Annotated in this window: 70 protein-coding genes (2 of these 70 cut by a window edge); 36 read left to right on the top strand and 34 right to left on the bottom strand. The window is 58.4% G+C overall.

Annotated elements, in window-relative coordinates; genetic code table 11:
* The 4 genes in view from BJ928_RS13525 to BJ928_RS13540 are tightly spaced (at most 24 nt apart) and all read right to left on the bottom strand, a layout consistent with a single transcriptional unit that may run on beyond the window.
* Positions 1 to 273: the 5' portion of a hypothetical protein gene (locus BJ928_RS13525; RefSeq protein ID WP_052227534.1), read on the bottom strand. 201 nt of this gene lie to the left of the window's left edge; 273 of the gene's 474 nt are visible here — the first part of the coding sequence; it begins with the start codon at positions 271 to 273; the stop codon falls past the left edge of the window.
* A 12-nt stretch (positions 274 to 285) separates the two neighbouring features.
* Positions 286 to 1,254 carry a DUF2184 domain-containing protein gene (locus BJ928_RS13530; protein ID WP_047629757.1) on the bottom strand — a complete coding sequence of 323 codons (969 nt, stop codon included), beginning with the start codon at positions 1,252 to 1,254 and terminating at the stop codon, positions 286 to 288.
* A gap of 24 nt (positions 1,255 to 1,278) precedes the next feature.
* Positions 1,279 to 1,767, bottom strand: coding sequence for a DUF2190 family protein (locus BJ928_RS13535; protein ID WP_047629759.1), 489 nt, complete (start codon positions 1,765 to 1,767; stop codon positions 1,279 to 1,281).
* Between the two features lie 12 nt (positions 1,768 to 1,779).
* Entirely contained in the window at positions 1,780 to 2,904 is a 1,125-nt protein-coding gene (locus BJ928_RS13540; protein WP_047629761.1) for a DUF2213 domain-containing protein, read from the bottom strand.
* 118 nt (positions 2,905 to 3,022) lie between these two features.
* Here BJ928_RS13540 and BJ928_RS13545 point away from each other — a divergent pair, with 118 nt between their 5' ends.
* Positions 3,023 to 3,223 carry a hypothetical protein gene (locus tag BJ928_RS13545; protein ID WP_147413906.1) on the top strand — a complete coding sequence of 67 codons (201 nt, stop codon included), beginning with the start codon at positions 3,023 to 3,025 and terminating at the stop codon, positions 3,221 to 3,223.
* 3 nt (positions 3,224 to 3,226) lie between these two features.
* Here the strand turns inward: BJ928_RS13545 and BJ928_RS13550 are convergent, their stop codons facing one another.
* From BJ928_RS13550 to BJ928_RS13565, 4 genes are read right to left on the bottom strand one after another with little or no spacing between them, the layout of a single operon-like run.
* Positions 3,227 to 5,101: a phage portal protein gene (locus tag BJ928_RS13550; RefSeq protein WP_047629765.1), complete on the bottom strand. Its 1,875-nt coding sequence runs from the start codon at positions 5,099 to 5,101 to the stop codon at positions 3,227 to 3,229.
* A gap of 8 nt (positions 5,102 to 5,109) precedes the next feature.
* Entirely contained in the window at positions 5,110 to 6,594 is a 1,485-nt protein-coding gene (gene terL, locus BJ928_RS13555) for a phage terminase large subunit (protein ID WP_245432297.1), read from the bottom strand.
* Positions 6,539 to 7,048, bottom strand: a complete 510-nt coding sequence (locus tag BJ928_RS13560; RefSeq protein ID WP_047629768.1) for a DUF2280 domain-containing protein — start codon at positions 7,046 to 7,048, stop codon at positions 6,539 to 6,541. Before BJ928_RS13560 ends, terL begins: the two co-directional genes overlap by 56 nt.
* A gap of 21 nt (positions 7,049 to 7,069) precedes the next feature.
* A complete protein-coding gene (locus BJ928_RS13565; protein ID WP_245432298.1) occupies positions 7,070 to 7,657 on the bottom strand; it encodes a putative metallopeptidase in 588 nt (195 codons plus the stop codon).
* Between the two features lie 111 nt (positions 7,658 to 7,768).
* Between BJ928_RS13565 and BJ928_RS13570 the strand changes: the two genes are divergently transcribed.
* Positions 7,769 to 8,098 (top strand): hypothetical protein, encoded by a 330-nt coding sequence (locus tag BJ928_RS13570; RefSeq protein ID WP_047629771.1) that lies wholly within the window; start codon positions 7,769 to 7,771, stop codon positions 8,096 to 8,098.
* A 273-nt stretch (positions 8,099 to 8,371) separates the two neighbouring features.
* Here the strand turns inward: BJ928_RS13570 and BJ928_RS13575 are convergent, their stop codons facing one another.
* From BJ928_RS13575 to BJ928_RS13640, 12 genes are all read right to left on the bottom strand, one after another.
* Positions 8,372 to 8,992 carry a transcription termination/antitermination NusG family protein gene (locus BJ928_RS13575; RefSeq protein WP_082011788.1) on the bottom strand — a complete coding sequence of 207 codons (621 nt, stop codon included), beginning with the start codon at positions 8,990 to 8,992 and terminating at the stop codon, positions 8,372 to 8,374.
* Positions 8,993 to 9,026: 34 nt separating this feature from the next.
* Positions 9,027 to 9,230: a LuxR C-terminal-related transcriptional regulator gene (locus tag BJ928_RS13580; RefSeq protein ID WP_047629773.1), complete on the bottom strand. Its 204-nt coding sequence runs from the start codon at positions 9,228 to 9,230 to the stop codon at positions 9,027 to 9,029.
* Positions 9,227 to 9,751 (bottom strand): hypothetical protein, encoded by a 525-nt coding sequence (locus tag BJ928_RS13585; RefSeq protein ID WP_047629774.1) that lies wholly within the window; start codon positions 9,749 to 9,751, stop codon positions 9,227 to 9,229. The genes BJ928_RS13580 and BJ928_RS13585 overlap by 4 nt, the downstream gene beginning before the upstream one ends.
* 588 nt (positions 9,752 to 10,339) lie before the next feature.
* Positions 10,340 to 10,711 (bottom strand): DUF1064 domain-containing protein, encoded by a 372-nt coding sequence (locus BJ928_RS13590; protein WP_047629776.1) that lies wholly within the window; start codon positions 10,709 to 10,711, stop codon positions 10,340 to 10,342.
* Positions 10,708 to 10,926, bottom strand: a complete 219-nt coding sequence (locus BJ928_RS13595) for a hypothetical protein (protein WP_047629779.1) — start codon at positions 10,924 to 10,926, stop codon at positions 10,708 to 10,710. Before BJ928_RS13595 ends, BJ928_RS13590 begins: the two co-directional genes overlap by 4 nt.
* Complete coding sequence (locus BJ928_RS13600; protein ID WP_052227535.1) at positions 10,923 to 12,194, bottom strand: DNA methyltransferase; 1,272 nt, start codon at positions 12,192 to 12,194, stop codon at positions 10,923 to 10,925. Before BJ928_RS13600 ends, BJ928_RS13595 begins: the two co-directional genes overlap by 4 nt.
* Positions 12,195 to 12,372: 178 nt before the next feature.
* On the bottom strand, positions 12,373 to 13,245 hold the full coding sequence (locus BJ928_RS13610; RefSeq protein WP_047629782.1) for a hypothetical protein: 873 nt from the start codon (positions 13,243 to 13,245) through the stop codon (positions 12,373 to 12,375).
* 2 nt (positions 13,246 to 13,247) lie between these two features.
* Positions 13,248 to 13,523 carry a hypothetical protein gene (locus BJ928_RS13615; protein WP_047629783.1) on the bottom strand — a complete coding sequence of 92 codons (276 nt, stop codon included), beginning with the start codon at positions 13,521 to 13,523 and terminating at the stop codon, positions 13,248 to 13,250.
* 26 nt (positions 13,524 to 13,549) lie between these two features.
* The gene (locus BJ928_RS13620; RefSeq protein ID WP_245432299.1) at positions 13,550 to 13,993 is read right to left on the bottom strand and encodes a hypothetical protein; all 444 of its coding nucleotides are present in this window, start codon (positions 13,991 to 13,993) and stop codon (positions 13,550 to 13,552) included.
* Between the two features lie 521 nt (positions 13,994 to 14,514).
* Positions 14,515 to 14,850: a hypothetical protein gene (locus tag BJ928_RS13630; RefSeq protein WP_047629788.1), complete on the bottom strand. Its 336-nt coding sequence runs from the start codon at positions 14,848 to 14,850 to the stop codon at positions 14,515 to 14,517.
* A 109-nt stretch (positions 14,851 to 14,959) separates the two neighbouring features.
* Complete coding sequence (locus BJ928_RS13635; protein ID WP_047629789.1) at positions 14,960 to 16,324, bottom strand: GIY-YIG nuclease family protein; 1,365 nt, start codon at positions 16,322 to 16,324, stop codon at positions 14,960 to 14,962.
* Positions 16,325 to 16,756, bottom strand: coding sequence for a hypothetical protein (locus tag BJ928_RS13640; RefSeq protein ID WP_047629792.1), 432 nt, complete (start codon positions 16,754 to 16,756; stop codon positions 16,325 to 16,327).
* A 327-nt stretch (positions 16,757 to 17,083) separates the two neighbouring features.
* On the opposite strand from BJ928_RS13640, the gene BJ928_RS13650 reads away from it, so the two are divergent.
* Entirely contained in the window at positions 17,084 to 17,779 is a 696-nt protein-coding gene (locus BJ928_RS13650; protein ID WP_047629794.1) for a S24 family peptidase, read from the top strand.
* Between the two features lie 428 nt (positions 17,780 to 18,207).
* Positions 18,208 to 18,648, top strand: a complete 441-nt coding sequence (locus tag BJ928_RS13655; RefSeq protein ID WP_047629797.1) for a hypothetical protein — start codon at positions 18,208 to 18,210, stop codon at positions 18,646 to 18,648.
* A gap of 46 nt (positions 18,649 to 18,694) precedes the next feature.
* Here the strand turns inward: BJ928_RS13655 and BJ928_RS13660 are convergent, their stop codons facing one another.
* Complete coding sequence (locus tag BJ928_RS13660) at positions 18,695 to 19,003, bottom strand: hypothetical protein (RefSeq protein ID WP_245432300.1); 309 nt, start codon at positions 19,001 to 19,003, stop codon at positions 18,695 to 18,697.
* Between the two features lie 449 nt (positions 19,004 to 19,452).
* Here BJ928_RS13660 and BJ928_RS13670 point away from each other — a divergent pair, with 449 nt between their 5' ends.
* The 19 genes from BJ928_RS13670 to BJ928_RS13760 all read left to right on the top strand — a co-directional run bounded on the left by BJ928_RS13670 (position 19,453) and on the right by BJ928_RS13760 (position 29,188).
* Positions 19,453 to 20,055 (top strand): Nmad5 family putative nucleotide modification protein, encoded by a 603-nt coding sequence (locus tag BJ928_RS13670; RefSeq protein WP_052227537.1) that lies wholly within the window; start codon positions 19,453 to 19,455, stop codon positions 20,053 to 20,055.
* Positions 20,056 to 20,131: 76 nt separating this feature from the next.
* A complete protein-coding gene (locus BJ928_RS13675) occupies positions 20,132 to 20,449 on the top strand; it encodes a helix-turn-helix transcriptional regulator (RefSeq protein ID WP_063769442.1) in 318 nt (105 codons plus the stop codon).
* Positions 20,450 to 20,474: 25 nt separating this feature from the next.
* Positions 20,475 to 20,864 (top strand): hypothetical protein, encoded by a 390-nt coding sequence (locus BJ928_RS13680; protein WP_047629802.1) that lies wholly within the window; start codon positions 20,475 to 20,477, stop codon positions 20,862 to 20,864.
* A complete protein-coding gene (locus tag BJ928_RS38545) occupies positions 20,861 to 21,115 on the top strand; it encodes a hypothetical protein (RefSeq protein ID WP_047629804.1) in 255 nt (84 codons plus the stop codon). The genes BJ928_RS13680 and BJ928_RS38545 overlap by 4 nt, the downstream gene beginning before the upstream one ends.
* Positions 21,112 to 21,363, top strand: a complete 252-nt coding sequence (locus tag BJ928_RS13685) for a hypothetical protein (protein WP_047629807.1) — start codon at positions 21,112 to 21,114, stop codon at positions 21,361 to 21,363. Before BJ928_RS38545 ends, BJ928_RS13685 begins: the two co-directional genes overlap by 4 nt.
* Complete coding sequence (locus tag BJ928_RS13690) at positions 21,347 to 21,868, top strand: siphovirus Gp157 family protein (protein ID WP_047629809.1); 522 nt, start codon at positions 21,347 to 21,349, stop codon at positions 21,866 to 21,868. The genes BJ928_RS13685 and BJ928_RS13690 overlap by 17 nt, the downstream gene beginning before the upstream one ends.
* 2 nt (positions 21,869 to 21,870) lie before the next feature.
* Positions 21,871 to 22,824: a phage recombination protein Bet gene (gene bet, locus BJ928_RS13695; protein WP_047629811.1), complete on the top strand. Its 954-nt coding sequence runs from the start codon at positions 21,871 to 21,873 to the stop codon at positions 22,822 to 22,824.
* A gap of 2 nt (positions 22,825 to 22,826) precedes the next feature.
* A complete protein-coding gene (locus tag BJ928_RS13700) occupies positions 22,827 to 23,318 on the top strand; it encodes a hypothetical protein (RefSeq protein WP_047629813.1) in 492 nt (163 codons plus the stop codon).
* Positions 23,315 to 23,713 carry a zinc-finger-containing protein gene (locus tag BJ928_RS13705; RefSeq protein ID WP_047629815.1) on the top strand — a complete coding sequence of 133 codons (399 nt, stop codon included), beginning with the start codon at positions 23,315 to 23,317 and terminating at the stop codon, positions 23,711 to 23,713. The genes BJ928_RS13700 and BJ928_RS13705 overlap by 4 nt, the downstream gene beginning before the upstream one ends.
* Before the next feature lie 157 nt (positions 23,714 to 23,870).
* Positions 23,871 to 24,665, top strand: a complete 795-nt coding sequence (locus BJ928_RS13710; protein WP_147413908.1) for a hypothetical protein — start codon at positions 23,871 to 23,873, stop codon at positions 24,663 to 24,665.
* Between the two features lie 8 nt (positions 24,666 to 24,673).
* The gene (locus BJ928_RS13715) at positions 24,674 to 25,075 is read left to right on the top strand and encodes a hypothetical protein (RefSeq protein ID WP_052227538.1); all 402 of its coding nucleotides are present in this window, start codon (positions 24,674 to 24,676) and stop codon (positions 25,073 to 25,075) included.
* A complete protein-coding gene (locus BJ928_RS13720; protein ID WP_047629820.1) occupies positions 25,072 to 25,479 on the top strand; it encodes a hypothetical protein in 408 nt (135 codons plus the stop codon). Before BJ928_RS13715 ends, BJ928_RS13720 begins: the two co-directional genes overlap by 4 nt.
* Positions 25,476 to 26,117 (top strand): hypothetical protein, encoded by a 642-nt coding sequence (locus tag BJ928_RS13725; RefSeq protein WP_047629823.1) that lies wholly within the window; start codon positions 25,476 to 25,478, stop codon positions 26,115 to 26,117. The genes BJ928_RS13720 and BJ928_RS13725 overlap by 4 nt, the downstream gene beginning before the upstream one ends.
* Positions 26,118 to 26,120: 3 nt before the next feature.
* A complete protein-coding gene (locus BJ928_RS13730; protein ID WP_047629824.1) occupies positions 26,121 to 26,327 on the top strand; it encodes a hypothetical protein in 207 nt (68 codons plus the stop codon).
* Positions 26,328 to 26,766: 439 nt separating this feature from the next.
* Entirely contained in the window at positions 26,767 to 27,159 is a 393-nt protein-coding gene (locus BJ928_RS13740; protein WP_047629826.1) for a hypothetical protein, read from the top strand.
* Positions 27,156 to 27,356, top strand: a complete 201-nt coding sequence (locus BJ928_RS13745; RefSeq protein WP_047629829.1) for a hypothetical protein — start codon at positions 27,156 to 27,158, stop codon at positions 27,354 to 27,356. Before BJ928_RS13740 ends, BJ928_RS13745 begins: the two co-directional genes overlap by 4 nt.
* Positions 27,353 to 27,829, top strand: coding sequence for a hypothetical protein (locus BJ928_RS13750; RefSeq protein WP_047629830.1), 477 nt, complete (start codon positions 27,353 to 27,355; stop codon positions 27,827 to 27,829). Before BJ928_RS13745 ends, BJ928_RS13750 begins: the two co-directional genes overlap by 4 nt.
* Complete coding sequence (locus BJ928_RS13755; protein ID WP_047629832.1) at positions 27,826 to 28,044, top strand: hypothetical protein; 219 nt, start codon at positions 27,826 to 27,828, stop codon at positions 28,042 to 28,044. The genes BJ928_RS13750 and BJ928_RS13755 overlap by 4 nt, the downstream gene beginning before the upstream one ends.
* Positions 28,034 to 29,188, top strand: coding sequence for a hypothetical protein (locus BJ928_RS13760; protein WP_052227539.1), 1,155 nt, complete (start codon positions 28,034 to 28,036; stop codon positions 29,186 to 29,188). The genes BJ928_RS13755 and BJ928_RS13760 overlap by 11 nt, the downstream gene beginning before the upstream one ends.
* An 81-nt stretch (positions 29,189 to 29,269) precedes the next feature.
* On the opposite strand, the gene BJ928_RS13765 is transcribed toward BJ928_RS13760, so the two are convergent.
* The 3 genes from BJ928_RS13765 to BJ928_RS13775 form a co-directional block, all read right to left on the bottom strand.
* Positions 29,270 to 30,475: an acyl-CoA dehydrogenase family protein gene (locus tag BJ928_RS13765; RefSeq protein WP_047629834.1), complete on the bottom strand. Its 1,206-nt coding sequence runs from the start codon at positions 30,473 to 30,475 to the stop codon at positions 29,270 to 29,272.
* 71 nt (positions 30,476 to 30,546) lie between these two features.
* On the bottom strand, positions 30,547 to 31,590 hold the full coding sequence (locus BJ928_RS13770) for a substrate-binding domain-containing protein (protein WP_047629838.1): 1,044 nt from the start codon (positions 31,588 to 31,590) through the stop codon (positions 30,547 to 30,549).
* A gap of 181 nt (positions 31,591 to 31,771) precedes the next feature.
* Positions 31,772 to 32,443 (bottom strand): TetR/AcrR family transcriptional regulator, encoded by a 672-nt coding sequence (locus BJ928_RS13775; protein ID WP_082011790.1) that lies wholly within the window; start codon positions 32,441 to 32,443, stop codon positions 31,772 to 31,774.
* Positions 32,444 to 32,612: 169 nt separating this feature from the next.
* Between BJ928_RS13775 and BJ928_RS13780 the strand changes: the two genes are divergently transcribed.
* Complete coding sequence (locus tag BJ928_RS13780; protein ID WP_245432339.1) at positions 32,613 to 33,917, top strand: cytochrome P450; 1,305 nt, start codon at positions 32,613 to 32,615, stop codon at positions 33,915 to 33,917.
* A 49-nt stretch (positions 33,918 to 33,966) separates the two neighbouring features.
* Here the strand turns inward: BJ928_RS13780 and BJ928_RS13785 are convergent, their stop codons facing one another.
* Positions 33,967 to 35,004 carry a dipeptidase gene (locus BJ928_RS13785; protein ID WP_047629843.1) on the bottom strand — a complete coding sequence of 346 codons (1,038 nt, stop codon included), beginning with the start codon at positions 35,002 to 35,004 and terminating at the stop codon, positions 33,967 to 33,969.
* A 671-nt stretch (positions 35,005 to 35,675) separates the two neighbouring features.
* Here BJ928_RS13785 and BJ928_RS13790 point away from each other — a divergent pair.
* From BJ928_RS13790 to BJ928_RS13800, 3 genes are all read left to right on the top strand, one after another.
* A complete protein-coding gene (locus tag BJ928_RS13790) occupies positions 35,676 to 36,776 on the top strand; it encodes a helix-turn-helix domain-containing protein (protein WP_047630458.1) in 1,101 nt (366 codons plus the stop codon).
* Between the two features lie 272 nt (positions 36,777 to 37,048).
* Complete coding sequence (locus BJ928_RS13795; protein WP_047629846.1) at positions 37,049 to 37,270, top strand: hypothetical protein; 222 nt, start codon at positions 37,049 to 37,051, stop codon at positions 37,268 to 37,270.
* Between the two features lie 186 nt (positions 37,271 to 37,456).
* Positions 37,457 to 37,897, top strand: coding sequence for a VOC family protein (locus BJ928_RS13800; protein WP_245432301.1), 441 nt, complete (start codon positions 37,457 to 37,459; stop codon positions 37,895 to 37,897).
* Between the two features lie 138 nt (positions 37,898 to 38,035).
* On the opposite strand, the gene BJ928_RS13805 is transcribed toward BJ928_RS13800, so the two are convergent.
* Positions 38,036 to 38,401, bottom strand: a complete 366-nt coding sequence (locus BJ928_RS13805) for a hypothetical protein (protein WP_047629851.1) — start codon at positions 38,399 to 38,401, stop codon at positions 38,036 to 38,038.
* A gap of 132 nt (positions 38,402 to 38,533) precedes the next feature.
* The gene (locus BJ928_RS13810; protein WP_348628212.1) at positions 38,534 to 39,181 is read right to left on the bottom strand and encodes a glutathione S-transferase; all 648 of its coding nucleotides are present in this window, start codon (positions 39,179 to 39,181) and stop codon (positions 38,534 to 38,536) included.
* 89 nt (positions 39,182 to 39,270) lie between these two features.
* Here BJ928_RS13810 and ftrA point away from each other — a divergent pair, with 89 nt between their 5' ends.
* The gene (gene ftrA, locus BJ928_RS13815; protein WP_052227576.1) at positions 39,271 to 40,284 is read left to right on the top strand and encodes a transcriptional regulator FtrA; all 1,014 of its coding nucleotides are present in this window, start codon (positions 39,271 to 39,273) and stop codon (positions 40,282 to 40,284) included.
* Positions 40,285 to 40,320: 36 nt separating this feature from the next.
* On the opposite strand, the gene BJ928_RS39335 is transcribed toward ftrA, so the two are convergent.
* The 3 genes from BJ928_RS39335 to BJ928_RS13830 form a co-directional block, all read right to left on the bottom strand.
* Positions 40,321 to 40,740 (bottom strand): hypothetical protein, encoded by a 420-nt coding sequence (locus tag BJ928_RS39335; RefSeq protein WP_047629855.1) that lies wholly within the window; start codon positions 40,738 to 40,740, stop codon positions 40,321 to 40,323.
* Positions 40,741 to 40,863: 123 nt separating this feature from the next.
* The gene (locus tag BJ928_RS13825; protein ID WP_245432303.1) at positions 40,864 to 41,334 is read right to left on the bottom strand and encodes a hypothetical protein; all 471 of its coding nucleotides are present in this window, start codon (positions 41,332 to 41,334) and stop codon (positions 40,864 to 40,866) included.
* 115 nt (positions 41,335 to 41,449) lie between these two features.
* Positions 41,450 to 42,472 (bottom strand): LacI family DNA-binding transcriptional regulator, encoded by a 1,023-nt coding sequence (locus BJ928_RS13830; RefSeq protein ID WP_047630460.1) that lies wholly within the window; start codon positions 42,470 to 42,472, stop codon positions 41,450 to 41,452.
* Between the two features lie 166 nt (positions 42,473 to 42,638).
* Here BJ928_RS13830 and ltnD point away from each other — a divergent pair, with 166 nt between their 5' ends.
* The 6 genes from ltnD to BJ928_RS13860 all read left to right on the top strand — a co-directional run bounded on the left by ltnD (position 42,639) and on the right by BJ928_RS13860 (position 48,096).
* Positions 42,639 to 43,547 carry an L-threonate dehydrogenase gene (gene ltnD, locus BJ928_RS13835; protein ID WP_047629858.1) on the top strand — a complete coding sequence of 303 codons (909 nt, stop codon included), beginning with the start codon at positions 42,639 to 42,641 and terminating at the stop codon, positions 43,545 to 43,547.
* A gap of 3 nt (positions 43,548 to 43,550) precedes the next feature.
* On the top strand, positions 43,551 to 44,825 hold the full coding sequence (gene otnK / locus BJ928_RS13840) for a 3-oxo-tetronate kinase (RefSeq protein ID WP_047629860.1): 1,275 nt from the start codon (positions 43,551 to 43,553) through the stop codon (positions 44,823 to 44,825).
* A complete protein-coding gene (gene otnC, locus BJ928_RS13845) occupies positions 44,822 to 45,472 on the top strand; it encodes a 3-oxo-tetronate 4-phosphate decarboxylase (RefSeq protein WP_047629862.1) in 651 nt (216 codons plus the stop codon). Before otnK ends, otnC begins: the two co-directional genes overlap by 4 nt.
* Positions 45,473 to 45,474: 2 nt before the next feature.
* Complete coding sequence (locus BJ928_RS13850) at positions 45,475 to 46,239, top strand: TIM barrel protein (protein WP_047629865.1); 765 nt, start codon at positions 45,475 to 45,477, stop codon at positions 46,237 to 46,239.
* 97 nt (positions 46,240 to 46,336) lie between these two features.
* Complete coding sequence (gene denD / locus BJ928_RS13855; protein WP_047629867.1) at positions 46,337 to 47,323, top strand: D-erythronate dehydrogenase; 987 nt, start codon at positions 46,337 to 46,339, stop codon at positions 47,321 to 47,323.
* Positions 47,320 to 48,096 carry an SDR family oxidoreductase gene (locus BJ928_RS13860; RefSeq protein ID WP_047629870.1) on the top strand — a complete coding sequence of 259 codons (777 nt, stop codon included), beginning with the start codon at positions 47,320 to 47,322 and terminating at the stop codon, positions 48,094 to 48,096. Before denD ends, BJ928_RS13860 begins: the two co-directional genes overlap by 4 nt.
* Positions 48,097 to 48,152: 56 nt before the next feature.
* Here BJ928_RS13860 and BJ928_RS13865 read toward each other — a convergent pair whose 3' ends face one another.
* Complete coding sequence (locus tag BJ928_RS13865) at positions 48,153 to 49,115, bottom strand: trypsin-like peptidase domain-containing protein (RefSeq protein ID WP_047629873.1); 963 nt, start codon at positions 49,113 to 49,115, stop codon at positions 48,153 to 48,155.
* A gap of 169 nt (positions 49,116 to 49,284) precedes the next feature.
* Entirely contained in the window at positions 49,285 to 49,767 is a 483-nt protein-coding gene (locus BJ928_RS13870; RefSeq protein WP_047630461.1) for a MarR family transcriptional regulator, read from the bottom strand.
* Between the two features lie 39 nt (positions 49,768 to 49,806).
* Between BJ928_RS13870 and BJ928_RS13875 the strand changes: the two genes are divergently transcribed.
* Positions 49,807 to 51,084, top strand: a complete 1,278-nt coding sequence (locus tag BJ928_RS13875) for an NAD(P)/FAD-dependent oxidoreductase (RefSeq protein WP_052227540.1) — start codon at positions 49,807 to 49,809, stop codon at positions 51,082 to 51,084.
* A gap of 254 nt (positions 51,085 to 51,338) precedes the next feature.
* Here the strand turns inward: BJ928_RS13875 and BJ928_RS13880 are convergent, their stop codons facing one another.
* Positions 51,339 to 52,283, bottom strand: coding sequence for a hypothetical protein (locus BJ928_RS13880; RefSeq protein WP_147413909.1), 945 nt, complete (start codon positions 52,281 to 52,283; stop codon positions 51,339 to 51,341).
* Between the two features lie 204 nt (positions 52,284 to 52,487).
* Positions 52,488 to 52,844, bottom strand: coding sequence for a hypothetical protein (locus BJ928_RS13885; RefSeq protein ID WP_047629876.1), 357 nt, complete (start codon positions 52,842 to 52,844; stop codon positions 52,488 to 52,490).
* Positions 52,845 to 52,997: 153 nt separating this feature from the next.
* Between BJ928_RS13885 and BJ928_RS13890 the strand changes: the two genes are divergently transcribed.
* Positions 52,998 to 53,192, top strand: partial view of a hypothetical protein gene (locus BJ928_RS13890; protein WP_047629880.1) — the start only. It continues 438 nt past the right edge of the window; 195 of the gene's 633 nt are visible here — the first part of the coding sequence; it begins with the start codon at positions 52,998 to 53,000; its stop codon lies off the right edge, out of view.

Consider the following 53,192-nt stretch of genomic DNA (forward strand, 5'->3'; position numbering starts at 1 on the left):
GTTCTCCTGCCCAAGCTTCTCGAAGGATTCCCGCAAGCCGTTGAACTCGGCCGCCGGAATATAGACGCCTTCCTTGCCATCGGCCGAAACCGAAAGAGTTGGAGCGGGATCTTCGACCGGATCGCCTTCGAGTTCGATGAACGGAAGACGCTCGGCGCGCAGCGCGTGGCTCAACGTCAAGACCAGATCGCGGCTATCGCCCGGGTGGATATAGGCGACGCCGTGCAGGGTGTGGATGCCCTGCACGGCTTTGCTATTGTTCGTGACCTTCATGGGACGGTCTCCTTACGGTGCGGTGATTTCGTCGCCGTAGGCCATCGCGCCGGGGAGACGAACTTCGGTGCCGCCGGTACGGGCGATGATGCCGGTTTCAAAGCCCATGATGGACTTCTGACGCGGCTGCAGCACCCGGCGCGGCATCGGAAGGTGGAAGCGCAGGACTTCCGGATCCTTGCGGTAGACCACCATACGACCGCCACCGTCCTGGGAGGCGTTCGCCAACTCGCGCAGCGGCTGAATGTCGAGCGGCTGGCCCGTTTCAGCCGTGTAGACGTTATTGCGACGAAGGAACTCGAGGACGGTGATAAAGCCGTCGCCGTTGCCGATGCGGCGGGTAGCAGCATCGCGGAAGGCATCCGGCGGCAGGCGAAGGGTATCGACCCATTCGATTTCGAGCGTGTTCTTGCGGACGCTGGAAATCAGATCGTTGACGTCCCGAAGCATCTGATCGGGCGTCTTGTTCTTCCAGAAGGTAGAAGAGCCGGTACCGTCGGCAGCAACATCCACGCGGGAGACCTGCGGGCTGTTGGTGAACCCGGTCCAGTTCTTTTCCGACGAGCCCACCATAGCGATGGAGTTGAGCAGACGCTCGACCTTGTCGGCAGCCGAGAGGGCCTTCGTACCGTTCAGGTCGATGTTGTACAGGGCGGCCTGTTGGACCTCCTCGATGTTCCACTCCCAACCGGAGCCGATCATCGCGAAGTCATGGCTCGCCATATCCTTCGTTGCCTGGTTGAAGGGCATGTCGGTGCCGGAGCCGGAGAGGAACTTGGCCTCGCCTGCGGTATCGACGGTGAAGAACGTCGTCCCGATCGCCCATTCATTGCCTTCCGTCACTACGGGCACATGCAGGCCATAGTTGAAGGTCGGATAACGCCGCTGGTAGATGCGGGTTTCGATGTTGCGCCCTTGCGCGATCACGAAGGGCATTGCGGCCTGTGCATCTGCAAAGGCCTGACGAACGATAGTGTTCATGGTCTGGTGTCCTTTCGTGTTCGCTTACGCGGCCGGAGTGACGGGGCGCAGACGCAGGGAGATTTCGACGATGTCGCCGTTGGCTCCCGTTGTCTCGAAGAACGTCCCTGGCAGAGGGCCGATGATGTTGGTACCGGCTGCGCCGACGTATCGGCCCGTGACGGTGTTGTAGTAGACGTCGCCACCATCAGCGACAGCGCCGCCGGCCGTGACGTACATCGTGCCCATCGTCATGAAGGCGCCGGTGAAGTTCTGCGGATAGCCGTCGACCAGCGTCGAGCCGGGAGCGACAGGAGGAACGGCGGGGTTCAGCACGGCGATACCGAGGAACTTGCCAGCAGACATGGCAACGACGCCATGATCGCCGGCGCCACGCTGAACGGGAACGCCGAACTTGATACCGGCCACATCTTCGACGGTGCGGCTGATCTTGTTGCACTTCTCCTCAGAGGAGATCTGACCGTGCAGGCCCTTGGCAGGCGCTACGGTGTAGGAAGTCTGATAGGTCGACATTGCAGCGTCTCCTTAGTTGGCCGTGGCGGAGGTCTTGCCGGACTTCAGATCGGCGACCATCTGCGAATAGGCATCGTTGACCGTCTTGCTGGCGTCGGCATTGGGTGCCAGGCCGTCGCCGAGAGCCTGAGCGAGAGGATCAGCGCCAGCCGACTTCCGAGCATCTTCGACCAGGAGATCGAAGCGAGCGTCAATATAGGCTGCGGGCTTGCCGGCGATGGCAGCATCGCCAACCTTGGCGACGACGACAGCCTTACGGATATCGGCATCAGACAGGCCCTCGGTCTTGACGTCCTTGGCGATTGCCTTGGCGACAGTGACCAGATCGGCGCGTGCCTGGACGCGCTTATCGAGATCGGCGTCGGACAGGATCTTGCCCTTCAGCTCATCGATGAGAGCATCCTTCTTGGCGAGATCAGCATCCTTGGCACCGATGGCCTTGGTGTGTTCGCCAGCGCCGGCCATGAGGTCGGCGATTTGCTTGGTGAGACCGTCGATCGCGCGCTGCACGATTTGGGCATCCTTGTCGGTCAACTCGACCGAGAGGCCATCAACCATGAGGGTTCTGGTCGTCATGGACCGTTTTCCTTTCCCATCGTCTCCTATCCTGAGGTGAGAACCGCCCCTTGCCGCGGAGACGACGGCAAGATGGTTCATGCGAAGAGATGTTTGGATTGCGTCGTATTGCTCGCCTGCAGGCGTGACGCCGTCCTGAAACTTGAGTTGGGTGTCGTAGCCCATGGAAAGCTCGCGCTTGCCGCCTTCGACCTTTGCGATGACGGCGGCATCCATGAGAACCAGAGGGACGCGGACGAATTCGCCATCCCGGGCCACATCGCCGCCGGTCTGCCCGACCGAATACTGTTTCCAGTTGTCTGCGGTGACCTGTTCGGACGGGTGATCATCGGTCACAGGGCGGTGCGCATAGGAATGCATGGCATCCTGGGCGAAAACCTCGTCCTCGGGCCGAAAGACACGCACGACAGCCTTGTCACGAAGGCCATGTTCATTGTCCGGATCAACCTCGCGCCCCGTATAGAGTTGGATGCCGGTGCGAGCGACCTTCGCATTGGCAACGAGATAACCATCCTGGGTGCGGCGGATGCCGTCCAAGGTCACTGTGTCGAAGAGTTGCATGGCTTCCTCAATTGCGAGATTTCTACGGATTACCGTGCCGATCTCTGGCGCTTGGCATCCGAGAACTCCATCTATGGTAGGCGCCAAGGGATGGCGCGATCACACGATGGAGCCTCGAATGCCTTTCCAAATCACCCATGAACCGCTTACGCACATCAACGGCGCTAAACCGATCACTTATGAAAAGCCGACAGCAAAAGATGCTTGGCGCAGCGTCAACGCGGCGATGAACAGCGACGAGAAAGTGACCAGCATTATTCATCCCGATGGATACCGAATCGGCTGGCAAGAACTCAAACGCCTGGCCGAAGAAGAGTAGCCTTCACTCCTCTGTGATGCCTTCGGCCCAATCGCTCTTCACTTCTGCGAAGAGCTCCGGCCCAAACTCGATTGCGCCGCGGTACGGCTCGACATTGTCGATATCGACATCGCCGGGCTGATACGTGAACGTGATGTGCGGCGAGTACTGCGGATAGGTCGGCTGGGCACCGATGCGCTTCAGTTCCTCGTGGCGCCATGACAGCGCGGCAGAGGCGAACTCGATCACGATGGCGCCCTGCCCGAACTGCGAGACGACGCGCGGGCCGCCTGGCGGGATCATCAGCGTCCCGTCATCGTTCCAAGTATCCTGACCGGCCTGCATCCAATCGACGGCTGTCGGCGAATACATCACGGTCACATGCAGGTCGTCGGGTGGTAACGTGGTGGCGAAGCCCTGCCCCTTGGCCCATGCGATGATGTCGGCCGCGTTCGTAACCTTTCGGCTGACATAGAGCGACTTCGGCTCGGCATCTTGCGCCTGCTGGGGCTGTTTGCTGTTCCGCTGTTGGTTCTGACCCTGTTGCGCAGCAGCCGCGGCGGCAATCTCCTCCTCAGACGGCTGATTTTCTTCGAGCGTGCCGAATTGCTCGATCGCCGCCTCCAAGCCCGGAAGAGAGCCATCCTCGACGAAGGCGTTGACCAAAGCCTCGGACAAGGCATTGCGCGGGATGATCTCCTGGCCTGTGCCAGTGCCCACAAGTGTTCGGGCCGCCGTCGCCTTCGTATTGAAGATATCGGCCCGCTCCTTCTCGCTCATCTGCTCCAGGGGAGCCCACGTGTAATGCACGGCGTCATCCCGCTTGCCGGTGGCCGACCGGATGATGCATTCGTCGAGGCGTGACATGGCAGGAGCATAATCAAGCTCCTGCATGGACTGGATGCGATCATGGTAATTCTTCATGTCGCTGTCGCCGGTAGCGTTCATGCCGGCTGGCGATTGACCCAGAAGGCGCGTGACCGGGATATCGGCGGCTCCCGCGACGATCTGCATGAAGCCCATCAGGATATCGGTCAGACCGCCCAGCGATGCGCTCTTGCTGTCGTATTCCTCTTCGGAGTCGAGGATAAGCGTCCCGTTGACGCCCTTAATTGTGTTCGCCAGGCGATACCGGCGGAGAACCGCATCTTCATAGGCCTGATTGCCAATGTTCGCCGAGAACTGCGGAACCTTGATGATGTCGATCTTGGCCTCGAAGATCAGCGAAGCGATGTTGCCGGCGGTGCTGTCCGAATTCTTGATGGCATCGAGCGTGGCAGTCAGCACGCTTTCGCCCCATCCCCAGCCATTGCCCATGTCGAAGCTGAAATCGATGTCAGGCGCCATCGCTCCATTGAGGATGACGAGCCGCGAGGGATGGACATTGACCTGCGTTCCGTCAGCCATGTTGACCATGTAGTACTTCGGCTTGCCGTACCATTCGGACGAGACGTCTCGATCGATTTCGCCCGCGCCGAGATGGCGACGCGTCATGACCGTGAGGTACTGCAGGCCGTCTTTTCCGAGCTTCTCGGGCTCCAACGGGAGCGACGGGTTCGGATCGCCGGTACCGATCAGCAGTGCAGCGCCACCGAACAGACGCGCCTTCTTGGATGCCTCAAGGAGCTTGCCCTTGACATTCAGTCGGGTCTCTTCCGCCTCGATGGCTTCGATCTGCTTTTCGTCGGCCTGCCAGTTCCGCCACTTGCGGCAGCTGTCGAGCGCAGGGATATCGATGATCTTCCTCGGCAGCCAGGAGCCTCGATAGGCCGCGATGATCTGCTCATCGCTAAGAATCGGCTGCGAATAGAACGTGGTCGCGGCCTTATCCCGATCGGTGCCCATGCGAGACGCAAGGCTCATCAGCCCGTCACGAACAAACGTGATCACGTTTCCCATGGAAATCCTCAGAAGTTGCTAAACGTGAAGGTTGCGCCGCCACAAATGTCAACGACAGCATCAATGAACGGGTCGATTTGGTCGTCAAATGAACCGTCTGGAAATGCAGCATATTCGGTGATGAATTCTTGCCGCCATGTCGCCGCCTTCGGCAAGACAACCAGGCCCGTCGCAACGGACGGGACAGCATCGAGTGCTCGCGTGTACTTGTCCCTGTCGCGCTGCAAAGCAATGATCGGGATCGCTTTGCGTTTCACCGCCTGAATAAGTCCGGTGCCCGACACCTTGTCTTCAACGACCATTTTCCGCAGATGGCCGTATCGATCCGGGTCCATCTTCTTTGCCTTTTCCCAAAGCGAAAGGGCGGTCTTTTCAAGTTCGGGAGCCTCGAAACGTCCGCGGATCAATTCGATCAGGTAGGCTTTGCCGTCCAGACCTGCGCCCCAATGCTCAAAGACCGTATAGTCGTTCCGCTCCTTCGTCTTTTGGGCGGTATCGACGTAAATGGCTCGCCAAGCCAGGTTTGGCAGTTCATCGTAGCTCTGAAGCCATTCGGTTTTGAACAGATTGCCGCCTTCAACGACGGGGTTCTGCATATACTGGCCGGCGAATACCTGCGGCGACAGCTCAAGAACCTTGATCTGCTTCTCGTTATGCTTCTGCGTCCACAAAGGGCCATTGGGCAAACCGTGAGGCACCATAATGGCCTTGGCATGGATCGCTGGGCATTCGCCTTCGATCCGGATCGGAAGCTTCAATACATGCCATTCCTCACCCGATGTTTCCAGCAGGTGAGAAACGAAGTCGTCAACATGCAGGCGCTGCATGATCACGATGACAGGAACGTTTTCGTCACCAAGTCGACTCTTGAACGTGTTCTGCCAACGAGCGTTGATGAACTTCCGCGTCGTATCGCTAAGCGCGTCGTCAGGCTTTAGCGGGTCGTCGATGATCAGCGCGCCGGTGAACTTCCACGGCTCACCCACTTCCAACAACCTACCGGCACGAAAGCCAGTGATCGGCTCGCCCGATGCAGCGGCACGAACGTGGCCGCCATCTGTTGTGCGCCATAACCCTTTGGCTGCCGAATCGGCTTTGAGCGTCACGGGCCAAAGCTGCTGATATCCGGCAAGGTTGATAACGTCGCGCGCCTTGGCGGAATTGTCGAGCGCCAAGGTTTGGGCGTAGCTCGCATGGATGAACCGGGATGCCGGATTGATCGCAAACCCATGCGCCATGAAATTGATGACGCCAAGCTCCGTTTTGGAATAGCCAGGCGGGACATTGACAATCAGGCGCCGGATCTCGCCACGATAGACCTTATCCAGCGTCTCACACATCAAGCGATGATGCGGCCCGATCGAGAAAGACTGCCCTTGAGCTTCCTCAAAGAACTTGGTGACGAACGATAGGTGCGAGCGGCAGAGCCTGCGCCGCTCAAGCTCCCTTTCGATTTCGTTCAGCGGCGGCAGCGAGAGTTCGATACGCTTCAAGCTCTTCATCCGTCATGCTCGCCAGATCGAATGAGGCTGGTTTCGGCGTCATGCTTCCATCGCTGGACGTGTGATCGACCTTCTGGCGATTTGTGTAACTGTCACCCACCTCTTTGGCCGCCTGCTCGATCAGGCTCGACGCCAACACCATATTGCCCTGGTTCTCTGCCTTATCTGCCATGCGCTGCAGAGCGCGGAGACGAACGGCGCGATGGCTGATGCCGATCGAGGCAGTGTCTTCAAGGAAGGTCTTGCGGGTTTCCTCAAAAAGCGACTTCCACCTGAGCGATAGATTCCGTCCCGCCTTCTTCGTCGGGTCGTATGCTTCAACCGACTGAGGCGTCAGGGAGACGTTGAATTCCCTCCTGAGTGAAGCAGCGACAACCGACGGGGAATCGAAGCAAGCGAGAGCCTGCACGGCATAGGTTTGCTGCTCGCGATTGAGTTTGGCCATATCTCAGGGAACCATCAGGTTTTAGGCGACACGCAACTGGCATGTCCCGCATACATGGCCGATGCTGGCCTGGGATACTTCGGGTGGCCGATTGGCGGCGTCCACCATCGCGCGAACGCCTGCTGCATCCGCACCATAGCGCCGAACTACGCCCACGAACTCTTCCACGTCATGTCCTCGCAGGGTGAAGGCCGGAAGGCCGGACATCTTGCGGAACTTCGGTGCGCCGAATGCATCCCGCTCTTGGCCAGCGTGGTATAGCTCATGCTCTACCAACGCACAGAACTCGGCGTCCGAACAGGTGGATGCGTAATCCGCGTCGAAGGTCAGGAGGAAATCAGGGACGCCGCCGAACCATTGGGTGAGCTGAAGCTCAATCCTGGCACGAGACCATTTGCCGGCCGGCGGCAATCCCATTTCGCATTGACCGATGATACGGCGCCCATTCCTGCCATTGGGAACGTTCGTCCAAAGCATTCCGATGGTGGCAACGCGGAGGTGAGCATGATCCTCGTTGAGGAGGTCGGCATCATCATTGATGAAGGAAGAGCGCGCCCATTCCAAAAGGTCGGGCGCAGGCTCAAACCTGATGCCGGTATCCTCGATCATATCCACAGGCGGCGATGGTCGCATGATTTGGTCTTGCCTTATCACCGGTTGCGGGCCAGATTCCCATTCTGGGAATTTCATGATCGGATTTGACCAACATCGGGGGAGAAAATGGAGACTTACACCTATAGCTTCAGGCGTCTGATGCTTCCATATTGCATCGAGGATCTTGGCGAAGGCTGGTTCCTCTTCCTCAATCGGCGCTACAAACCAATTGGCCAGATGAGTGACGACTGGGTCGACTACACAAAGCATCCGTCGAGAGTGCGAATGCCGAATCTCACGCCGAAAAAGGCCGAAGCACTTCGCCTAAAGCGGCTCAATGAAAAATACTATCTCTATGACGACGTGACCAATCCAGAGGATAGCGATGCAAATTGGAAGCGATATTCTGACATTTTACAGAAACTGTCGCCGCTGAAGCTTACCGCCGACCGTTGACAGGTTAGCGTCGCCTCGTCCGCCGAGGTCTCCTCGGAATAGTGCCGGGCTACCCTCCCGGCTTGGCCGACGGGCTCGGCGTCGTGTCACCGTATCGGCAACCGTAACAACGCTTCGCTCGCTTGATTTCGGGGCGCGTCGGCTTCCCCTTGGTATTCGTCATGGAGGAAAAACCGCACGCGCCAAACACCGCTTCAAGCGGCTTAAGGGCGCGCCCCTCGGACGGCATTGAGAGCCCCGATGGAATAGGCGGCAAATCAGTTACTGGTAATGTTAGGCGACGGCCTCCAAGTTTTCAAGCGGGATGTCAAGTTCCAACATGCTATCAAGGGTTTCAATCACAGCTTTTACCTTACCGCGAGACGAAGGCCCGATGACCTTCGCTACGAGGCCGCTGAATGGGTTCTTGCCGCAGATCCGAGCAAGCGTGTCTTTCGGCATGATCTGCTCGCGATCTTTGCGGGTGGTTTGCTGAGAAGATCGGCGCTCCCTCGCCTCTCGTTCGGCTCGACGCTTCTGGATGAGATCTCGATTTTCATCCTCGACCGCCATGAGAGCTGCGATGTCTTGTGTAAGCATCTGGCACGGGCCGGACATCGATGAGCGCCGCAGGAAGCACATCACGCCCTCAACCCGGCGAACGTCTTGGAACTGGCAACCGAGCATGTCCACGAAGGCATAACCGACAAGAAGCGGATATCGGCGCTCGACCCACTTCTTCGTTCGCGCATGCCTTACCTCGAAATGAACCGTCGGCATGAAGACCTTGAAGCCTTCCATGCGAAGATTGCGCTCGATCACGCTTTCCATCGCTCCCGGCATTCCAGGATGGGCCTTCGCCGTGCGCTGAGCTCCTGGCATAGTTCGAATTGCATACCAATGTTCTGCCGCCATTCCATTTCCTCGTTTATCGAGCCGCCGCTCGGGACTAATGAATCCAGCCGCAACGAAGAGCCGTTGCGACAACTGCCGTGACCGTGTTGCCGAGATTTTCGCGGGAACGAGCTCGCTCAACGCGATTGTGGACGGCCGCTATCGAAATGCCGATCTCTGCCGCGATTTCCTTCATCATCTTTCCGTCCGCCAGGCGTTGAACGATGATGATCTCCGATTGCCTTAGAGGACATGTCATGCTGCCGTCCTCGCTGTATCTGGCTCCTGCGCGATCTGCCGAGGAGCCCAAACCTCATCAATTGCCCAAAGATGGATTGAACCGGAGGGATATTGCCCGTTCCGGCCGCCGCTCTTGAACTTGTCCAAGCTTTCGCAATTCGAGTGGAAGTGGTAGCCAGCGGTCTGCAGTTCGTCGGCACGATTGCGTTGCGTAATACGGATATCCTTGAAGGGCTGCTGGATAGTCGCCGGAGCTGGGAGCCGTGGGCGGTTGACCGCATCGACGCGCCGTTGCTCGAAGCGTACCATATTCGCCAATTCAGGAGGGCGCGGGCAGAATTTCACTTCCTCGTGCCAAGTCCCACGAACTAGATGCAGCACAACGCTTTTGAGTGTGCTGGGCAACAAGCCTTCCAAGGCAACCAGATAGCCCCGAAGCAGCTCGTCAGCATCAACGCCGCGTGGTAGAGGCAAGGAGGTGAACATTGGGCGAATAATCTCCGCCATCATGGTCGATCGTTGTTCCTGCTGAAAGTTCATGGGCGTATCTTCCGGTGAAATCGTCTATGGCGTCGAAGATGGTCCGTTCTCGGGGGGGCGCTTGCTGTCGAGGCACATGCGCCGGGTCATCCGTCCATCGGTCCTGATTGAGCCAGGTCGCCGGGTTGCACCACGGCCGGTCGTCTGTCTTGGCGACGTATCGGCGAAGGCCCGCGAGAATTTCCGGAAGGTTTGCTCGGGAAAGCGCCTTGGCGAACGACTTCTCGGCATCCCGTTTTCCGACCCTATTCGGGTAGATCGCCCAAAAATCTTCGAAGCCGGCGGGGGAAGAGCCCCCTTTAGGGGGCGAAGGGGGTATAGAAGATTGGGGTTTAGGAGAAGGGGGTGTGGGGGAAGAACCTTCAGGGGAAAGAAGGTCAGCACCACCGTCTGAAACGTCTTTATCGTCTGAATTAAGACGCTTTTCAGACGCTTTAAGACGATCATAGTACCGCTTGTTACGCGCTTGCCTCGCAGAAAGCACCGGCTGGGCCGGATTGGATTCGGCTTCGAACGCTTCAGCAGCCACAAGGGCCTGCTCAATTGTCAGTCCGGCTTCCAACATGCGACGGATAGCTGCGGATATGCTCATTTCACCACCTCGATCGTGACGCCATGGCAAGCGCGCATGAGCTTTTGCTTGAGGCGGAATACGGGCGTGGAGACACCCTTCACGTCGATGACGCGCCGACGGCGCGCGAGGTTGTCCCAAAAGACGAAATCGGCCCTGTAGGTGGCGACGAGAACGCCGTTGACGGTCAAAGCATACAGACGCTGGAGTTCGACGTCAGTCACTTCGCCGGCGCGCTCTCTGAGCTTCAGGTGGGCAAAATACGACGCCTCGGCTTTGCTATCGAAGCATATGCCGTCGAGGAGAGTGCGCTGGGCCTTGAACTTGTTGCCGCGCTTCGGCTTGGCTATTGCAGCCTGATATTCCTGCCGGGTCATAGTGACGGTCATGCCGACCTCCCGGCGCGGATTTCGCGTAGTTGATCGCGGGATCGAAGGTTGTAATCGCGGTGATATGACAAGCGATCGTGGCGCCGGCGCTCTTCATGCCGGCGGTTCATCTCTTCATTGATGAGCCGGTCGTCTTCCGGTGGAGTGATGCCAAGGTCGCGCGCTATGCGCTCAACATCAGGGCCGTGAAGGGTGTAGGCGTCGAGGAATGTCATGCTGCGCCTCCGAAAAGAGGACCGGCATCTTCCTCAGTTAGACCGCGCCGCTTGATGATCTCGCGCTTCTTCTCGTCGGGACCGGCGAGGCAAAGGCGCATGCGCTCGGCGATATCATGCTGATATTCAGGCTCACGCTCGATCAGGACGGCATTGAAGCCTTCGCGCCATGCCGCCTCGCCCGTCGTTCCGGTACCGGCAAAGCAGTCCAGCACCGTTCCGCCGGGAGGCGTGACGAGACGAACCAGATACCGCATCAGGTCGATCGGCTTCACCGTCGGGTGCTTCGAACCGATACGGTCATCAGCGTCGGCCTTAGCGGAGTAGAAGAATCTGGCAGCAGATCCACCCTCGTCTCGAGGCTGCACAGTAGGCCTTGGTCCGTAGTCTCCATAGACCGCCGTCCCCTGCTTTGGCTTGAAGGTATTGTTTACTTCACGCTGCTGGCCTGGTGCTTCTGGAAAAGCCTCGATGACTTCTGCACTTCCGTCGTGGATGACATTTGCAGGCCAGCGACCGTCTGGTGATCCGCCGCGCGGACCTGGCTTGGCAGCGAAGTTGGTGCTACCGTTGTTCTGGTACCGGCGCTCAGCGCTGGCCTCGCCTTCCCGATAGTGCGACCAAAGCTTTCCAGTGCCCGCGACGATCTCATCATCGGTGCCGACACGGCATCCATCGATATTGATGGCCCCAGTGCCATGTCGAAGGATGTTCAGCGTGCCATTGTCTTCGCTGAAGGGTTTTTGGCCCATATAGATCGGTTCGATCGCGGGCTTGAGCGCTTGGCCACCGTAGCGCCAGCCATCCACGTCAATACCCGCGAACGGCCCATCAACGGCGCAGGCTTTAATACGGGTGGCCTTCGGCATGCCGGCGGCGAAGATCCAAGCGATGAAAGGGTGATTGATGAAGCCAGCGTCTTCGATCGCAACCGACATTCGGCCAAAGCCTCGTGTGGATGCAAAAGCCAGAAGGTAGCCGCCCGGTTTCAGGACGCGCAGAACTTGCCGCCACGTCTCGACCTGAAAGGCGATATCACCGCCGTCCCACTGCTTTCCCATGAAGCCTGCAGACGCTCGCTTGAAAGCACCTGTCGCGCCGGCCTTCACTTCTGCCGCACCATCAGATCCGAAGCGCTCAACAATGCTGGTCAGATGGTATGGTGGGTCCATGACCGCACTATCGATGCTGTTCTCCGGAAGAGAGGCCAGCACTTCGAGGCAATCGCCGGAATAGAGCGTCACACACCCATCGAGGAACTGGATCATGCCGCTGCTCCTCTCTTTTCGAGCGCAGCCAAAGAGCGATGGCACCGGTCACGAAGGCGGGTGATTATCGCGAGCTTCGAAAGCTTCACGCCATTGTCGGCCTTGTTCATGCTGGCCTTTAGGCGGAAGATTTGAGCGTCGAGCTCGGCTATTTCTTCGCGGAGGAGATCGGCGTCTGTCATCGGCGCGTCCTCCAAACTTCGTCCGGGTCGATTCCTTCAGCGGCCATCTGCTCCAGCGCTGCAGCTTGTCGAGCGTCATAATTGGCCCAATGCTCGGCGTGCTTCTCTGGCCCCCATTGGGTCCAGATGTCGGCGCGATCGTATTTGTCGGCAAACTCCTTTGACTGACGCCACTGTAGGGCATACGTCGGCCAAGCCCGCGTCAGAGCGACTTTCTTATTGCCGCCCTCGGTCAACTGGCCGAGGCAGACGCGTTCAAGCCATGCCTTGCAATCCAGACCATTGGCAGCGATTACATGGTCATGCGGGCAGACCTGAAACGATCGGAATCCTGTTTCCGAGAAGAATGGTTTGTCCCACTCGATGACACGAGCATCGCCGTCACAAATGCCGAAGAGACCCGCATAGGAAAAATCCACGCGGCATCCGGCGATAGAAAGCTCAAGGTGTCCCTTCTGGCCGAAGAGCGGAATAGCGCCATCGTCAGCCGCCATAGCATCGAACAGCCACGTCCACGCCGAATGGAGGCAATCAAAACGCTCATTGCCCCGCGGGGGGCCGCTCCGCTCGTCTTCTGCTTTCGTCAAGCCGAACGCGTGTTCGCCAATGGCTCGCAGGCGGTTGGCAGCACCGACCATGCCGTCGTAGTCCGCGGCTCTCACTGCTCCGTCGTAGGATGTTAGCTCCGACCACGCGCGATTGAGGATGCCAGCATCATCCGTCGGCAGACCCGCACGGTAAGCGGTGCGGGCGAGACGATTGTCGCGCTGCTCAATTTCCCATGCGGAGAGCTTGACCTTGGTGCCGACAGGCGGCGCAGCAACCGGTGCCGGTGCTTCCATAAGGTCGAACATGGAAAGCTGCTGCATCTTCAGGACCCGTTGCCCTTCTGCAGGTTCGCCAGATTTTGCATGATTTCGGCAATACCGCCGCCTCCCGCACCGAACGCCTTTTGAAGCGCCTCCGCGCCAATCGCACCGCGGGCCGCGTCGATATCTTCGGGGAGCTTGAAAGTTGCGATCGGTTTCGGACCATCGGGGAACGCAGCCTTATAGGCCTTGTTCGCCTCGCCTTCGCATTGAAGGCAACCACGGCCACCGCACCAACGGCAGTCACGATAACGATGTCCGTCGAATCTCGGCTGCATCTCAGTCTCCCATGATCCATTCAGCCCTATCGGCCCATTTCTTGGCCTTGGCGCGCCATCGCTTGGCGATGCGCAGCCGCCTCAAAAGAGGCAATCTTTTGATCCAGCGAAGCCAGATGGGCGCGCAGTTCTCGTGCTTCAATTTTGCTCTCCTCGATCAGAGCCGCCCGCAAGGCGTCCATTTCATCGCTATCAATCCGACGCGCGGTGCCTTCCCAGATCGAGCGGGCGCGGCGGGCGGTAAATTTCTTGGTGACGCGCGGTGAAATGAACCGCACTGCTTCGTAGAAAACGTTATCGAGCTTGATGTATCGCCGAAGAGGCCACGCATCTCTCATCAAGTCCCTGGCTGTCAAAGTTGGACTCATTACCTTCTTCCTGTCAGCTTCATCCTTGGGGCGAGAACCCAAATTCTTGTTTTCGAAACCCGACACCTTGTCGTCTCCTTGTGCGATCTTCGTCTCGTTCAAAGGAGACTTCAGATGCACAGGACCGATGATCAAAAAGACGGCGGTAATCGCCTTGCAGGGCTTTCACCCGCCGTCTCCGGTCCGCCTGGGCCAACCGTCATTCCATTTCCGCAGGACCGTTCGCCGCCGGTCTTGCAACGGAGGGAGCCGACGCCGCATCGGCTCCCTCCCCCAGTTCCTCTCGGGATCGCGGTCGCAGCAGTAGTGATGAAGCTGCAAAGCGCTCGACCGAGGATTAAAGTGCTGAGCCAGACCACCCGGGAGGAGGAGAAGTAGTCTGGCTCAGGCTTGAGCATGACGCTGGGAGGAGGAGTGCATCACGCCCATTCGAATTCATTCGCGGTCAGGGAGGCGTCGGAAATGCCGGTCGTCACCCTCGGCCGCGCCCGCGTTCGTGGGGTCGAATTGCTGACCGATGATCAAGCGAGCGCCGCGCCGTGCCACCAGGCCAGCGCCTACAGCAAGAAGGCAAATGCCAAATGCCGCAGCGAGATACTCAAAACCGAGAAGCAACGAGTCCATCAGCGGTCGCCTCCAAATCCAAAGAGAAGAGTGTCTGCGTCATTGGTGGATCCGAAGATCGAAAAGGCATCCTGCATGTGGATGTTCGAGGCTCCCGACGCGCGAGCGACCATGATTTTCCGAACCGAGCCGCCGCGAGCGCCAGCCGCCTTACGAATTGGGCTTCCAGCACTCAATGCCGGAAATTTACGACCATGGGTGCGACCGAAGTAGGCAAGCTTGGCATGCGTCGTTCCGCAGTTCGCAGCGATCTGACGAATCGTCATGTTGCATTCGATGCCGCCGTCGATCTGGGCCAGCTTCTGTTCGTCGGTGGAATTTTCCCAAAAGCTCATTGTGCCCTCTCGAAATTGTTCATGGCCTCGCGAAACGTGCGGCCGGATGCCGATCTGCCCGTATCGAGATCAACAATGATGAAGGTGCCGTCTTGAGTGATGATCGTGCTCACGCTGCTGCCCCCTGCATGGCCTTCTTGCAGGTCCAGCAATGATCCTTCGTGCCGCTGCCGCATTTTTCAGGGCGCTGACAATTCGGGCGGAGCAAGCGCCGAGCGTTGGGGAGGTCGCGATCCTCCCCGTTGTTCAAGGGGGGATGGGATTGTCCCGCGCGCGACGCGCCGCTGGTTACATGATCGCCTCCTGTGTTGGCGCCGACGCTGCTCGTTTCGTTCTTCGGACTTACGCGCTCGACGCTAGGCGCTTCGGCTTCGCCTTGAGAGGCCAAAGCGATTTTGGAATGAGGTGCCGTCTCTCCGCCCGTCACGTCCATTGCCTCAGACGTTGCAGTCGGTGCTCGGTCGCCGACACCCCTACTCACCAGCTCCGCACCGTCGGGTGCATCAGCCGAAGCTTCTGCGCGGCCCAAAGCCTTACGACCTGCCTCGCATGCATCATCACTGGCTTTCGCGTGGAACTGAGTTGCGGTCTCTCCCGCCGTCACCGCTTCGCAGATGCCTTCGGCTGCGGTTTCGCCGGGGTCCGTATCTGCTCCGGACTTCGTTGCCGTTTCCGGCTGGTCTTCTTCCGCCTCTTCGCGGGCAATCATGATATCGACGGCGGTGATCAGCGTAGCGCGACCGGCTTCGGTCTGCATGCCGGTCGCGACTGTGGCGATGAGCTTGGCGCTGACGTTGTTGTCATCGAGGATTTCGCCGGATGTGACATCGTATTTGGTGCCGTCTGTGGCAAATTTCTCAACTGTTGCGCAGAGCAAGTCGATCTCAGGCCGGATGATGTTAGAGAACCATTCACCATGAACCCGGTGCTCTGCGAACCGCTCGTGAAGCTCAAGTTCCTTCTTGGCCCCCCCGTCAATGACACCGATCAGCGATACAGGAACGGGGCTTCCCCGACGAAGAGCGGATATGCGCCTATCGACGTTTTCGGTCGACCCGATCTTGATAAGGCTCGCGTCGTCGGCTGCGAGGAAATAAACCTTGATGGGGCTGTCGTCGGCGAACGTACGATGCGCAATCTCGTCGAAAACATCCGTTTTCCGAGGTCCGCGGTATTCGCTCTCGCGTGCGTACGTGGCGCGCGGTGCACGAGGCGACGTCGTGATCTCCTCGAAAATCTCATCGATCAGCGCATCTTTCTCTTCGACGGCCATCGGATCTTTCTTGGCGGCGCGACGACGCTTGATCGCCGCCTTGATGGCCTCGATCTCGGTCTTGATGTTTGCTTTGTCCATGCCGCTAGCGACGAGCTGTGCGCGGTAGGCATCAAAGCAATCCTTCTTGCCGGTGTTCATGTCGGCGATCTGCTGATCGTATTCGTCGATCTCATTGGCGAGAGAGGTACGGGAAATCATTCAAACCTCCCCCAGCCATTCGGAGGCGCCATGCTGGCATTTCCCAACGGGTGCCCAGCACGAGGCACATCCGCCAGCCGGAATAGATTCTCGCTCAAGGACGGCAATCCATTTCGACAAATTGCTCAACGCCGCCTGATACAGAGCCTTGCGGGCGGAAGACGGATTGCGGCATCCCAGTGGCTTAGCAATTTCCATCACGCGGAAATCGCCGATTTTCGACAGGATATCCTGGACGCGCTTCTTCTGGTCGCGAATCCGATGGAAAGATTCAGAATGTTCTTTCTGCTTAGCTTTGCGCTGTTCTGCGACGTACCTGTCAATCTGCGCGTCTATATTGCCCCGCTTGGCGAGCGGGATATTCAGAAGACCGTGATCGAGGCGTTCCGTCTGAAGGATGTCTTCTGTAATGGTCTGGGCTTCGGCGGTCATGCAGCGGTCTCCGAGATGGGAGCGAAATCCGAAGCACGAACATCAATACCGCGCTCTCGCGCAGCATTGAGGATGGCCTGAACATGCCAATGAGGCACAACTCCGCCGGTTCCGCCCTTCTCCCTTGGCATCCGCCAGCGCATGACCGTGTGAACGGTGACGCCAGAGACTTCAGCCAGGGGCTTGAGGCCTTTGAACTTTCTGATGATCGTATTTGCCGGTTCGCATCTCATGACACCGAATGTACGATAAGCATACATTCATGGCAAGAGGTATTGTACGATTTTCCTAAATGCGCCGAGTTTGGCCTTGTGCGAAAATCAAACAATGGCTGACGAGTTTACAAATCAATATCTTGACTGGATCCGCGAAGGGCTTGCGCAGCCTGGGAAGACGCAGATCGGCCTCGCGCGCCATCTTGGCATTGCTCACCCACAGATTACTCAGCTACTCAAAGGCAATAGAAATCTGAAGGTCCATGAGATCCCAAAGATTGCTGAATACCTCGATCGCCCCCTACCAGGTGCTGAGCTGAAGCAGGTCACATCGGCCATGACGGTGGGCCGCGTGGCCGGTCATGTCGAAGCCGGCGCTTTCCGCGAGGTCGACGAGTTCGACCAATCTGAGCCTGAAGAAGTAGCTCTGCCTCGGGACAACTTGTTCCCCAACGCCAGGCAGCTCGTCTTCGATGTCGCTGGCGATAGCATGAACGATCTGCGTCCGCTCCCGATCTTTCCCGGCAGCCGCCTTGTCTGCGTTGCCTATGAAGACGTGGAGCACTTGGTCGAATTGAAATCGGGAATGGTGGTTGTTGTTCAGCGGGAGCGTGACGGCGGCCATTTTCGCGAATGGTCGGTAAAGCAGCTCGAGCTCTTTACCGATCGCGCCGAATTTCATCCTCGATCGACCAATCCGAAGCATAAGCCGATCATCGTACGGCGAGACCACGAGGCCGACGAAGGCGTGACGGTCGCGGTTATTGCTCTGGTGCGGCGCGTAATGAATGAGATGCCCGGGTTTTGAATTCTCCCGACAAATTCAGGCCGCATTGCTTTTTTACTACTGCTTTTGTCCCAATTGCGGAATCGCCAAAAAAGCGGCATTCTTGCGGAAGGAAATTGATAAAAAATTCATATTTCCTACGGAAGAATTCCTTGCGCAAGTCCCGCGGCTTATCGATAATTAATTGCGGGCAGAACGGGAACGGTATGGCTATTGCGTCATTAGTTCCTATATGCGACGTATGAAAGAAAATAAGAAGTCAGTTCTGGAGAAAAATAAGATGTCGACAGTCAGGCTAGATCGCGATGCATTCCGTCGTGGCGTTGATGACGTTTTGACGTTAGCTCCATTGCGTGACGCAGTGCGTGTTGCGGCGGGTGCATTTGCGACAAAGAGCGAAAAACCCTCTGCAAAAACGACCTCGATCAAAACAACAGACGGGCAAAGAGATGGCTCCAAAAAGTCGTCCGCCCGCTAAATCCACCGACCAAGATGAAAATAATGAAAACGGCCACCAGTCCGGTGGCCATTTTCTTGCAATTAATAATCTCCACTATCACGCTAATGAATTGTCTGAGCTTCGAAAGCTTGCTGAGGTTAGCCCAGAACTCGCTGAAAAAGTCATTGAACAGCGTGACAAAGAAAGCGCGCGAATTACGGCTAGCTACAATTTCGGAATAGCCTGCTCAATTATATTGCTCGCGCTCATACTCGCTAGTTTCACAATTCTTTGCATTTACGTTGGAATAATTGCGACAATTGCAGCGACCGGTGGGATTTTAGCCGTCGCACTTATGATACGTGTTATTCTCACTGGCGAATGGTCCGAGACGAGTTGGGTAGGCAAAATTGTGGCAAGCATAATTAAGGGCTTGGGAGGCTCAACTTAATTCCATCTCGCTGCTTGCTACCTACCGCGCAATAAATTGAAGCAAATCACGCCGCGAAATGGCGACGGCCATTTAAATCAAATTCTCCGCAGGCATTCGCAATTTCCTGCAGCAGCCACCGCTTCGGCGGAACGCACATGTACGAATGCCCATCATCCCCGATGAAATTCATGAGCGGCAGCACGCAAAATTCCTCGTCATCCCCGACCGGTGCGAATGGCCCGACCTTAAAGGCGTAGCCGGGAAAGCGATGACTGAGATAGTTCTCTAGCCGATCCTTTGCCGCCGCGACCTCGGCACGCTTGTCAAACGGCGGCACGATGACGAATTCCAAAACCTCGCGCTCAATACCCACAGTCGTATCCTCCTTCGATACCGATTAGCCTTCCGATCACACCGCCGCATGGCTGGCACCTGAACGGAATTCGCTCCAAGAAGACGCTTTCGATCAACTCGTCGGCATCTCGCGGAGCGTCCTCACCGACCGGCAATTCCACGATCCTCTCGCTCTCCCGCAAGCAGTTGTCGCACCTGATCTGAAGGGTGAAGCAAGCTGCTGATTTCATAACCGCTAGGTGCATTTTGTTCTCCTTTCGTTCTTATGAAGCCAGAACGAAAGCCGAGAGTCGAGTCTGATTCGCGATTCGGCGTTAACTTTTTGTCGAAACACAAATGTACGATTAGCATACATTTTTTCGTTGACGCGAATGTATGATTTGCGTACATTCTTCTCATCAACACCGCACCGAATGACCCCGCCAGCCGGCGAAGCAGAGAAACGGGCGCAAGATGAGGGAAGCAAGAATGTCGACCAGACTGACGAAGGATATACGTGAGGCAATCGCCAAGGACTTGATCAAGCATCGCTTCGAGGATGCTGTGAAGAATGTGTATGCCCAGCGCGCCGCACTTGCCGATGCAGTCTATCGAGACATCTATACCAAAACGCAACGCGAGCAGATCGAAGCCCTTCCTGACGGCATGCTGCCCACCGTCGACGACCTGAGTGTCAACTTCGGCACATCATACACCCATGTCTATTTCAGCGGCTACTCTTACGGCGACCTGAACAAGGTTGTCTCTGCCGATCGCACCGGATCGTATCGCCGTGTTTATTACAAGCACAAGGGCGGTTCGGTGAAGGTGTATGACGCCACGCATAAGCTGGCCGTCGAATATGATCGCCTATCAGGCGTAGCCGCCGACCTCGTGAACGAAATCGATGTAGCCCGGCGATCCGCCATCGCCGCGATGGCCTCTGTCGGAACTATCAAGCGTTTGATCGAGGCATGGCCCGAGGTTGCTCCTTTTGCGCGTCGATTTGATGTCGAGCGCCCTCAACTCCCGATGGTTCAGACCGACAAGCTCAACAAGATTTTGGATCTCCCGGTCTCAGAAGCCGCCTGATCCAATTCGGCATCCGCTCTTCACTGCAGCGGATATCGAAAGTGATCAACGCGCGACGGCGCATGAGGAATGGGAAATGGGTAAGCGCATCGAAAATATCGACATCGAGGTTGGAGCCCGCATTCGGGATTTCCGCAAGATCCGTGGCGTCACGCAGACTGGGCTTGCAGCCGCCCTCGGCGTCACCTTTCAGCAGGTGCAGAAATACGAGAAGGGCACGAACCGTGTTTCCGTCGGCGCTCTCGTCGCAATATGCCGCACGCTGAATATCGAGCCCATGGATTTACTCGGCGTCTATTTCGGTGACAGCGAGAACGCTGCGACGCCGGCCCTTCTCGCGGAGGTCAAAAATCTCCGCACCAAGCTTTCCGACATTCAACAGCTTTGCGCCTGACGCGCGGGATTTGGAGGCTACGGCAATGACCACATGCCAATTCAACTTCGATGAAGTGAAGCTGCCAGGCTACGGCGAAGGCGTCCTTCTTTATGGAACTGCCACGCTCGAGGGCGATTGCGAAGACGACAGCTATTTCTACGTCGCATCCATCCAGATCGGCAATCGTGTTCTGACGCGCCCGAGCCGGATCAACAGCGCGCACGTCGTCGATGACTTCTTCTTTACCGAGATCGCCAATCAGATCGAGAGCGACAAGACGGCTGTCGGTCGCAATGCGGCAGATGCGTGGACCGATGCTGTCGCCGGCAATGTCGAACCGGTTCCTGTTCTTCGCCGCCGCGCCGGCATGCCGTTGGGCTTCGTCCCCGAAATCTCCCCGACGCGCTCCTATGCGATGGAGGCTGCGGAATGAGCAAGCACAAGATTTTCGATGATGGCGGCCCAGCATTTTCCCGCTCTGGATTTTACAGTGATGGCGGTCCTAGAGAAAGTGACTGCTGGCCGACTGATGGAATGAGCCTTCGCGACTGGTTCGCCGGTCAGGCTCTGGCTGGCTCGCTCGCCGGCGAACCGGGATCGCACCTCATCCCCGAGCGCCTTGCACCCGACTGCTACGCTCTTGCCGACGCCATGATCGCCGCCCGGAAAGGCGGTGTACAATGACGCGCTGCGATCTCCGCTCCCATCATGAATGCTCGTGCCGCCCTGGCGAATGCGCCGTCGCCCCGATGCTCGACCTTCGCGATACGCCGGTAATCCGGTTCAGCACGGCACAGCATTTCATCGTTGCCGCGCTCGTCACTGCATTCATGGCCGCAATCGGCTACGGCGCACTTTCCAGCGCGAACGAAGCCTACAGCAAGCAATTCAAAATCGAACAGGAGTCTTCCGTCCATGTCGCACGCCGCTGAATTCAATGTCGCGCGGCAGGCCGAAGCCGCAAAGCGTCTCATGGCGAACCTTCGCTCCCAGGGCGTCGACGACGACCAGGAACTCGTTGCCGACACGATCGAAGGTGAGACGACCCTTCTCGATGCGATACAGACTGCGCTCGACGAGATCGACGAATGCGAAATCCAGATTGTCGGGCTCAAGGCTAAGGAAGCCGAGTTCGCCGACCGGCGCCGGCGCATGGAAGAACGCGCCGAACGCATCCGCGCGACAATCGAGCAAGCGATGATCGCGACCGAGCAGGATAGCCTTCGGCTGCCGACCGCCACGCTGACGCTGACGAAGCGCGCCCCTGGCCTGATCGTCATCAACGAAGCCGACATTCCAACGAAATTCTGGGTCGAGCAAGAGCGTCCCGCTCCGAAACTCGACAAGAAAGCCCTCAGGGCCGCGCTCGACGAAGGCACCGTTCCAGGCGCCACCCTCGACAACGGCAGCCGCAGTCTTTCCGTACGGAGGAAGTGATCATGAACGCCATCACGAAATTCGACATGACCCCGCGCCAGATCGCACTTGTCAAATCGACCGTAGCCAGGGACACGAATGACGATGAATTCAACCTCTATATGGAGGTTGCCAAGGCTAAAGGGCTCGACCCATTTCTCGGTCAGATCATTCCCATGGTCTTCAATAAGACGCAGCCGGCGAAGCGAAAGATGACGATCATCATCAGCCGCGACGGCCAGCGCGTTATTGCGCAGCGCTGCGGTGACTACAGGCCCGCGAGCAAACCGCCCGTCTATGAAACAGACCCGTCGCTCAAGGGACCGCTCAACCCGCATGGCATTGTTTCTGCGACCGTCTACCTTTGGAAGCAGGACCCCAAAACCAGCGACTGGTATGAAGTCGCCGGTCAAGGTTTCTGGGAAGAATTTGCCCCGATCAAAGATGAGTGGAAACGCGGCGAAGACGGAAACAGCTACAAGACCGGCAAGCAGACCTTAGACGATTCCGGCAACTGGTGCCGGATGCCACGCCTGATGATTGCCAAGTGCGCAGAAATGCAGGCGTTGCGCGCCGGCTGGCCCGAGCAGTTCACCGGCCTGTACGACGAAGCCGAGATGGACCGCGCGAAGGTCTTGGACCTGACGGCCTCCGAAATTGTCATTCAAGAACAGCAGGACAACCGGCTCCGCGCGATCGGCGGCAAGGATGCGCTCACCATTTGGTGGGGCGATGGATTTGCTCTTGAGAATGTGCCGGACGGCAAATTCTTCGACGCTGTCGTCGAGCACATTGCCAATCTCGACCCTATTGCCGTGGCGAAATGGGAAGACGCTAACCGAGCCAGCCTGCAGATCTATTGGGCTCGTCACCCAGGCGACGCTCTGGAGCTGAAAAAGAGGCTCGAAGCCGCACGGCAGAAGCGTGCGACGAATGTCGATAAGGCTCTGCAGGGCCATCCATTGATGGCAGGCTGACCATGACCCAGCCCCTACCCTTCATTTGGACCGGAGAAGCTTTCCAGCCTGTCAATCGTCATTGGGCGAGGAAATGCGACGAGCGCTTTGTCGTCGGTCAAATCTATACCTTCGACGAGTTGCATGTCCGATCCAGCGCAACGCATGCCCATTATTTCGCTGCGCTACACGATATCTGGCAGAGCCTGCCGGAGCGCTATGCCGAGCAGTTCCCGACTGAAGAGCATATGCGGAAATATGCCCTAATCCGTACGGGATTCCACACGATGATGCAGCACGTCTGCAAATCGGAAGCCGAGGCGCAACGGCTCGCATCCGTCATCCGGCCTTACGACAGCTATCAGCTCGTCACGGTCAAGGAAAACATCGTCACAGTCTATCACGCCATCAGCCAGGATTACCGGTCGATGGACAAGCGGTCCTTTGCCGAAAGCAAAGAAAAGGTGCTCGATTGGTGCTCTGCGCTTGTCGGCGCGGAAAGGAGCGCCGCATGACGGACACCCGCTCAATCTTCTGCTGCGGCTGCCAGGCCGAAGTTCCGGCCCGGCTCACTGATGGCAGAGAAATCTATCCGCATCGCGCCGACCTAGCGCCTCTACCGTTCTGGAAATGTGACGCCTGCAAGAATTTCGTCGGCTGCCACCACAAGACCAAGAACCGGACGAACCCGCTCGGATGCATCCCGACACGCGAAATCAAGGCGGCTCGTCAGCATATCCATCAGATCCTTGATCCGATCTGGAAGTCAGGTCGATACGGCCGTCGCGAGCTTTATTCGATGATCGCTCACGTCCTTGGCGTCGCTGAATACCACACGGCTGAAATTCGCAGCGTCGACGAGGCACGGCGTGTCTATCGAATTGTCAAAGATATCGGGAGCGCCGCATGAACTCCGCCCAGCTTCACCGCCAGAAATTCCCGAGCGCTCGCCCGAGCACTATTGCCTACCTCGAAAAGCGAGATGAGACCACTGCACGCCTCAAGTCTGAAGTGGAAGCTCGTCGTCGGAAGCGTCTTTCCTGGCTGTATTGGATATGGAGGCGCGCGTGAAACAGATCTACGCCTGGATTCGCGACCCCAAGAATAATTTGTTCAAGGGCATCTCGAAGCGAAGCGCCCTCTTCCGGCTCTTCTGCGAAAACCCCGATAGCTGCGATCTGTATGTGAAGGAGAATTCGTGCCTTCACTGCACCGCGCTCTCACCATGCAAGTTTGGCCGGAAGATTGAAACCGAAGGCCCGACGCGCGCCGCCAGATCATTTTACTCGACAACCGATAAATGGCGGAAGGACAACGCCGATTATCTGTCGAAGCTTAAGCCCTTGACAGCATACAACCGCGTGTTCCGCACTCACGGCAATTTCTATCTTCCGTATGCCTTCATGACCGGCACGTTTGGAAACGGATACCCGCTTGAAAGCAAATGGGTTGCAGAAGCCGATATGACACCGGAGCTTCTGGCCAAGATATGCAATGCCCATCCGCGTGCGGCGTTCGGTGGCGAGCTAACAGACTACCAAAAGAAGGAATTGCCAAAGTTTATCGCGGACTTGCACATGCATTATCCGGAAATCTTCGCGCTATTGCCAGAAAACCGGAAGGGCAGCCTCGCAAACATAAGCTATGTGGGTCGGAAAGCTGACATCACGACGTGCGCATCTGGGGAATACATTTTCGGAAATTACCGCTGGAAATGGGATGGGACCGACCTCGTTGGAGGCTCGATGCTCTTTCAGCCCGTCAAAGGTGACATCGAAATTCGGATTAAGCCGCAGGCTGGCGAGCCGGTGACGATCACCGACAATCGCCAAGTCAGTTCTGAAACTCGCTTTCTGGATTGAGGTGCGCCATGGCCCGTCGCGAGTTCACCAACGCCGTCTATGCCCAGATCGTAAAGCGCGCGATGCTACCGAGCGGAGAGATCGTCTGCGAAGGCTGCGGCCTCGTTCTTGGCAAGAAGGCCTATCACATCGACCATACTATCCCTGACGGGCTGCAGGTCGACAAAAGCCGGAAGCTCACCGCCGCAGACGGCAAGCTGCTCGGCGTCGAGTGTTGCCATAAGCCCAAGACGGCCGAGGACGTGAAGATCATTTCCAAGGCCAAGCATGTCGAAGCCAACTATCTCGGCATTAAGGCACCGAAGCAGAAGCTTCGCGGTCCAGGCTTCCCCAAATCCCCGAAGGCAGAGCGCCGGCAGCCGAAGCCGATCCTTCCCGCGCGCCAGCTCTACAAGGAAATCGACGCATGATCACCAATGCTGAAGGCAAGACTAAGTCATTCCCTATCGACGCCGTCATGTCGACCATTACTGGGGTCCTGGTATCGGAAAACGGAATTGGCTGCATCTACGAGATGCTGAACTGGATGACGGGGGATAGCGTCTTTACACACCAGATCCCGCGCATCAGCCGTGAGGCCGTCCCGGTGATGCTTGCCATCTATCCAGAGATGCAAGCCGCCATTGATGAAGCCAAACAGGTCAACGGCGATAACTGGCGCGAGTGGCTGACGACATGGAGGCAGCGCTACGGCGACGAGATTGCTGTTCCTGTCATGAATATCGCCGAGCACGAACGGATCGATCCACTATCAGAACTCGCTGAGAAGGTTTCTCCTGATCGGATCATTACTTTGGGGGATATCAAGCCATGATCACGACACCCGAGATGATCGAAGCTGCGAAGGCTAAAGGCCGCGAAATAGCTGGAAATCAGCCCGGAGCACTTGTGGAAGCGTTTGCCGAAGTGGCCGAAGCTGGTGCCGTTGCCGCTCTTGCGCTCGTGCCCGGAGAGCCGGTGGCGATCTTGTCGAAGTTCGATATCAACGGCTTTGATGTCAACGGTGGCGAAATTCATCCGTCAACGTTGTTCCCGAAAGGCACGCTTCGCCCTGAAAATGAATTCCCTCTCTACGCCGCCCCACCCGCAGCGGTGCAAGAGCCGGTGGCCGTGAAGGCGATGGAGGATGCTCTTGCGTGGCTGGCAATTCAGCGAGTCGCAATTCGCGTCACCGGAGATGGCTATTACTCATGCACCGAAGTCGATGAGGACGGTGATTACGTCACATATGATGATGCCATTCAGGCAATTGGGATGATCCGCTCCGCTCTCTCCACCTCCCCAAGCGACCCCGCACCCGAGATAGCCGCGCTTAGGGCTGAGAACGAGCGGTTGCGGGGGGCGTTGATCGAAGTCCTACCCATGGCCGAAGACATGTGGTCAAATCCGGAAAACATTCCCGAGATCGTTAAGGCCCGCGCCGCCATCGCTCCTCAGCAAGAGGAGGCGTAGGGGATGGCAAAGCTCAATCCATATATCCGCATAATGCGCGCTGCAGATCGTGGCGGCGTTGTTCGGCTCACGGCCAAAGAGGTTTGGTATCTTTCTCAGGACAGCTCTATTGCAGCGGTCGCCACCCTAACGGAAGATCTTCAAATCGCTGATGCTGGTGGCTTTTTCGTCACGAAAACCGGCTTTATCGACAAGGACTCCTCCCAATGACCACACCACACGATAAGGCTCTGGCCCGATGCCCGTTCTGCGGTTCCAGTCGGACCGAGGGCATGTTTATCCGCGATGGATGGAGCGTCGAATGCCTAGATTGCAGCGCCCGCGTCTCGGCATACCATCCGGATGCCCACGGCAAAGCTGCCGAGAAATGGAACCGTCGCGCCCCTATCCCAGAAGCCGGAAACGGCGATGGGTGGAACCATGACATGGATGCGGCGCCAAAGGATCGGCAATTCCTCGCCTTCGGACACTATTTCTACCCGGGCGATAAGAACCCAACGATTTACACTATGATTGCTGAGATATCGCTCGGCGACCCAGAGTGGCCTTACCGTACCAGCGAAGGCACGCACCGCAGAGGATTTTTTTCGCATTGGCGTCCTCTTCCTCCCCCACCCTCTATCCGTTCTAGCGATACAGGGAGGGAGGGATGAGCGAATTCCTTTGCAGCATGCCGGAATGCCAAACAACGGCCGGATGCTCTTGCCGACGCAGTGGGATTATCTACACCCCGCAATTTGTTGTACCGCCATATGCTTTTGATCCAGATCCGCCTACACGCGCCTATGTCGATACCCTCAAGGCCGAAATAGAATCGTTGCGGTCTAAACTCTCCGAGCGCCAGCGCACAGACGACCTTATCGAGGAGGTGAAAAGGGTGCTGAGGCCGTTCAACCAAATGGCCGGCGAGTTATTCTCGCGGAATTGGAACGCTTCAGATCTAGTTCTGGCTCTAGACAATCCAGGTCAAGAAAATCGTCTCACCGCTGGCGATATATTTGCTGTCCGCGCCCTCCTGTCTAAACTGGAGGTGCGCTCGTGAAAAAGATCGATCGCGACATTTACGAATATGGTGAGGTCGAGCGCGACGCTGCTCGCTCTGCTCAGTTCGTTTCCCATGGCGGCTTACTATATCGTCTGTTCAAATGGATCGAGCGCCAATGCCGTGAGGAACGTGAGGAACTGATCAAGGAACGAGACGCCAGCCGCACCGCTCTAAACGAAGAGGTGCGGAAGTGACGAGCCTTGTTGAACGACTGCGCCAGCTTAGCGCTGATATGCTGCGCCTCGATCTTGATATGAAGCTTCCGGCTGGGAGTATCGATCCATCAGAAGCCGCGGACCGCATTGAAGAGCTTGAACGTCAGCTTGCCGAAACTCGCATTGGACGCCTCATCCTCGATAAGCGTATTCATAACCAACGGGCTCAGTTGCGCTATTGGGAAAAAATCTTCAGCCAACACGTCCACTCTCACAAGCGCCACACACTTCCGAACTATCTCGGAATGCTGAAATCTCTATACAGCAAGGGATACAGCCGTGGCATTGAAGACGCAGCCAAGGTTGCCGAATCCTGCTACAATCCTGGAGATTGGCTCGACAGGGATCACGCTGGAAAAGCAGTTGCTATCGCCATCCGCGCCCTCTCCGACTCCACCCCAACTCCATTGCAAGAACAAAATGCCAACATGGGAAAGGAGGGGGAACCGTGACCCGAGCCGCTTTCCGCCAGGCCGACATTGAGAGAATTATCAAGGCAGCCGATCGACAAGGCGCCGCCGTGCAAATTGATATCCGTTCGCTTGTTGTCACCGTTATCCCCGGTATCCACAAGCAGGATGCCGTTGACGGCGCGCCCAAAACGGCCGGCATGCTTCCATCGGGCAATCTCGCCCCCGATGGAGAGGAAAACTGGGATGAGGACTGATAGACCCGGTTATAAATACCGAGACAATAAAGATGGCTCCCGGGTACATTATTGGGACCCAAAGCGAGCCGTAAAAGGATCGCCTGACTACCTGTACGTCGTGCGTCTTGCGGATGGACTCACCGATGAGCAGATCGCAGAGGAGTGCCAGCGGCGCACAAGGGAACTGCAAAACGATCTCCGCGGCCTTGGTGCGTCTCCGGCTTATGATGGCACAATCAAATCTCTCATCGATTGCTATCGGCACGACAAGACAAGCACGCTGCATACCGTCAAATACTCAACCCGCGCTCGCGATTATGAACCGAGCCTTCGGATATTGGAAAAGAATGTTGGTGCCCGAAGAATTGATGTACTCAAGGCATCTGACTTCAAGGATTGGTTCGCTCAATGGCGTAAGAAAGGTCATAGAAGGGCGGCCGGCGCAATTAAGCTCTTGCGGCTCGTTATGAGCTATGGCGCTGGAGAACGCCTGCACGGTTGCGCTCAGGCTCGCCTAATCCTGCACGACATCCGCTTTGATCAACCTGCCCCTCGTGAAGTCGCAATGACATATGAGCAATGCCTAGCCATCGTCAAAAAAAGTGCTGAAATGGGATGGCCGTCAATTGGTTTTGTTGAAGCACTGAAGTTCGAAACGGCTTTGCGCCGGATCGATATTATTGGGGAATGGGTGCCATCGCCAGAAGGTGGGGATTTCCGATGGACCGGCCTGATGACGCAGTCTATCTCAAAAGATATGATCCTGACACTGAAGACCAGCAAAACAGGCGCGGCTGTAGCCCGTGATCTTAAGAGCTATCCTCTTGTGGCAGAAGCGCTAAAGGCATTTCGAATGCCTGACATTGGGCCTGTCGTTATTGATGAGGGGCGCGGGAAACCATATCGCGGAGATCGCTACAATGATAAATTCCGGAAAGTTCGCGATGCGGCAGGCGTGCCGTCGAATGTGTGGTCAATGGATTCACGCGCTGGTGCTGTGTCTGAGACGGTAGAAGCTACGGGATCCTTGGAAGATGCCCGCGACCTCGCAACTCATACCACAACAAAAACCACCCGCCTTTATAGCCGAGGCGATGGGCTGACTAGCAGCCGTAGGATAGCGGAAGCCAGAATTGAAAATCGTTCGAAAAAGACGAACTGACACGCCGTGACATGAGTGACATGGGCTTATCATAAGTGATTGATATAATTTATTAAACTTGTACGATATCGTCACGAGTGATCAGCTGTAGAGGCTGACCTCGGGAATCCTGTCGTTCAAAACGAACTCGCCGACTTCCTTGGCCTTGTAGTAGACCGGATCGTGCAGGGTATGCGTGCGCACATTGCGCCAGAAGCGATCGAAACGATATTTCTCCGCTGTCGAACGCGCGCCGGTCAGCTCGAAAATGCGCGAGGTTATATCGAGGGAAACGTGGGTCGCATGCACCTTCGCAGCATAAGCCTCCGCTGCCACCTCACCGCGTTCCCGCGCCGTCACCCTATGACCCCTGGCTAGCGCCTCTTGAATCCTTGCAGCAGCGCTATCCGCCAAGGCGGTGGATGCTTTCAGCGCCGCGGTGAACTCACCGACGCGCTCGAGAATATAAGGATCGTCCGACGCGTGCTCGACGCCGGAAGTAATCCAGGGCCGCGTCGTGGTGCGGACATAATCGACCGCCTCGCGCAATGCCCCCTCGGCGGTGCCGAGATAGAAGTTCACGAAAACAAGCTGAATGAGGGGCGTATTGAAGGTCGCGAGGACCGATGCTTCGCCGCCGGTCAATGCCGCCCTGTCCAGATCCTCCTCGTAGACGGGGAAATCATGGAACTCTACGCTGCCGCTGTCGGAAAGGCGCTGACCGAAATTGTCCCAATCGCCGTTCGCCTTGTAGCCCGCCCGATCGGTTGGAACTGCAAAACCGATGATCCGGTCGTCGAGTGCGGCATTGGCATTGATGTAATCGGAGACATGGGCGGCAGTGGAAAAGGACTTGCGGCCATTCAGAACATAGCCGTTGCCGCGGCGCGTCAGCACAAGGCCGGGATCGCGCGGATTGACGGCGGCGCCCCAGTAAAGGCTGTTGGCAACCGTCTTGCTACCGAATTCCTGCGCGCGCACCTCGTCGAAGGCCCAGTAGATATACTGGCTGTTGACGTAATGATAGCCAAGAAGCTGGCCCACGGAGCTTTCGCCGCGCGCAAGAATACGCACCAGTCGCAAGCCGTCGACCCAATCGAGACCGCCGCCGCCGATCTGCGGTTCGTGCAAGGCGTTCAGCAGCCCGGCATTTTTCAGCTTGACGATCTCACCGAGCGGCGGCCGGCCCTCGCGGTCAAGCTCCGCCGCGCGCCCGGAAAGATCCGCAGCGATCTCTTCGGCTCTGGCAAAGAGGTCCCCCCGCGTGGTGTTTCGATTGCTTGCAAAAACGACGTTGGACTGGCTCATGAAATGAACTCCGGTTCATGGACGTAACCCGGCGGGATCGGAAGGCCCCGCCGACAGATCGAAGACGATTCCTAGAAAAGCTTGTCCGGAATCCAGTTGGCGGTCACTGCGTCGCTGGTGTTGAAGGCCGGAACTTTCTTGGCGAGCTCCTCGATCGTCTGGACGTTGGCGGCGCGAAGTCCTTCCTGCGTCAGCAGCGTCGGCCTCACGGTGATCTGGTGCGGAACCTGCTGGCCTGCGATCTGCAATGCGGCAGCACGGATGGAAACGGCGCCGACGACGGCAGGATTGGTCGCAACCGTTGCGACCCATGGGCTACCCGGTTCGGTAATCTCTTGGATATCGGCCGTGGACACATCAGCCGAATAGATCTTCAGCTTGTTCGCGATCCCGAGATCCGTAGCGGCGAGCTTCACGCCGCGGGCAAATTCGTCATAGGGGGCGAAGATAACGGTGATATCGGGATTGGCCGCAAGCGCCGCCTTGGCCTGATCGGCCGTCGACGTCGCCGTGGTGTCGCTGACATTGCCGAAGCGGGCTTTTTCGACCACGCCGGCATTCTGCTTCTTGAACGTTTCCCAGACCTCGTTGCGGCGGTCGAGCGGCGCGAAACCGGCAACATAGACATAACCCGCCTTGAAGCTGTCGCCGTTTTCCTTGGCAATCTGTTTCAACGCAAGATCGGCGAGCTCGTGATCGCTCTGCTCGACCTGCGGGATCTTCGGATTGTTGAGATTGACGTCGAAAGCAACGACCTTGATGCCCTTATCGAGCGCCTGCTGGACGACATCGCCAAGCGATTCCGGCAGGCCATGGTCGATAACGATGGCGGAGACGCCGAGATTGATCGCCTGCAGGATCTGCTCGCGCTGAGCAGCGGCGTCCTGACGGCCGGGGAAAATGCGCAGATCGATGTCGAGCGCCTTGGCCTGCGCTTCGGCGCCTGCCTGATAGGCCTGGAAGAAGTCGCCCGCGGATATGTAGCTGACCAGAGCCACCTTCACGCCACCCTTGTCAAAGGGCGCTGGGGCGCCATTCACACCGCTGGCCAGCGCCGCCTGCGCAAGAAACAGCGGAGTAACGGCCGACAGCGCAAGCCGTGTGATAAGTCTCATCGTCGCGATCCTCACGATCCATCGCAAGCGTCGTCTGACGGGCAGACGGCCCTGCGACACATCTGACTATTAGATATAAACTCTATGCTTTTAGTAGATTAATTCGTCTGATTTTGGCTGGCTTCGGAGATTCTTTGTTCACCGGCCGAGCGGTTGACGGCAAGGACTTGCCGCGCGGGCTTCAGGCAAAAGGCTCTGCGAGCATTTCGTCCAGATCCGCCCTCGCCTGAGGCGAAAGATAGGGACGCAGCAAGCTCGCAACCTGGCTAAGCCCCCAATGGACATGCTGAGGCGTCAGTTCGCCTATCCCCTCCTGAAGGCCGAGATAGACAGCCCAGTAAGTTGAAACGATCCACATATTGGTCATCAGCGCTTTGCGGTCGCTCGCGGCGACGCTGATCAGGTCGCTATCCTCCATCCGCTGGAAGATGATATCGACTGATAGTCGCATGCCGGCACTGACCATCAGGATCGGCGCCCTCAACCCCGGTGCGATTGCCAGCAGACCGGGAATATCGCGAAACAGGAAGCGATGGGTCCAGACGAGCGCGAACCATCGCCTCAGAAATCCGGCATAGGCTTTCGAATCCGACCCCTGAACCGCATCGGCTTGCCTGACTAGCGCCAACGCACCGGTCTCGAAGCGCGAAAACAGAGCCAGGACAAGCGATTCCTTGGTGCGGAAATGATAATAGAGATTGCCCTGATTGATGCGCACGGACTTGGCGATTTCTGCCGTAGTCACCCCTTCCGGGCCCTTATGGTTGAAGAGCGACAATGTGGATGCGAGTATCCGTTCGCGCGTGTCGGGCCGTGATGCAGCTCCCGTCTTTTCGCTTTTGCCTGTCGGCATGCTCTTCCCCCTTGAAGCTCTAAGGTGTCCACCTTATTATTCTCTAAGGCAGATACCTTAATCCTGATCTACAGGCATCCGCGGAGATGAACAAGGAGACTGAAGGATGAATACACGTGTCAACGCGGCCGCCCTCTCGCAAACGACCTTTCCCCTTACCCCACGGTCGATGCCGCATGTCTTGCTATCGCTGATCCGCAATCCGCTCGACGCGCTACCGCCGGAAATCTTCACCGAACCCGCAGTTTTCACCCGGATGGGCGGCAAATTGCGGGTCTATCTTGCCGAGCCGGAACTCATCTATCAGGCGCTGGTCCGCAACTCCGATGCGCTCGACAAAGGCGAGGATGTGCGCCGCGTCTTGGGTCCGGCGCTCGGCAATGGCATACTGACCTCCAACGGCGCCGACTGGAAATGGCAGCGCCAATCCGTAGCAGGCGCCTTTCGCCACGAAAAGCTGCTGGAACTGCAACCGGCCATGATCACGGCTGCCCAGCGCCGGCGCGACCTCTGGCTCTCCCATGGGGACACTTCCCTCGATCTGTGCCAGGAAATGATGCGGACGACCTTCGATATTATCGTCGAGACGATGATGTCAGGCGGCGATGGCATCGATGTCGACAAGGTCGAGCGCAACATCACCAATTTTTTGAAGCCGACAGGCTGGAAATTCGCGCTTGGCCTGCTTGGCTTGCCCGGCTGGACGCCTCATCCCGGCAAAGAGAAGGCGCGATCGGCCGTCGCCTTCCTGCGGGCGACGCTTGGAGCCGTGATCGCCAGGCGGCGGCACGGCGGCGAGGAACGCAGCGATCTGGTTTCCATGCTGCTTGGCGCGGCCGACCCCGAGACCGGCCGGATGATGAGCGACGAGGAGATCATCGACAACCTGATGACTTTTATTACAGCCGGACATGAAACGACGGCGCTCGGCCTTGCCTGGACCTTCCATCTTCTTGCCCGCCATCCCGACTGTCAGGCGAGGCTTTTCGAAGAGATCGCCACCGTGACCGAGGGCGGCCCATTGGCGGCCGAGCATGTGAGCAAGCTCACCTATGCGAGGCAGGTTTTTTCCGAAGCCATGCGGCTCTATCCGCCGGCACCCATCATCTCGCGCGAGGTAACAAGCGAATTTACCGTCGGCTCCTATACGATCCCGGCCGGCACCGTCATCTACGTGCCGATCTACGCCGTCCATCACCACGCCGACATCTGGGAAGATCCACAGGTCTTCGACCCCGACCGCTTCGAGCATGAAGCAGCCAGGAGCCGGCATCGCTACGCCTTCATGCCCTTCGGCGCCGGCCCGCGTGTCTGCATCGGCAATGGCTTTGCGATGATGGAGGCAGTCGCGATCCTGGCCGTGCTGCTGCAAAAATTCCGCGTGACCGGTTCGAACGAGCCTTCACCCAAGCCCGTCATGAAGGTGACGTTGCGGCCCATGCATCCTTTGTCGATCAATCTCATCGAGCGCTAGGAGCCTGAGCCTCAGCTTACGGAAGGCAGTGACGAAGGACTGACCTGTCTCAGCCACCCCAGGTCTGTTCTAGGACGCGAATCCAGTTTTGATGGGCGATCTTTGCCACCGACCGGTCGTCGAATCCGTGCGCTCGCATGGCGTCGATCAGCTTTGGCAGACCGCCGGCATCTCCGAGCGACTGCGGAATGGTCGTGCCATCGAAATCGGAACCAAGCGCCACATGGTCGATGCCTATGCGCTCGGCGATGTAAGCAACGTGACGAACGAGGAGTTCGAGCGGCGTATCCGCGTTTCTGACGCCATCGTCACGCAGGAAGAGCACGCCGAAATTGATGCCGACCAGACCGCCGGTATCGCGGATCGCATCGAGCTGCTTGTCGGTCAGATTGCGGCTATGCGGAGAAAGCGCGTGCGCGTTTGAATGCGAAGCGACCAGCGGCGCATTCGACAGCTTCGCAATATCCCAGAACCCCTGCTCGTTCATATGCGAGAGGTCAATCATGACCTTCAGCTCGTTGCAGGCACGGATCAAATCCTTGCCCGCATCGGTCAGGCCGGGGCCGATATCGGGTGTAGAGGGAAACCTAAAAGGCACGCCGTGGGCAAAAACGTTGGAGCGGCTCCAGACCGGTCCAAGTGAGCGCAGGCCGGCTTGATGCAGGACGTAAAGGGCGTCGAGATCAGCCGCTACCGCTTCCGCGCCTTCGATGTGAAATACGGCTGCAAATTGCCCTTCGGCAATCGAGCGCTTGATATCGGAGGCCGAGCAGCAGACCTTCACCGCTCCCCCGGACTGGGCTTCGATCGCAAAGAGAAGCCGGGCCATCGCCAGGGTTTCGTTCAGTGCATCCGGCTGGCCAGGCGTGGCGAAATCGGCGTTCTCAGCCTTGGGCTGATCCGGCGACGGGATGAATATGGCGCAAAGCCCGCCGGCCAAACCACCGCGACGGGCACGGGGCAGATCGATATGCCCAGCAGCCTCGCCGTTCAGGAAGGCTTCGGCGGCATTCGGGCCGCCGCGGCGCAGCCGAAGCAGCGCGTCGTTGTGGCCATCAAAGACGGGGATTATCGAAGATTCGGTCATGTCTCATTCCAAATACTGCAGTTGATATCTGCGTAGGCAAGCTTGGCGCGATGGGCAAATGCAAACCACGCATAGGACCTGCGAAAAACGGTATCAGCCGCTCGCAAGACGCGCTGTTAAGAGCTTGGGGAACGTACGATAGCGGCAAAGCCGTGCCAAGCCGGACAAGACAAAAACGCAATAGTTTCGGATCGGCTCCGCAACGTCGCCGATATGGTGCGGAATTTTCTTGGTTGCTCTCGGAAGAAGGATGCGATCGTGGCGCCGCATTCGGCCTGTAAAATGTACCAGCACGGCACATCCTCGCCTCACTAATGATCACATTTTAGGACAATTGTAGCGGGAACAAGGGTTTGGCGGCCCGCAAGGCTTGCTTTTTCGAAAAGACGCAACAAATGAAGGTCTTAAATATGTGAAAAAGCTAGGGACACGGCGAGAATTGCGGCATATCGGCTCGCCGAAGAAATCAACACAGGATAAGTTTTCGACCCGACCCGATCGAAACAAGGGGCAGCCGCGCCTTGCTCACGGATGAAGGGCCGAGGCGATGCCCGTACTCTGTACTTGCGGTGTTCGAGGAGACCGGATTGTCTGATTTGCGGAGCGAGGAACGATCCGAATCTGCGTCAAGCGAGACGAAGGACGCGCAGTGGCGCAAGGACAGAAAAGCCTTGCACTCGGAGCGCCGCCGCTTTCCGCGACCGGAGAAGGCGGCAACAGCGGAAGTCTTGCCACCGGCCTTGCAGCCTTTGCGGTTCTCGACACGCGGCGTCGAACCGGCCGGGCAGTTTGCCGCCTGGCAGGCCTATGTTGCCCCCTTGGCCGACATCCGGCTGCCGGATAATGTCTCGCCTGAAGCCGGCTTTGCCGCCGACCATATTGCCTGGAATCTCGGAGGCATGCTTATCGTCCAACAGGACACCCCGCCCCACAGCTACATGCGCTCGCAAGCGAAGGTAAAAGCCAATCACATCGATCATTGGCACATTTCAGTGCTGAGCAGCGGCCGGACATGGACCGAGGTCGATGGCCACGTTCTGGAAGGCGAGCCGGGCAAGGTGGAACTACGATCGCTGGGACATCCCTTCCGGGGGCGCTCGACCGAAGCAAAAAACCTCTCGCTTTTTTTGCCGAGAGCATTGCTGTTCGACGTCCCCACGCCGGTCGAGATCGAGAACAACATCGCTCTCTGCGGCGTATTCACCAACATGCTAATCGAGTTCCTCGATAGCGTCGAGAGCAACCTCCCGCGCTTTGCAGCCACCGATCTACCGCATGTCGTCCAGACTCTGCGTAACATGATCGTCGCTTCCGTTTCCACTTCAGCGGCCCAATCGACCGGCACCGAGCAACACAGCACCGTCGCCCTGACCGAGCGGGTGCGCCGGTTCGTCGAAGGCAATCTGACCTCGGGCGACCTGTCGGTCGAGCGCATATGTCGCGAACTCGGCATATCCCGCACCAGGCTCTATCAGATATTCGAACAATATGGCGGCGTGCATCACTACATCCAGCGCCGCCGGCTTCTGTCGGCGCACGCCGCGCTCAGCGACCCAGCCAATCGCGAGCAGATCGTCGACATCGCCTTTGCCGTCGGATTTTCGTCCGCGGCGCATTTCAGCCGGGCATTCGGCAAAGAATTCGGTTACAGCCCCCGCGAAGCCCGAAATCTCACGATTCCGCGCTATCTCGGACAGATTGTATCGCCCGCGTCCTCCGACAGCAGCCACTCTTTCGACGAATGGCTGAAGACCCTCGGCTATTATCACTGAACGACAGACCTTGATTGCCCTTGAGCTGGAGCGCGGCCGAACGGTTCGCGCCTTCGATTCTATCGCTCCCCCCACCGCCCCATATTCCGACCGGAACATCGCACTTCAGCAAATGCGAAAATGGACGCTGCTGCAAGTTTCCGGATGCACGGCTAACGACATATGATGCGTAACCCATTAAAAATGAAGGGGAATAGTTGATCGGCATCAAAGCCTCAGTGTTTGGTGAATGTACCCTGCGTCCACCGGGGCAAGTCTTAGGGAAAACAGCAATGGTATCTACTCGCCAGACTATAGAGATCAGCAAGCCGCAGCATCCCGTCAATGACGCATATCGCGCAGTAGAGCGCGAAGAAGTCCTCGAAGTAGCCTTTCGCGATTTCGTTCAAATGGTACTTGCTGCCGGCTGGAATGAGCCGGAGATCGCTTTGACCTTGGCCGATATCGCCGACGACTATGTGATGGCCCTCGCTGGTAGAGTTGCAGAGAAATAGTGTTGCGTGTCCGTCCGCGCTCCGCAGGGGTGAGCACGAACGGTTAGAAGCAACTCTTCAGCATGCCGTCGGTGATACCGCTCAACAAGAAGCGGGTCATCGGCGGCATGAATTTTATTCGGCGAACGGCAAGCACGCCTCCTTCATGTCGCGCGCCATCCAGCTAAGATTTGTAGAAAGCGAGACATGATGAAGGTCAGGCAGCATCTTTGGTTTCGGCATGACATGGAAAGAGCGATCGAACTTTATGCGTCGCTTATCCCGGGTTCGTCCGCCGGCTGGGTCTCAAATATCTTGACCGAAAGTCCGAACGGGCCGGCTGGCAGCGTGAAATTCGCTGGCTTCACGCTCGGAAATTGTCCCTATATGGGTTTTGAAGCAGGTCCGTTCGATCGCTCGGATCACAGGTCGTCCATCACCATCGAATGTGCGACGGAAGACGAAGCGAGCCGTTTGCGTCACGCGCTCGGAAAAGAATGCCCGGATGATTGTGGCCGGGTGAGAGATCCCTGGGGCATATATTGGCAGTTCCGGGTCAAGCCACAGGATATCGCGACCGGAATAACTGCAGAACCTGGACAGGACGCCCGCGCCATCGCCGCACGACCAACGGTCGCTGCCGCCTGAAAGGCGAGCGCAAAAGCCATCTCAAAGTTCAACAGTAGCGGCACGCGCATGCCTTTCAGCCAGTCGAAAGCATGCGCTACCGTGAAGTAAGCGGAGGCCGATCCGCACTCGGCTTCCGCTTACGTGCCGTATCCAGCGTCATCCGATAACCGGGCAGCCACGCCGATTGCCAAAGACCATGCGGTCCGGGCCACCATCGTTCCAGCCACGAACGACGATGCGGCGCCCGTTGCTATCGATGGAGTCGATGCGACGGAAACCTTCCGCTCGCGCGGCCCGCATCAGTTCACGTCTGTCGCAGCCACGATCACGATCCCAGCCTCTGTCACGATCCCGGTCCCGTGGCGGGCCTCTCCAGTCCCGGCCCTGGTCACGCTGCCAGGGCGGCGGGGCATAACCGTCGTCGCCGCCATAATATTGAGCCGCCGCGACGGAGGTCATCAGTTGCAACGCGGCCAATCCGATCACGGCGACACGCGAAATCCGTACCAAACCTTCAAGCATTTCCTTACCCCCATTTCATGTCTTGTGGACGGGGATAGGGATACGCCGATTCGCATGAACTCCGCCTGAACACACCCGGAACCCGCTTACACCCGCCATCGCAAGCCAAGACGCGCCTCCGGGCAGGACGCCTCAGCTAAAGGGAAAGGCGCGAAACTCCGCACTCTCCTCGGCATGTACCGAAAGTGCATGAAGACGCGGGCAGGACCTGGTATCGAGGACATCGGGCAGCATCTCCCGCGTGAAGCGAAACGCGACGGCGCTGGTGATATCCGCCTGCAGAAGCCGCGACCCGAAGAGCCAGGAACCGGCCTGCGGCATTTCCGCCTCCAGCAGACGATATGCCGCGGCGAGTTGGCCGTGAACCCGATCGAGCCATGGCTGGTGCTGCTTCTCGGTGGGGCGCAGATTGTGCTCGTAGACGATCTGAACCGTCTTCTCGCAGGCCGCCAGCGCAAGACCGATGATACGCAGAGAGCGGGCATGAGCTTGCAGATCGGCAGGCATGAGGCTGCGTCCCGGCGCGGCTATGCGCTCGACATGCTCGAGTATCAGGCTCGATTCCATCAAGACGATCCCATCATCCGTGACGAGAGACGGCGCCTTTACGACGGGGTTGATATGCGCAAAGGCATCGAAGGCGCTGAAAACGGAAACCGGCTCGTGTAAGAAAGCAATATCGAGCGCCCGCAATGAAATCGCCACGCGCCTGACAAAAGGCGAATCCAGCATTCCAATCAGTCTCATATCCGAACCACCCTTCCTCTTTTTCAATCGCATAGCAGAGATCGCCAGCCGATCCGAAGAGCCATAGTGCCGCGCGAAGACGGTTATTGCCAGTGGCCGAAAAAGCCATTACCGCAAGGATCATGCCAAAAAACATCAATCCGCTCGTCGCCATTACCGTCTATGACCAGCTCTGCACGTTCGAATTCGGTTGCGCCTTCGAGGTGTTCGGATTGTCGCGGCCGGAAATGGGGCCGAACTGGTATCGCTGCGCGACGGCGGCAATAGAGCCGGGCGCCATTCGCGGAGCCGGCGGGCTCACCGTCAGTTCCGACGGTGGTCTCGAAATTCTCGATCGAGCCGACACGATCGTCATACCGGGTTGGCGCGGCCCGGATACTCAAGCACCAGCACCGTTCCTCGATGCGCTCAGAAAGGCGCATACGAGGGGCGCACGGCTGGTGTCGATTTGCGGAGGAGCCTTCGTGCTGGCTCAAACTGGCCTGCTGTCCGGCAAGCGCGCCACAACCCATTGGCATCATCTCGAAAGACTGGCCACGGCTTATCCGGACATCGATGTCGAACCGCATTCCCTCTATGTCGATGAAGACGACATATTGACATCAGCCGGCAGTGCCGCCGGGCTTGATCTTTGCATTCATGTCGTGCGCAAGGATTTTGGCGCAAAGGCCGCCAACAGCGTGGCGCGGCGGCTTGTCATTGCGGCCCATCGCGAAGGAGGTCAGACACAGTTCATCGAGCGGCCGGTTGCCGCCCGCAGCACCACGCGGCTGTCCGCGCTGCTGGATACGATCCGCGGCAGCCTAGCGCAACAATGGAGCGTTCAGCGCATGGCCGATGAGGCATGCATCAGTGTGCGAAGCCTGCAACGCCATATTCGTGAGGTGACGGGGAGCGCACCGGGGGAATGGCTTCAAAACGAGCGTCTCGCCCGCGCGCGCGAACTCCTGGAGGAGACAAGCCTGCCCGTTTCGGTGATTGCGACACAGATCGGCCTGGGAAGCGCCACGAACTTTCGTCACCACTTTCGCGCCGGCGTCGGCTTGCCCCCGGCAGCCTATCGATCGAGATTCCGCGTCGCCGATATCGACAAGCAATCCCGGACACTCGGCCAAATGAACTCAAAAGCAATTTGATCGCCAGCGGCGATCCAATGCACGGTTGATCGGCATCTATCGCGATTTTGGACGCTTTGAGAGGTAGGAACTGCCTTGGCGGCGAGGACGCGCGGCCGATTGCGGCAGCCGATCTGCGCCGTGCCAATCCGAGATTGCCGAATGGACTGACTGAGAAAGAAACATTGCCCCGGCCAGACAATAGAGCAGAACGATGATGGCTGTTTCAACGATCAGGGGCAGAAAGGCAAAACGCGCGCCCGGACTCTCTTCTTCTTCCGGCAACAGATCAGGTAAGCCGAGGATCATCGCCATCAGCGGCGAAGCGAGGATCGTGACGAAGGCAGCGCCATGAATCCAGAGGCGGAAGCGAGGCAATTTCCCCGCCACCCAAAAAGCCACGAGCGGCGCGCCGATATTGCATATCAAGCCAAGTGAAACAGCGATCTCTGTCGGCAGGATCGAATCGTCGTGCATGAATTACCAACCCTCAATGCTGTTCAGATTAGTATCATGCGTACGAAATGACAACTTTGTAACAGCCCGCCATGGTCCCTGATAACACGATCCGGTTTCGCCGCTCGACGGCCTCCATGCTTTTTACTTGATGGTGAAATCGGTCGTTTCCATCACCTTGCCATTCACAGAAAACTGGATTTCGTAGCTGCCGACGGGCCAGCCATTGTTCGGTTCGGTCATCGCGGATTTCACATGGTTGGTCAGCGAACCAATATGCAGATCGATGCTGTCGATCTTGTAATTCGGCGGCGCCACTCCGCCCGTGTCGACGGCAATCCATGCAATATTCACGTCACTGCCTGACGGCACCTCCTTCGTAAGATGGGCTGAAACAAAGATCTTCGGAGTATTGGGGGCAAAGTTGCTTTGAGCGGCATCCGAATCCTCCTTCGCCGAAACGACGATGTTTTGAAAGCCGGAGGCCCACACGCTCGAAGAAGGGGCAGCTATAGCACTGGCGACAAAGGCGAAAATCACAGGCTGGGGGAAACGCATCCTCGAAGTCCTTTTGCTTGAGGGGGAGTAGCAATGCCGAACAAAAGAAACGGTCACAGGGCGCCACCGTTCCCGGATTCAGTCAATCAACGAAAGGGATATTGGTCCCCATCGCCCGCCGGCAAGGTTTGGACTCTCATCGCGCACCCGCAAGGGCGGCATCGCGAAGGGATCAGGAAGTGCTCTCGGCGGCTTCGCAGCCTTCGATTCCCACGATTGTCGGCTTGAACGTGATGGTTTTCCGCGCCGCATCCTGGTCTGTCGTCACCGCCTGGCGCACCAGTTGCGCAGCGACCTCGCCGATAACGCGCCTCGGCGAGCGGGACGTGGCGATCGGCGCCGGCAGAGAGTTAACTAGATCCAACCCGTTGAAGCCGGCGATCAAGATCTTTTGGGGCACGGCAACACCCAACTGCATGCAGGCGAACAGCCCGCCGCTCGCCATGTCGTCGTTGGAATAATAGATGCAATCAAGATCCGGCACCGCCGCGAGCATCGCCATCGTCAGTTGCTTTCCAAGCGCGATCGAAGAAAACGCATCATCTGTCCGCTGTTCCGCAAATTCCAAACCATGGGCTCGCATCGCGCGTTCGAAGCCGGCTTTGCGCTTGCCTGCGCGCAAGTCCCTTTCAAGGGCACTGCCGACATAACCGAATCGCCTGCGCCCCGCTGTAATCAGCGCCTTGGCCATATCCTCCCCTGCCGCCCCATGCGATAAGCCGACATTGAAATCGATCGGCGTACCATCGAGATCCATAAGCTGGATAACCGGAATATTGGCACGGCGGAGCAAATCCACGGTCTCTTCCGGCTGATCGAGCCCGGTGACGATGATGGCGCATGGCTGCCAGGAGAGCATATCGCGAATGATCTCGCGTTCCTTTGCCACGTCATAATCGGAGATACCGAACACGGCCTGCATGCCGGAACCGTCGAGGCCGGCGGAAATGCCGGCGAGCACTTCGGGAAAAACGATGTTCGACATGCTGGGAACGACGACGGCGACCAGATTGGTGCGCTGGGAGGAGAGCGAAAGCGCCAGCCGGTTGCCGACGTAGTTCATCCGAGTCGCCGCCTCGACGACCCTGTCGCGCGTCTCGCTGGAGACATCGGCCACGCCGCGAAGCGCGCGCGATGCCGTCATCTTGCTGACACCAGCTTCAATCGCGACTTCTTCCAGAGTGGGTTTACGCATCCCCAGGCGACCCTCGATGAACCATGGCGGGCGACACATTGCCGCCCTTCTTCATAGAATGTTTCCCGCAAAAGGCAAACATCGACCTATTGACAATAGGCGGCAAATTGAGGCTTGTTATCGATACCGGTATCGGTAACATTTCTGAAATCACTGAGGTAACGCCGTGCAGCACACGAAGAAGGTCGCCGTCATCGGGCTGGGGTCCATGGGTTGGGGAGCTGCCCTTTCGCTCCTCAAGGCGGGCTTTGCCGTGCGCGGGTGTGATGTTCGGAGCGAGGTTCTGACACATTTTGCCGAGAACGGCGGCACACCCTGCACGACGCCGGCGTCTGCCGCTGAGGACGCCGAGGCAATCCTCGTCTATGTCGTCAACAGCAAACAGGTCGAGGACGTGCTGTTCGGGCAAAATGGCGCTCTGGAAACCGCGCGGCCCTCGACCACATTCCTGCTCTGCACCACCATGGCTCCGAGCGCCACGATTGCCATCGCCGAACGGCTGGAAGCATCCGGCATGCTTGTTATCGACGCTCCTGTTTCCGGCGGTCACGTCCGCGCGCTTGCAGGCGAGATCACCGTCATGGCCTCCGGAGCGCCCGAGGCATTTGACAAGGCATCCGCGGTGCTCGACGCCATCTCGACCAAAGTTTTTCGGCTCGGAGAGCGTGCCGGGGCCGGCTCACAGGTCAAGATGATCAACCAACTCCTTGCCGGCGTACACATCGCCGCGACGGCCGAGGCGATGACGCTTGCCGCCAAGGCCGGTATCGATCTGAAGACGCTCTATGACGTGATCTGTGTTTCCGCTGGCTCGTCCTGGATGTTCGAAAACCGCGGCGAGCACATCGTATCCGGCGATTATACGCCACGCTCGGCAGTCAACATCTTCGTCAAGGATCTCGGCATCGTGACTTCCGAGGCTGACCGAGCCGGAGCTGTCACGCCGCTTGCGACCGCCGCGCTCAATCTCTTCATGGAGGCATCGGAGGCAGGTCTTGGTCTCGAAGACGACGCTGCGGTCGCAAAAATCCTGGCGGGCAAGAGCGGCGCCAGCCTGCCGGGCGTGAAGGACTAGACCATGACGCTTGTGCTTGGCTGCATCGCCGATGACTTCACCGGGGCGACCGATCTTGCCGCGCTGCTTGCGCGCAGCGGATTACCCGTTTCGCTGCGGATCGGCATTCCGCAAGAAAGGCGCGATCGGAACGAGACCGCCGCCTTCGAAGTCATCGCTTTGAAATGCAGGACAGTCCCGGCCGAGATCGCCGTCGAACAGGCCCGGCAGGCGCTGGACTGGCTGCAGGAAGCAGGCGCAAGCCGCTTCTTCTGGAAGTATTGCTCGACGTTCGACAGCACGGCCGCAGGCAATATCGGCCCGATCGCCGACATGCTGATGGCGGAGACCGGCGCGACCCAGACAATCTATTGCCCCTCCTTTCCGGAAAACGGCCGTAGCGTTTTCATGGGCCATCTCTTCGTCGGCGAGCAGCTTCTGTCGGAAAGTCCGATGAAGAACCATCCGCTGACGCCGATGCGCGATTCGAGCCTCGTCCGGCTTCTGACGCCGCAGGTGAACGGCGCAGTCGGTCTTGCCAGCCACAATACCGTCTCGAAGGGCATGGCAGCGCTGAAGGCACGACTGGCGCAATTAAACAGCGATGGCATCCGGCATGTGATCGTCGATGCCGTTTGCGACGGCGATCTCCGCGCGATTGCCGCGGCATCCTTCGACATGCCTCTGCTGACGGGCGGCAGCGCGATCGCCGGCCAGCTTCCGCAATTCTACCTGGAACAAGGGCTGGTAAGCTTCTCCACACATCGCCAGACACCGCCAAAAGTTGGTGACGCCCCGATCGTCCTGTCCGGCAGTTGTTCCGCCATGACACGTCGGCAGGTGGCCAATTATGCCGGCAAAGTCGCCAGCCTACGGCTTGACCCGATCGCGCTCAGTCATCAAGGCGCCAGTGCCGCACTGGAATGGCTGCGTCAACAGCGCGCCGATGCGCCAAAGCTCATCTACGCCACCGCCGAGCCTGACGAGGTACGGCGAGCTCAGGAGTGCTTGGGCCGGGACAAGGCGGGTCAGGTCGTCGAGGACGCTCTTTCCGAGATCGCCCGTGTGGCTTTCGATCGCGGCACGCGCCGCTTCGTCATTGCCGGCGGCGAAACCTCCGGCGCGATCACACAGGCGCTCGGCGTTAAGCATCTGGCGATCGGGCCGGAAATAGCGCCTGGTGTGCCTTGGACCTTCGCGACTGTCGGGGGAGAAACGATCGCGCTCGCCCTGAAATCAGGCAATTTCGGTGGTGAGGCTTTCTTCACCGATGCCTTCGACCGGCTGGAGGCGGCATGAGCGAAGAAGCAGCAGTGCGCGAAGATATTTGCATGATGGCCAAGTCGCTCTACGATCGCGGCCTGACCGCCGGCTCCTCCGGCAATATTTCTGCACGCCTCAGCGATGGACGCCTGCTGGTGACGCCGACAGGCAGTTCCTTCGGACGCCTCGATCCCGCCCGCCTCTCGCTCTTCGATGGCGAAGGGCGCCTGATCGGCGGCGACAAGCCGACGAAGGAAATGCCGCTGCATGTCGCCTTCTACGAGACGCGGCCGAAAAAGACCGGCGCCGTGGTGCATCTCCACTCCTGCCATTCGGTTGCGCTCTCGGTTCTGCCCGGCGTCGATCCGGACAACATGCTGCCGCCCCTGACGGCCTATTCGATCATGAAGCTCGGCAAGGTGAAGCTGCTGCCCTATTTCATGCCGGGCGACCCGGCCATGGGTGATGCCATCCGCGGCCTTGCGGGCAAGCGCAGCGCCGTGATGCTGGCGGCACACGGACCTGTTGTCTCAGCAAAGGATCTCGAAGCGGCTGTTTATGCGATAGAAGAACTGGAGGAGACGGCAAAGCTTGCCATGCTGACCCGCGGGGCCAATCCCTCGCTGCTGACAGATGCGCAGATTGCCGATCTCGTTCGCACCTATGACGTGGAGTGGGACTGAACATGCCAACCTTTTCCGCCAACCTGGGATTCCTGTGGCAGGAGCTTTCCCTTCCCGATGCGATCCGCGCCGCAAAGGCCGCCGGATTCGATGCCGTGGAGTGCCACTACCCCTATGACACACCACCGGAGGCCGTGCGTCGGGCATTGGAGGAGACCGGCCTCCCCATGCTTGGCCTCAATACCGCCCGCGGTAATGTCACAGCCGGCGAAAACGGGCTTGCCGCGATTCCAGGACGAGAAGGTGAAGCACGCCGCCTCATCGATCAGGCGATCGACTATGCGGCCGCCATCGGCGCGCGCAACGTGCATGTGATGGCCGGCAAGGCTACCGGCGACGAAGCACGCGCCGCCTTCCTCGGCAATCTCCGCTATGCCTGCGAGCGCGCTGATCGTGTGGGCGCAACCGTGTTGATCGAACCGCTCAACCATCGCGACGCGCCGGACTACTTCCTGCGGACGGCGGATCAGGCGCTCGATATCATAACTGCTGTCGGTGCCGACAATCTCAAGCTGATGTTCGATTGCTATCACATCCAGATCATGCAGGGCGACCTGACGCACAGGCTGCGGGAACACCTTGCCGCCATCGGCCATATCCAGATCGCCGCCGTTCCGGATCGGCGCGAACCGGATCATGGGGAAATCGATTACCGCCATATTCTGCGCTTTCTGGGCATCCTCGGCTATGACAAGCCGATCGGTGCGGAATATCGGCCGGCAACCACGACGGACGCAGGTCTCACCTGGCTGCAGGCATACAGATGAAAGCCCGGCCGGCATTCCAAATGCCTGAAGGCCTTTGAAGAGATTCAATCGGGAATTTCCCGAACACTGATATCAGCCTATTGGAGGGAAAGCCGACATGCATGTTTTGATCCTGGGCGCTGCGGGCATGGTTGGCCGCAAGCTTGTCAACCGCATTGCCGCCGAGCCGAAAATTCTCGGGAGCGCCATCGATCGCCTGACGCTGGTCGATGCCTTCCAGCCGCCGGTGCCGGAGGCGCTTAACCCCGTATCCAAGGCTCTGACGATTGACCTTGCAACACCAGGCGTTGCGGGAAAGCTCATCGAAGACCGCCCGGACATGATCTTCCACCTCGCCGCCATCGTCTCCGGCGAGGCCGAGGCCGATTTCGACAAAGGCTATACGGTCAATCTCGACGGTACGCGGGCGCTCTTCGAAGCCATTCGCCAAGAAGGCCTGAAATCCACCTATACCCCGCGTGTCATTTTCGCCTCCTCCATCGCCGTGTTCGGCACGCCCTTCCCCGACATCATCGGCGACGAATTCCTGACGGCGCCGCTGACCAGCTACGGCACCCAGAAGGCGATCACGGAACTCCTGCTCGCCGATTATTCGCGACGCGGCATTTTCGATGGCATCGGCATCAGGTTGCCGACCATCTGCGTGAGGCCCGGCGCGCCGAACAAGGCGGCGTCCGGTTTCTTTTCTAACATCCTGCGCGAACCGCTTGCCGGCAAGCAAGCCATTCTGCCCGTCAGCGATACGGTGCGGCATTGGTTTGCGAGCCCACGCTCGGCCGTCGGCTTCTTCGTCCATGCCGCGACGCTCGACACCGCGAAGATCGGGCCGCGGCGCAATCTCACCATGCCCGGGCTTTCGGCACTCGTTTCCGATGAGATCGATGCGCTGCGTCGTGTCGGCGGCGACAAGGCGGTTGCACTCATCCGCCGCGAGCCTGACCCGGTGATCGAGCGGATCGTCGCCGGCTGGGCGACACAATTCGACGCCAAGCGCGCGAGCGACCTCGGCTTCAGGGCAGAACAGAGCTTTGACGAGATCCTGCAGGCGCATATCGAAGACGAGCTCGACGGGAGAGTTGCATGACGGAAGTAGCATCGAACACACAGAACGCAATCGCACTCGTGACCGGCGGCGGTACGGGCATCGGTCGCGCCATCGCAAGAGCGCTCGGCTCGGCCGGCTTCAAGGTCGTCATCTCTGGGCGCCGAGCCGATGTTCTCGAACGGGCGGCACGCGAGCTCAACGAAGAAACGGGGGCGGAATTTCTTGCGGTTACGGCCGATGTCAGCGATCCCAGCTCAGTCCGTAGCCTCTTCGACGCCATCTCGAGCCGCTATGGCCGTCTCGACCTTCTGGTCAACAATGCCGGCATGGGCCTGCCGGCCGTACCAATGGAGGAATTGAGCTTCGAGCAATGGAACGCCATTCTCGGCGCGAACCTCACGGGCGCCTTCCTCTGCACGCAGCAGGCCTTCCGCCTGATGAAGGCCCAGGTGCCGCAGGGCGGCCGGATCATCAACAACGGCTCGATCTCGGCAACGACGCCGCGACCGCATTCGGCACCCTATACAGCCACGAAGCATGCAATCACCGGGCTGACCAAATCGACGGCGCTCGACGGCCGTCCCTTCGATATCGCCTGCGGCCAGATCGATATCGGCAATGCCGCCACCGACATGACGGCAAGGATGAGTGCCGGCGTGCTGCAGGCAAACGGCGAGACGGCAGCCGAACCGACAATATCGGCAGAACATGTCGCCCGCGCCGTCGTTTATATGGCAACTCTGCCGCTCGACGCCAACGTTCTTTCGATGACTGTTATGGCAACGAAAATGCCGCTCGTCGGCAGGGGCTAACAAGCAATCGGCAGCGTCAAACTACATGCTACCGATACTATCGATCGACCTGGGCGTTAGATTGCCGGCCGCGTCGAAGGCTTCACCCGCCTGCGCTCGATCAAACCGCCGACGCTGAAGAGCAACACCTCGATCTCCGTGTCGATCTTGTCTCCATCGAGTAGCCGGACGACATCGTCTATCCCCGAGACCGGGTGACCCTCGATAGCAAGCAGGTAATCCCCCTCCTGCAAGCCGCCCTTTTCGGCAGGACTATCCTTCTCGACGCGGCGCAGGCGTACGGCTGTCGAATGCGTGACGCCGGCCTCCAGAGCGATGCGCCGATGCAGCTCGACTGTATCGGCGGCAATGCCGATATAGGCACGCCGGACATGGCCGAAACGCAGGATTTCGGACACCACATGCTTGGCCGTGTTCGACGCGACCGAGAATGCGATGCTCTGCGCACCCTGAATGACGGCGGTGTTGACGCCGATCACCTCGCCAGCAGATGAGACCAGCGGGCCGCCGGAATTGCCGGGGTTGAGAGCGGCATCCGTCTGGATGATGTCTTCCATCAGCCGCCCACTTGCGGCGCGCATCGATCTTCCGAGCGCCGAGACGATGCCGGCCGTCACGGTCCATTCGAAGCCAAGTGGGTTGCCGATGGCAATCGCGATATGACCGCGTTTCAGCGATTTGGAATCCCCAAGCTTCGCCCAATTGCCGGGCCAATCATTGGCGCGAATGAGCGCAAGGTCGGTATCCGGATCGCGCCCGAGCACCCGTCCTTCGACAATCGCTCCTTCGGGGGTCTTGATGCGCACCGTCTTGGCGTCGTCGACGACGTGATTGTTGGTCACCACGAGGCCATCGGGAGAAATAGCGAAACCGGAACCATGCCCGGCACGACCGCCCAAGCGCTCGATCCGGCTGACGGCCGGTCCGACGAGATCGACGGCACTCGATACCGATTGAGAATAGGCGTCCAGCAGCCCGGCATCGGATGACGGCTGGATGTCACGATCAATGAAGCCCATAAAAACTCCTCCGACGCGGACGCGTCGCATAGAGGAACGGCAGCGACTGTTGGAAAGCAGGAGGCTGTCGGTTCGACAGATTGTGGTGTGACTACTCAGATGAGGTGTCGCGCAGTCGAGTTCAAGATACCGCCCTCACGGTTCGGCGTGTCTGCTTCCGCGGCAGAAATCAGCCCTTGTCCTGCTGCAATAACCGCTCGAGCTCCCGCTCTTGCATCTCGATGGCCTGCCTAATGAAGCGCAGGACCACTTGCTTCTCCGCTTCGGAAAACTGCCGGAGCATCTGCATGCCGGCCTCCTGGATAGGGCCATACGCCTCCATCCCCACTTTGACGGCCATTTCGGACGGCGCCACCAGCACGCGACGCCGGTCACTCGGATCGGAAATGCGATGGACAAGGCCGCGGGCGGACAGACGATCGATCAGCGCCGTCACCGATGGCGGCGCAAGCCCGATGGCCTTGGCGACGGCATTCGCCGGCTGCGGCGCGCGCATGATTACGCTCAGACAACGGCGCTCGGCGCTGTTCAACCCATGCAGCTTGCCGAAGGTTTCATCGAAGCTCTCGGTCGCCTCCTGCCAGCGCATACAGGCAAATCCAATCGCTTCCGAGAGGCGTTCAGCCTCTTCATTTGACTTTTGTTCGATCATCGAATAATTCATTTATCAAACTATTTGAAGGAAGAACCAATGTGCCCTATTGAAGAACATACCGCAACCGGTAATCGAGCAACGAGCGTAGAGACGACGATCGGCATATGCGGTGCCGGCATCGGTGGGCTCGTGCTCGCCCTCCGACTCGCAAAGCTCGGCTTTCGCCCGATCGTCTTCGAAGCCCGCTCAAAGGAAGCCGCCTTGTCTGAAGGGGTGTTTCTGACGCTTGCCTCCAACGGCATGAACGGACTGCGGGCGGTTGACTGCCACGAGGCGGTATTGCGCGAGGGGTTGGAGACCCGCGCCATCGAGCTCCTCAACGCGCGTGGCAAAAGGCTCGCACTCATCGATCAGAGCGACCATTCGGCAACCTTTGGTATGCCGGCCGTCACGATCAAACGTGGCGCTCTGACCGCCATCTTGATCGAAAAATGCCAGGCTAACGGCATCCTCCTGCAATTCGGCCGGCGCGTGACGAAGGTTGATAGCCAGCCGCATGCGGTCATGCTCACCTTTTCAGAAGGTGCAGGTCTTGCCGTTGACCTGCTCGTTGCCGCCGATGGGTTGCGATCCACCGTCCGCACGCTCGTCTTTCCCGATTATCCCCTACCGCAGTTTACCGGCCTGATCGGCACGGGAGGCATCGTCGATACGGACATACCGGATACGGATGGCATCATGCGCATGACCTTCGGAGAGAAGGCGTTCTTCGGCTACATCAAGACAGCATCCCATCCTGTCTACTGGTTCGATTCCTTTCCTGCCGATACGCCCGATGCGATGCGCGTATTGGAGCCGACGGCGCTGGCGGCCCACGTTCGCCGGATGCACGTCGACAATCCCGAGCCCAACAAATCGATACTGAGCGCAGTCGATGAAATCGAGCGCAGCTATCCCCTCTTCGATATGCCGCAGCTTGCCGCCTGGTCGAAGGGGCGCGTGGCGCTGCTCGGAGACGCCGCGCATGCCATCGGTCCGCATGCCGGCCAGGGCGCCTCGATGGCCATAGAGGATGCCGTGGTCCTGTCATCCTGCCTCGCTGATACGCTCGACTTCGGCGCCGCCTTCGCTCGTTATGAAGCCCTGCGGCGCCCGCGTATCGCGCGAGTGGTGAAACTGACGCGGCAAAGCGCCTCGCGGAAACGGAAAAACAGTCGGCTCAGCCTGTTTATAAGGGATTTGCTTCTACCCCTGCTTATTCCGATGACCGTCAGAGCGAGCCGCAAGATGTTTGCCTATCGCGTCGACCTCGACCCGTTGGGCACCAAAGGCGGCACGGAGTACGTCAGGCAAAACCGGCAGGACGCGGCCTGAATAGCAATCTGGAGACCTTAACTGCTTGGGCCGTCGAACTGACAAGCCATTTGGGCCCAAGCGCGGCAAAACAGTGCGAAAGAGTACTTCATTCCCAAGACTCGCTCGGCGACGAGACACCTGCAGCATCCCGTCGCCAATGCGCAACAACCGTTGCCTTAGAGGCTTGTTATACAAAGTCCATACCAGCGCAGGACGCGACTAGCTTAAGCGACAGTATGGGATAAGGCCTTGCGCTAGCCGGGTGGTTCCATTTAGGCCGAGGGGAGCGCCCCACACCAAAGCCAACCATCGTTGCCCCGTCCCTGATGGAAGCAATAGAGCTGGCCATTAAACTCCACCAGTGCCGGAGAACCCGATATGCCATAGGCATTGTTGGAGCTCGGGATCAGCCGATCGTTCGTCCAGGATTGTCCGTCGAAAGTGGCGCACCAGATCCAGCCACTATTACCGCGGCCCTGACGGGCGCAGTAGAGTTTGTTCTGGAAGCTTGCCAGAGCCGGAGAATCGGAAACTCCATAGGCATTGCCCGGCGTTGGAATGAGCTTGTCATCCGACCAGCTGTTGCCGTCAAACGTCGAGCACCAAACCCAACCGCTGTCGTCCCTGCCCTGACGCGCGCAATAAAGCTTCCCATTATACACCGCGAGCGCTGGAGAGGCGGAAAGACCATAAGCGTTGTTGCTGTGCGGGATCAATTGATCCGCCGACCAGGAGTTTCCGTCGAAGGTGGCACACCATAGCCAACCGCTGTCACTGCGTCCTTGATGAACGCAATAGAGCTTATCATTGAAGACAGCCAGGGCCGGCGAGCCGGAAATCCCATAGGCATGGTCATTGTTCGGAATGAGCTGATCATCCGACCATGCATTGCCATCGAAAGTGGCACACCAGATCCAACCGCTGTTCCCGCGCCCCTGGCGGATGCAGTAAAGCTTGTCATTGAAGACAGCTAGGGCCGGCGAGCCGGAGATCCCATAGGCATGGTCGTCATTCTTGATGAGTTGATCCGACGACCACGAACTGCCATCGAAAGTGGCACACCACACCCAGCCACTGCCGCCTCGTCCCTGGCGCACACAATACAACTTATTCCTGTATACTGCCACTGCAGGCGAGGCCGAGAGGCAGAAAGCATTCGATGAGTCGGGGACTAGGGCATCGATGCCCCAGTTGTCTGAACCAATAGGCGCGTTCATGTTTACATCCTTTCAGGTTTACCGGATTTTTTCAGAATCTTCCTGAACGGCTCAAGCCAAGCTTGAGCCGCAATTGAATAATATCAGATGCTTATGTGCAATCTCGCTATAGTTCGAGATTGGCGATACACGATCACCGCGAAACCGGGCGAGATGGAGACTAGAGAAATTTCCTCGCTCAGTCTGCGTCCATTTTTGATGATACTAAAATTCAGCAGATTCGAGAAAAATGAACGCGAAAGTTGATTGCACCAAAAGATGAATTCTACCTATCTTGGCAACGCCCAACAACTGCACGGCAACGAGCTTCACGACTGCTTTAAAAACATGCCGGGCAGTAAACGGCATGGTTTGAGAGTGTATTGACGCCCCGCCGGCGCTGCCGCGGGAGTCATCTACGCGACCAAGCCAGTCCGCTCCAGTTCGCAATATAGAACAGAACGACGATGACATTCCCGCCCCGATGAGGTCCAGCCGATGGCGCCCGAAGAGGAAGAGACCGAGAAGGGTGAGCCCGATCAAGGACAGGATCAGGAAGACCGACGGGATGACGCTCGACATGCGCGTTGCCGAACAGTCGGCACTAGGAGGTCTCCTGCGAACTTCAAAGTGCCGGTGCGACATTTGTCGAATTTGGCAGCGGATGCCGGCATGGCCTTTACGAAGCGGCGACAAGGGATAGTTAGCCTGGATATCGGAGAATGGAGGCACCTCATGAGAGTTTCGAGATCCGTCTCGGCAATCGTCATCGCCGGCCTGTTTGCAGTTCCTGTCCACGCGGCAGGGATCGATTGTGCAAAACCTGGGTCCGCAAGCGACCATATGATCTGTCAGGACAAATCGCTGCTTGCCCGGGATGCAATGGTGAAAGATCTCTATGTCGCCGCCCTAAAGCGCGACGATGCGGGC

This window comes from Rhizobium sp. WW_1 (assembly GCF_003610155.1).
Classification (GTDB): domain Bacteria; phylum Pseudomonadota; class Alphaproteobacteria; order Rhizobiales; family Rhizobiaceae; genus Rhizobium; species Rhizobium tropici_A.

Excerpts from the sequence above, each read along its gene's own strand:
- BJ928_RS13630 (WP_047629788.1), bottom strand. The coding sequence starts at position 14,850 with ATGAGCTTTTGGGAAAATTCCACCGACGAACAGAAGCTGGCCCAGATC.
- bet (WP_047629811.1), top strand. The coding sequence starts at position 21,871 with ATGAACGCCATCACGAAATTCGACATGACCCCGCGCCAGATCGCACTT.
- BJ928_RS13680 (WP_047629802.1), top strand. The coding sequence starts at position 20,475 with ATGACCACATGCCAATTCAACTTCGATGAAGTGAAGCTGCCAGGCTAC.
- BJ928_RS13540 (WP_047629761.1), bottom strand. The coding sequence starts at position 2,904 with ATGCAACTCTTCGACACAGTGACCTTGGACGGCATCCGCCGCACCCAG.
- BJ928_RS13585 (WP_047629774.1), bottom strand. The coding sequence starts at position 9,751 with ATGAACTTTCAGCAGGAACAACGATCGACCATGATGGCGGAGATTATT.
- BJ928_RS13690 (WP_047629809.1), top strand. The coding sequence starts at position 21,347 with ATGTCGCACGCCGCTGAATTCAATGTCGCGCGGCAGGCCGAAGCCGCA.
- BJ928_RS13730 (WP_047629824.1), top strand. The coding sequence starts at position 26,121 with ATGGCAAAGCTCAATCCATATATCCGCATAATGCGCGCTGCAGATCGT.
- BJ928_RS13675 (WP_063769442.1), top strand. The coding sequence starts at position 20,132 with ATGGGTAAGCGCATCGAAAATATCGACATCGAGGTTGGAGCCCGCATT.
- BJ928_RS13740 (WP_047629826.1), top strand. The coding sequence starts at position 26,767 with ATGAGCGAATTCCTTTGCAGCATGCCGGAATGCCAAACAACGGCCGGA.
- BJ928_RS13800 (WP_245432301.1), top strand. The coding sequence starts at position 37,457 with ATGATGAAGGTCAGGCAGCATCTTTGGTTTCGGCATGACATGGAAAGA.
- BJ928_RS13650 (WP_047629794.1), top strand. The coding sequence starts at position 17,084 with ATGGCTGACGAGTTTACAAATCAATATCTTGACTGGATCCGCGAAGGG.
- BJ928_RS13655 (WP_047629797.1), top strand. The coding sequence starts at position 18,208 with ATGGCTCCAAAAAGTCGTCCGCCCGCTAAATCCACCGACCAAGATGAA.
- BJ928_RS13550 (WP_047629765.1), bottom strand. The coding sequence starts at position 5,101 with ATGGGAAACGTGATCACGTTTGTTCGTGACGGGCTGATGAGCCTTGCG.
- BJ928_RS13590 (WP_047629776.1), bottom strand. The coding sequence starts at position 10,711 with ATGACCGTCACTATGACCCGGCAGGAATATCAGGCTGCAATAGCCAAG.
- BJ928_RS13880 (WP_147413909.1), bottom strand. The coding sequence starts at position 52,283 with ATGAACGCGCCTATTGGTTCAGACAACTGGGGCATCGATGCCCTAGTC.
- BJ928_RS13860 (WP_047629870.1), top strand. The coding sequence starts at position 47,320 with ATGACGGAAGTAGCATCGAACACACAGAACGCAATCGCACTCGTGACC.
- BJ928_RS13530 (WP_047629757.1), bottom strand. The coding sequence starts at position 1,254 with ATGAACACTATCGTTCGTCAGGCCTTTGCAGATGCACAGGCCGCAATG.
- BJ928_RS13875 (WP_052227540.1), top strand. The coding sequence starts at position 49,807 with ATGTGCCCTATTGAAGAACATACCGCAACCGGTAATCGAGCAACGAGC.
- BJ928_RS13640 (WP_047629792.1), bottom strand. The coding sequence starts at position 16,756 with ATGACCGCCGAAGCCCAGACCATTACAGAAGACATCCTTCAGACGGAA.
- BJ928_RS13595 (WP_047629779.1), bottom strand. The coding sequence starts at position 10,926 with ATGACATTCCTCGACGCCTACACCCTTCACGGCCCTGATGTTGAGCGC.
- BJ928_RS13670 (WP_052227537.1), top strand. The coding sequence starts at position 19,453 with ATGTCGACCAGACTGACGAAGGATATACGTGAGGCAATCGCCAAGGAC.
- ftrA (WP_052227576.1), top strand. The coding sequence starts at position 39,271 with ATGCCAAAAAACATCAATCCGCTCGTCGCCATTACCGTCTATGACCAG.
- BJ928_RS13830 (WP_047630460.1), bottom strand. The coding sequence starts at position 42,472 with ATGCGTAAACCCACTCTGGAAGAAGTCGCGATTGAAGCTGGTGTCAGC.
- BJ928_RS13780 (WP_245432339.1), top strand. The coding sequence starts at position 32,613 with ATGCCGCATGTCTTGCTATCGCTGATCCGCAATCCGCTCGACGCGCTA.
- BJ928_RS13805 (WP_047629851.1), bottom strand. The coding sequence starts at position 38,401 with ATGCTTGAAGGTTTGGTACGGATTTCGCGTGTCGCCGTGATCGGATTG.
- BJ928_RS13810 (WP_348628212.1), bottom strand. The coding sequence starts at position 39,181 with ATGCGATTGAAAAAGAGGAAGGGTGGTTCGGATATGAGACTGATTGGA.
- BJ928_RS13865 (WP_047629873.1), bottom strand. The coding sequence starts at position 49,115 with ATGGGCTTCATTGATCGTGACATCCAGCCGTCATCCGATGCCGGGCTG.
- BJ928_RS13715 (WP_052227538.1), top strand. The coding sequence starts at position 24,674 with ATGGCCCGTCGCGAGTTCACCAACGCCGTCTATGCCCAGATCGTAAAG.
- BJ928_RS13580 (WP_047629773.1), bottom strand. The coding sequence starts at position 9,230 with ATGACATGTCCTCTAAGGCAATCGGAGATCATCATCGTTCAACGCCTG.
- BJ928_RS13600 (WP_052227535.1), bottom strand. The coding sequence starts at position 12,194 with ATGATCCAGTTCCTCGATGGGTGTGTGACGCTCTATTCCGGCGATTGC.
- BJ928_RS39335 (WP_047629855.1), bottom strand. The coding sequence starts at position 40,740 with ATGCACGACGATTCGATCCTGCCGACAGAGATCGCTGTTTCACTTGGC.
- BJ928_RS13765 (WP_047629834.1), bottom strand. The coding sequence starts at position 30,475 with ATGAGCCAGTCCAACGTCGTTTTTGCAAGCAATCGAAACACCACGCGG.
- otnC (WP_047629862.1), top strand. The coding sequence starts at position 44,822 with ATGAGCGAAGAAGCAGCAGTGCGCGAAGATATTTGCATGATGGCCAAG.
- BJ928_RS13885 (WP_047629876.1), bottom strand. The coding sequence starts at position 52,844 with ATGTCGAGCGTCATCCCGTCGGTCTTCCTGATCCTGTCCTTGATCGGG.
- BJ928_RS13575 (WP_082011788.1), bottom strand. The coding sequence starts at position 8,992 with ATGGCGGCAGAACATTGGTATGCAATTCGAACTATGCCAGGAGCTCAG.
- BJ928_RS38545 (WP_047629804.1), top strand. The coding sequence starts at position 20,861 with ATGAGCAAGCACAAGATTTTCGATGATGGCGGCCCAGCATTTTCCCGC.
- BJ928_RS13635 (WP_047629789.1), bottom strand. The coding sequence starts at position 16,324 with ATGATTTCCCGTACCTCTCTCGCCAATGAGATCGACGAATACGATCAG.
- BJ928_RS13705 (WP_047629815.1), top strand. The coding sequence starts at position 23,315 with ATGACGGACACCCGCTCAATCTTCTGCTGCGGCTGCCAGGCCGAAGTT.
- BJ928_RS13760 (WP_052227539.1), top strand. The coding sequence starts at position 28,034 with ATGAGGACTGATAGACCCGGTTATAAATACCGAGACAATAAAGATGGC.
- BJ928_RS13795 (WP_047629846.1), top strand. The coding sequence starts at position 37,049 with ATGGTATCTACTCGCCAGACTATAGAGATCAGCAAGCCGCAGCATCCC.
- BJ928_RS13535 (WP_047629759.1), bottom strand. The coding sequence starts at position 1,767 with ATGTCGACCTATCAGACTTCCTACACCGTAGCGCCTGCCAAGGGCCTG.
- denD (WP_047629867.1), top strand. The coding sequence starts at position 46,337 with ATGCATGTTTTGATCCTGGGCGCTGCGGGCATGGTTGGCCGCAAGCTT.
- BJ928_RS13775 (WP_082011790.1), bottom strand. The coding sequence starts at position 32,443 with ATGCCGACAGGCAAAAGCGAAAAGACGGGAGCTGCATCACGGCCCGAC.
- BJ928_RS13700 (WP_047629813.1), top strand. The coding sequence starts at position 22,827 with ATGACCCAGCCCCTACCCTTCATTTGGACCGGAGAAGCTTTCCAGCCT.
- BJ928_RS13685 (WP_047629807.1), top strand. The coding sequence starts at position 21,112 with ATGACGCGCTGCGATCTCCGCTCCCATCATGAATGCTCGTGCCGCCCT.
- BJ928_RS13725 (WP_047629823.1), top strand. The coding sequence starts at position 25,476 with ATGATCACGACACCCGAGATGATCGAAGCTGCGAAGGCTAAAGGCCGC.
- BJ928_RS13560 (WP_047629768.1), bottom strand. The coding sequence starts at position 7,048 with ATGGCCAAACTCAATCGCGAGCAGCAAACCTATGCCGTGCAGGCTCTC.
- BJ928_RS13545 (WP_147413906.1), top strand. The coding sequence starts at position 3,023 with ATGCCTTTCCAAATCACCCATGAACCGCTTACGCACATCAACGGCGCT.
- BJ928_RS13850 (WP_047629865.1), top strand. The coding sequence starts at position 45,475 with ATGCCAACCTTTTCCGCCAACCTGGGATTCCTGTGGCAGGAGCTTTCC.
- BJ928_RS13610 (WP_047629782.1), bottom strand. The coding sequence starts at position 13,245 with ATGCAGCAGCTTTCCATGTTCGACCTTATGGAAGCACCGGCACCGGTT.
- BJ928_RS13615 (WP_047629783.1), bottom strand. The coding sequence starts at position 13,523 with ATGCAGCCGAGATTCGACGGACATCGTTATCGTGACTGCCGTTGGTGC.
- BJ928_RS13785 (WP_047629843.1), bottom strand. The coding sequence starts at position 35,004 with ATGACCGAATCTTCGATAATCCCCGTCTTTGATGGCCACAACGACGCG.
- BJ928_RS13770 (WP_047629838.1), bottom strand. The coding sequence starts at position 31,590 with ATGAGACTTATCACACGGCTTGCGCTGTCGGCCGTTACTCCGCTGTTT.
- BJ928_RS13870 (WP_047630461.1), bottom strand. The coding sequence starts at position 49,767 with ATGATCGAACAAAAGTCAAATGAAGAGGCTGAACGCCTCTCGGAAGCG.
- BJ928_RS13565 (WP_245432298.1), bottom strand. The coding sequence starts at position 7,657 with ATGATCGAGGATACCGGCATCAGGTTTGAGCCTGCGCCCGACCTTTTG.
- otnK (WP_047629860.1), top strand. The coding sequence starts at position 43,551 with ATGACGCTTGTGCTTGGCTGCATCGCCGATGACTTCACCGGGGCGACC.
- BJ928_RS13570 (WP_047629771.1), top strand. The coding sequence starts at position 7,769 with ATGGAGACTTACACCTATAGCTTCAGGCGTCTGATGCTTCCATATTGC.
- BJ928_RS13720 (WP_047629820.1), top strand. The coding sequence starts at position 25,072 with ATGATCACCAATGCTGAAGGCAAGACTAAGTCATTCCCTATCGACGCC.